At 47.0% G+C, this 57,671-nt stretch carries 49 protein-coding genes and 1 tRNA gene (1 of these 50 running past the window's edge); 25 read left to right on the top strand and 25 right to left on the bottom strand.

Features of this window, described 5'->3' with window-relative positions; translation table 11 throughout:
* Positions 1 to 335 precede the first annotated feature (335 nt).
* The 8 genes from SP90_RS04655 to SP90_RS04690 all read left to right on the top strand — a co-directional run bounded on the left by SP90_RS04655 (position 336) and on the right by SP90_RS04690 (position 6,962).
* The gene (locus SP90_RS04655; protein ID WP_066853105.1) at positions 336 to 1,718 is read left to right on the top strand and encodes a cobyrinate a,c-diamide synthase; all 1,383 of its coding nucleotides are present in this window, start codon (positions 336 to 338) and stop codon (positions 1,716 to 1,718) included.
* On the top strand, positions 1,711 to 2,358 hold the full coding sequence (locus tag SP90_RS04660; protein ID WP_066853107.1) for a precorrin-8X methylmutase: 648 nt from the start codon (positions 1,711 to 1,713) through the stop codon (positions 2,356 to 2,358). Before SP90_RS04655 ends, SP90_RS04660 begins: the two co-directional genes overlap by 8 nt.
* 119 nt (positions 2,359 to 2,477) lie before the next feature.
* Entirely contained in the window at positions 2,478 to 4,052 is a 1,575-nt protein-coding gene (locus SP90_RS04665) for a DEAD/DEAH box helicase (protein WP_066853109.1), read from the top strand.
* A gap of 27 nt (positions 4,053 to 4,079) precedes the next feature.
* On the top strand, positions 4,080 to 4,541 hold the full coding sequence (locus tag SP90_RS04670) for a hypothetical protein (RefSeq protein ID WP_157471188.1): 462 nt from the start codon (positions 4,080 to 4,082) through the stop codon (positions 4,539 to 4,541).
* Positions 4,542 to 4,843: 302 nt separating this feature from the next.
* Positions 4,844 to 4,919, top strand: a tRNA-Ala gene (locus SP90_RS04675).
* Between the two features lie 153 nt (positions 4,920 to 5,072).
* On the top strand, positions 5,073 to 5,228 hold the full coding sequence (locus SP90_RS16940; protein WP_066853114.1) for a DUF1508 domain-containing protein: 156 nt from the start codon (positions 5,073 to 5,075) through the stop codon (positions 5,226 to 5,228).
* Positions 5,229 to 5,497: 269 nt separating this feature from the next.
* Positions 5,498 to 6,514 (top strand): 4Fe-4S dicluster domain-containing protein, encoded by a 1,017-nt coding sequence (locus SP90_RS04685; RefSeq protein WP_066853342.1) that lies wholly within the window; start codon positions 5,498 to 5,500, stop codon positions 6,512 to 6,514.
* On the top strand, positions 6,507 to 6,962 hold the full coding sequence (locus SP90_RS04690; protein ID WP_066853116.1) for a hypothetical protein: 456 nt from the start codon (positions 6,507 to 6,509) through the stop codon (positions 6,960 to 6,962). Before SP90_RS04685 ends, SP90_RS04690 begins: the two co-directional genes overlap by 8 nt.
* Positions 6,963 to 7,089: 127 nt before the next feature.
* Here SP90_RS04690 and asnS read toward each other — a convergent pair whose 3' ends face one another.
* The gene (gene asnS / locus SP90_RS04695; protein WP_066853117.1) at positions 7,090 to 8,475 is read right to left on the bottom strand and encodes an asparagine--tRNA ligase; all 1,386 of its coding nucleotides are present in this window, start codon (positions 8,473 to 8,475) and stop codon (positions 7,090 to 7,092) included.
* A gap of 409 nt (positions 8,476 to 8,884) precedes the next feature.
* On the opposite strand from asnS, the gene SP90_RS04700 reads away from it, so the two are divergent.
* The 4 genes from SP90_RS04700 to SP90_RS04715 all read left to right on the top strand — a co-directional run bounded on the left by SP90_RS04700 (position 8,885) and on the right by SP90_RS04715 (position 13,093).
* Complete coding sequence (locus tag SP90_RS04700) at positions 8,885 to 9,667, top strand: DsbA family protein (protein ID WP_066853118.1); 783 nt, start codon at positions 8,885 to 8,887, stop codon at positions 9,665 to 9,667.
* Between the two features lie 220 nt (positions 9,668 to 9,887).
* Positions 9,888 to 11,030: an NADP-dependent isocitrate dehydrogenase gene (icd, locus tag SP90_RS04705; RefSeq protein ID WP_066853119.1), complete on the top strand. Its 1,143-nt coding sequence runs from the start codon at positions 9,888 to 9,890 to the stop codon at positions 11,028 to 11,030.
* A 347-nt stretch (positions 11,031 to 11,377) separates the two neighbouring features.
* Positions 11,378 to 12,748: an ammonium transporter gene (locus SP90_RS04710; protein ID WP_066853121.1), complete on the top strand. Its 1,371-nt coding sequence runs from the start codon at positions 11,378 to 11,380 to the stop codon at positions 12,746 to 12,748.
* An 18-nt stretch (positions 12,749 to 12,766) separates the two neighbouring features.
* Positions 12,767 to 13,093: a P-II family nitrogen regulator gene (locus SP90_RS04715; RefSeq protein WP_066853123.1), complete on the top strand. Its 327-nt coding sequence runs from the start codon at positions 12,767 to 12,769 to the stop codon at positions 13,091 to 13,093.
* 182 nt (positions 13,094 to 13,275) lie between these two features.
* Here SP90_RS04715 and SP90_RS04720 read toward each other — a convergent pair whose 3' ends face one another.
* From SP90_RS04720 to SP90_RS04735, 3 genes are all read right to left on the bottom strand, one after another.
* Complete coding sequence (locus SP90_RS04720; protein WP_066853125.1) at positions 13,276 to 14,256, bottom strand: stealth family protein; 981 nt, start codon at positions 14,254 to 14,256, stop codon at positions 13,276 to 13,278.
* Between the two features lie 246 nt (positions 14,257 to 14,502).
* Positions 14,503 to 15,324: a shikimate dehydrogenase gene (gene aroE, locus SP90_RS04730; RefSeq protein ID WP_082936300.1), complete on the bottom strand. Its 822-nt coding sequence runs from the start codon at positions 15,322 to 15,324 to the stop codon at positions 14,503 to 14,505.
* Positions 15,325 to 15,898: 574 nt separating this feature from the next.
* A complete protein-coding gene (locus SP90_RS04735; RefSeq protein WP_066853129.1) occupies positions 15,899 to 17,635 on the bottom strand; it encodes an AMP-binding protein in 1,737 nt (578 codons plus the stop codon).
* A gap of 196 nt (positions 17,636 to 17,831) precedes the next feature.
* Between SP90_RS04735 and SP90_RS04740 the strand changes: the two genes are divergently transcribed.
* Positions 17,832 to 18,137 carry a Dabb family protein gene (locus tag SP90_RS04740; protein WP_066853131.1) on the top strand — a complete coding sequence of 102 codons (306 nt, stop codon included), beginning with the start codon at positions 17,832 to 17,834 and terminating at the stop codon, positions 18,135 to 18,137.
* Between the two features lie 148 nt (positions 18,138 to 18,285).
* Here the strand turns inward: SP90_RS04740 and SP90_RS04745 are convergent, their stop codons facing one another.
* Positions 18,286 to 19,518: an OmpP1/FadL family transporter gene (locus SP90_RS04745; RefSeq protein WP_066853133.1), complete on the bottom strand. Its 1,233-nt coding sequence runs from the start codon at positions 19,516 to 19,518 to the stop codon at positions 18,286 to 18,288.
* Positions 19,519 to 20,014: 496 nt separating this feature from the next.
* Between SP90_RS04745 and SP90_RS04750 the strand changes: the two genes are divergently transcribed.
* Complete coding sequence (locus SP90_RS04750) at positions 20,015 to 21,232, top strand: L-serine ammonia-lyase (protein ID WP_066853135.1); 1,218 nt, start codon at positions 20,015 to 20,017, stop codon at positions 21,230 to 21,232.
* 56 nt (positions 21,233 to 21,288) lie between these two features.
* On the opposite strand, the gene SP90_RS04755 is transcribed toward SP90_RS04750, so the two are convergent.
* The 3 genes from SP90_RS04755 to SP90_RS04765 form a co-directional block, all read right to left on the bottom strand.
* Positions 21,289 to 21,648, bottom strand: coding sequence for a SpoIIAA family protein (locus SP90_RS04755; protein WP_066853137.1), 360 nt, complete (start codon positions 21,646 to 21,648; stop codon positions 21,289 to 21,291).
* Between the two features lie 7 nt (positions 21,649 to 21,655).
* Complete coding sequence (locus tag SP90_RS04760; protein ID WP_066853139.1) at positions 21,656 to 22,291, bottom strand: tetratricopeptide repeat protein; 636 nt, start codon at positions 22,289 to 22,291, stop codon at positions 21,656 to 21,658.
* 230 nt (positions 22,292 to 22,521) lie between these two features.
* A complete protein-coding gene (locus SP90_RS04765; protein WP_066853141.1) occupies positions 22,522 to 23,589 on the bottom strand; it encodes a M24 family metallopeptidase in 1,068 nt (355 codons plus the stop codon).
* A gap of 183 nt (positions 23,590 to 23,772) precedes the next feature.
* Between SP90_RS04765 and SP90_RS04770 the strand changes: the two genes are divergently transcribed.
* Positions 23,773 to 24,540: an exodeoxyribonuclease III gene (locus SP90_RS04770; RefSeq protein ID WP_066853143.1), complete on the top strand. Its 768-nt coding sequence runs from the start codon at positions 23,773 to 23,775 to the stop codon at positions 24,538 to 24,540.
* A gap of 322 nt (positions 24,541 to 24,862) precedes the next feature.
* Here SP90_RS04770 and hisF read toward each other — a convergent pair whose 3' ends face one another.
* Both hisF and hisH read right to left on the bottom strand, forming a co-directional pair.
* Positions 24,863 to 25,642: an imidazole glycerol phosphate synthase subunit HisF gene (hisF, locus tag SP90_RS04775; RefSeq protein WP_066853145.1), complete on the bottom strand. Its 780-nt coding sequence runs from the start codon at positions 25,640 to 25,642 to the stop codon at positions 24,863 to 24,865.
* Positions 25,632 to 26,273, bottom strand: a complete 642-nt coding sequence (gene hisH / locus SP90_RS04780; protein WP_066853147.1) for an imidazole glycerol phosphate synthase subunit HisH — start codon at positions 26,271 to 26,273, stop codon at positions 25,632 to 25,634. Before hisH ends, hisF begins: the two co-directional genes overlap by 11 nt.
* A gap of 397 nt (positions 26,274 to 26,670) precedes the next feature.
* On the opposite strand from hisH, the gene carB reads away from it, so the two are divergent.
* Genes carB through SP90_RS04795 form a run of 3 tightly spaced genes read left to right on the top strand, consistent with a single transcriptional unit; the run spans position 26,671 to position 32,348 of the window.
* Positions 26,671 to 29,907: a carbamoyl-phosphate synthase large subunit gene (gene carB, locus SP90_RS04785; protein ID WP_066853149.1), complete on the top strand. Its 3,237-nt coding sequence runs from the start codon at positions 26,671 to 26,673 to the stop codon at positions 29,905 to 29,907.
* A 28-nt stretch (positions 29,908 to 29,935) separates the two neighbouring features.
* Positions 29,936 to 31,321, top strand: coding sequence for an amidophosphoribosyltransferase (gene purF / locus SP90_RS04790; protein ID WP_066853151.1), 1,386 nt, complete (start codon positions 29,936 to 29,938; stop codon positions 31,319 to 31,321).
* Between the two features lie 28 nt (positions 31,322 to 31,349).
* On the top strand, positions 31,350 to 32,348 hold the full coding sequence (locus SP90_RS04795) for a KpsF/GutQ family sugar-phosphate isomerase (protein ID WP_066853153.1): 999 nt from the start codon (positions 31,350 to 31,352) through the stop codon (positions 32,346 to 32,348).
* 446 nt (positions 32,349 to 32,794) lie between these two features.
* Here SP90_RS04795 and cls read toward each other — a convergent pair whose 3' ends face one another.
* Both cls and SP90_RS04810 read right to left on the bottom strand, forming a co-directional pair.
* A complete protein-coding gene (cls, locus tag SP90_RS04805; RefSeq protein ID WP_066853158.1) occupies positions 32,795 to 34,216 on the bottom strand; it encodes a cardiolipin synthase in 1,422 nt (473 codons plus the stop codon).
* Positions 34,217 to 34,378: 162 nt separating this feature from the next.
* Positions 34,379 to 34,801, bottom strand: coding sequence for a universal stress protein (locus SP90_RS04810; protein WP_066853161.1), 423 nt, complete (start codon positions 34,799 to 34,801; stop codon positions 34,379 to 34,381).
* A gap of 264 nt (positions 34,802 to 35,065) precedes the next feature.
* On the opposite strand from SP90_RS04810, the gene SP90_RS04815 reads away from it, so the two are divergent.
* The 3 genes from SP90_RS04815 to purE all read left to right on the top strand — a co-directional run bounded on the left by SP90_RS04815 (position 35,066) and on the right by purE (position 37,865).
* Positions 35,066 to 35,896, top strand: a complete 831-nt coding sequence (locus SP90_RS04815) for a mechanosensitive ion channel family protein (RefSeq protein ID WP_066853162.1) — start codon at positions 35,066 to 35,068, stop codon at positions 35,894 to 35,896.
* A 178-nt stretch (positions 35,897 to 36,074) separates the two neighbouring features.
* Positions 36,075 to 37,343 (top strand): phosphoribosylamine--glycine ligase, encoded by a 1,269-nt coding sequence (gene purD, locus SP90_RS04820; RefSeq protein WP_066853164.1) that lies wholly within the window; start codon positions 36,075 to 36,077, stop codon positions 37,341 to 37,343.
* Between the two features lie 21 nt (positions 37,344 to 37,364).
* Complete coding sequence (purE, locus tag SP90_RS04825; protein WP_066853166.1) at positions 37,365 to 37,865, top strand: 5-(carboxyamino)imidazole ribonucleotide mutase; 501 nt, start codon at positions 37,365 to 37,367, stop codon at positions 37,863 to 37,865.
* A 153-nt stretch (positions 37,866 to 38,018) separates the two neighbouring features.
* On the opposite strand, the gene SP90_RS04830 is transcribed toward purE, so the two are convergent.
* From SP90_RS04830 to ahbB, 11 genes are all read right to left on the bottom strand, one after another.
* Positions 38,019 to 38,705: a S1 family peptidase gene (locus tag SP90_RS04830; protein WP_066853168.1), complete on the bottom strand. Its 687-nt coding sequence runs from the start codon at positions 38,703 to 38,705 to the stop codon at positions 38,019 to 38,021.
* A gap of 9 nt (positions 38,706 to 38,714) precedes the next feature.
* Complete coding sequence (locus tag SP90_RS04835) at positions 38,715 to 40,337, bottom strand: BCCT family transporter (protein WP_066853170.1); 1,623 nt, start codon at positions 40,335 to 40,337, stop codon at positions 38,715 to 38,717.
* 392 nt (positions 40,338 to 40,729) lie between these two features.
* A complete protein-coding gene (locus tag SP90_RS04840) occupies positions 40,730 to 41,749 on the bottom strand; it encodes a LacI family DNA-binding transcriptional regulator (protein WP_197498761.1) in 1,020 nt (339 codons plus the stop codon).
* 511 nt (positions 41,750 to 42,260) lie between these two features.
* A complete protein-coding gene (locus SP90_RS04845) occupies positions 42,261 to 42,815 on the bottom strand; it encodes an acetate uptake transporter (RefSeq protein WP_066853174.1) in 555 nt (184 codons plus the stop codon).
* Between the two features lie 417 nt (positions 42,816 to 43,232).
* Positions 43,233 to 46,697, bottom strand: a complete 3,465-nt coding sequence (locus SP90_RS04850; RefSeq protein WP_066853176.1) for a hypothetical protein — start codon at positions 46,695 to 46,697, stop codon at positions 43,233 to 43,235.
* 467 nt (positions 46,698 to 47,164) lie between these two features.
* The gene (locus SP90_RS04855; protein WP_066853177.1) at positions 47,165 to 47,566 is read right to left on the bottom strand and encodes a cytochrome c3 family protein; all 402 of its coding nucleotides are present in this window, start codon (positions 47,564 to 47,566) and stop codon (positions 47,165 to 47,167) included.
* A 186-nt stretch (positions 47,567 to 47,752) separates the two neighbouring features.
* A complete protein-coding gene (locus SP90_RS04860) occupies positions 47,753 to 48,169 on the bottom strand; it encodes a cytochrome c3 family protein (RefSeq protein WP_066853178.1) in 417 nt (138 codons plus the stop codon).
* A gap of 14 nt (positions 48,170 to 48,183) precedes the next feature.
* A complete protein-coding gene (gene cobJ, locus SP90_RS04865; RefSeq protein WP_066853181.1) occupies positions 48,184 to 48,933 on the bottom strand; it encodes a precorrin-3B C(17)-methyltransferase in 750 nt (249 codons plus the stop codon).
* A complete protein-coding gene (locus SP90_RS04870) occupies positions 48,933 to 49,991 on the bottom strand; it encodes a cobalt-precorrin 5A hydrolase (RefSeq protein ID WP_066853183.1) in 1,059 nt (352 codons plus the stop codon). Before SP90_RS04870 ends, cobJ begins: the two co-directional genes overlap by 1 nt.
* A 335-nt stretch (positions 49,992 to 50,326) precedes the next feature.
* A complete protein-coding gene (gene hemL, locus SP90_RS04875; RefSeq protein ID WP_066853185.1) occupies positions 50,327 to 51,595 on the bottom strand; it encodes a glutamate-1-semialdehyde 2,1-aminomutase in 1,269 nt (422 codons plus the stop codon).
* A 74-nt stretch (positions 51,596 to 51,669) separates the two neighbouring features.
* A complete protein-coding gene (gene ahbB, locus SP90_RS04880) occupies positions 51,670 to 52,149 on the bottom strand; it encodes a siroheme decarboxylase subunit beta (protein WP_066853187.1) in 480 nt (159 codons plus the stop codon).
* A 315-nt stretch (positions 52,150 to 52,464) separates the two neighbouring features.
* Between ahbB and SP90_RS04885 the strand changes: the two genes are divergently transcribed.
* Positions 52,465 to 53,457 (top strand): NAD(P)H-dependent glycerol-3-phosphate dehydrogenase, encoded by a 993-nt coding sequence (locus SP90_RS04885; protein WP_066853189.1) that lies wholly within the window; start codon positions 52,465 to 52,467, stop codon positions 53,455 to 53,457.
* 199 nt (positions 53,458 to 53,656) lie between these two features.
* Here the strand turns inward: SP90_RS04885 and SP90_RS04890 are convergent, their stop codons facing one another.
* Together SP90_RS04890 and SP90_RS04895 are read right to left on the bottom strand one after the other, a co-directional pair.
* Positions 53,657 to 53,968 (bottom strand): tetratricopeptide repeat protein, encoded by a 312-nt coding sequence (locus SP90_RS04890; protein ID WP_066853191.1) that lies wholly within the window; start codon positions 53,966 to 53,968, stop codon positions 53,657 to 53,659.
* A gap of 16 nt (positions 53,969 to 53,984) precedes the next feature.
* A complete protein-coding gene (locus SP90_RS04895; protein WP_066853193.1) occupies positions 53,985 to 54,254 on the bottom strand; it encodes a DUF2325 domain-containing protein in 270 nt (89 codons plus the stop codon).
* A 197-nt stretch (positions 54,255 to 54,451) separates the two neighbouring features.
* Between SP90_RS04895 and SP90_RS04900 the strand changes: the two genes are divergently transcribed.
* The 3 genes from SP90_RS04900 to SP90_RS04910 all read left to right on the top strand — a co-directional run.
* Positions 54,452 to 55,039 carry a DUF1007 family protein gene (locus SP90_RS04900; RefSeq protein WP_066853194.1) on the top strand — a complete coding sequence of 196 codons (588 nt, stop codon included), beginning with the start codon at positions 54,452 to 54,454 and terminating at the stop codon, positions 55,037 to 55,039.
* Between the two features lie 2 nt (positions 55,040 to 55,041).
* Positions 55,042 to 55,962 (top strand): nickel/cobalt transporter, encoded by a 921-nt coding sequence (locus SP90_RS04905; protein ID WP_066853195.1) that lies wholly within the window; start codon positions 55,042 to 55,044, stop codon positions 55,960 to 55,962.
* 350 nt (positions 55,963 to 56,312) lie between these two features.
* Positions 56,313 to 57,671, top strand: partial view of a methyl-accepting chemotaxis protein gene (locus SP90_RS04910; protein ID WP_066853196.1) — the 5' portion only. 447 nt of this gene lie beyond the right edge of the window; 1,359 of the gene's 1,806 nt are visible here — the first part of the coding sequence; its start codon is at positions 56,313 to 56,315; its stop codon lies beyond the right edge, outside the window.

Here is a 57,671-nt window from a genome sequence, read left to right on the forward strand (position 1 = left end):
CTCGTGCTATATTTAAAAGACATTCACAAGCCTACCAGAGACAGCACAACTTATAATCTACAAACTTTATGTTGTATAAAAAAATACAATATAACATATGAACACCGTTCTCACTTCTTCATACATCATGTTTGTTATTCAAACATTGTAAGATGCAATGGGCACCATCACTCTACCACAATATTTTTTCTAACCCTTCATTCCCTCCCGCTGAGTAAAAAACTTCTATCTTATGTGTTTTTTTTATACACTCTGATTCTTTGAACGCATTATCAGCGTCACCATAGGTGCTGTAGAATCATAAAATACAGCTAGCATCCCGGAGCTTAATACTTATGCACACATCAATCATTATTGGCGGCACCCAAAGTGGCAGCGGAAAAACCCTCGTCAGCCTCGCCATTATGACAGCACTTACACGCAGAGGCATTACCGTACAGCCCTTTAAATGCGGGCCAGATTTTATCGATCCGGGATTACACAAAGCCGTTACCGGCAACAAAAGCATCAACCTTGACGGCTGGATGCTTTCGAAAGACTCATGCCTCGCTACCTATGCCTCAGCAATGAATCCTGAAACAGGGACACAGCCGGACATTGCTGTTATCGAGGGGGTAATGGGACTTTTTGACGGAGCAAGCGGCAGCAGCGACGAGGGTTCCACAGCACAAATAGCAAAGTGGATTAACGCTCCGGTGCTTCTGGTCATTGACGGGCGCTCAATGGCGCGATCTTTTGCAGCTGTGGCGCACGGATTCACTACTCTTGATCCCGAGCTTACATTCGCTGGATGCATTGCAAACAAGGTGGGAAGTGCCAATCATAAAAGCCTCATCCATGAAGCCATGCAAACATACTGTCCAGACATACCGCTGACGGGGTGCATGCCGCGAAACGAGGAAATAACCTTACCATCGCGCCATCTGGGACTGGTCACAGCAGAAGAAGGCGTACTTTCAGCTGAGCGCATCAAAAAACTGGCCGACTGGGCTGAAGCAAGCATAGATTTTAATCAGCTACTCGCAAACCTTCCAAAACGTACCGTGTCTGCTGAAACTGCTCACAAACCAGAAAAGAACGTTCGTATTGCAGTGGCGCAGGACACAGCCTTCTGCTTCTGTTACCCTGATAATTTACGGCTTCTCGAAAAAAACGGGGCAGACATTGTTCCATTCTCTCCACTGAATGATCACGTACTTCCAGAAAATATTGACGGCATGTACTTGCCCGGAGGATATCCGGAATTATATGCAGAAAGATTAAGCCTTAATGCTACCATGCGTTCGGCTATCCGCGCATTTTCAGAATCAGGAAAGCCTGTGTATGCAGAATGCGGCGGCTTCATGTATCTGACACAGCAGATAACAACTGATGCTGCCACGTATCCCATGTGCGGCATATTCAACATACAATGCACAATGGACAACCGCCGCAGGGCACTGGGATATAGAGAAATAACCACAACGGCAGATTCCATTCTGGGAGGTACAGGCACAACCGCGCGCGGCCACGAATTTCATTACTCATTTGCGGAAGAAAACGCTCCGCACACATCGCTTTACGCAGTAACTGACAGAAAAGGCGCACCAACTTCAACCTCCGGCTATGTTTCCAACAACACTGTCGGATCATATGTGCATCTGCACTTTGCTTCACAACCAAAAGTTCCCGAAGCATTTGTAGAAGCCTGTTTACAAGCAAGGAATGTTCATGACTAAAACAACACTGCAGCCCTTCTTTTCACCGGATAATATCGAGCAACGATCATTTGAAATCATCGACAGCGAAGTACCGGAACCCCGCCCGTTTGAAGGTGACGAATGGACTATTGCGCGCCGCCTGATTCACACCACTGCCGACTTTGATCTGCTCAACCATATTGTTATCCACCCGCAGGCCATTGCGGCCGGTGTAGAAGCTATCAAAAACGGCTGTACTATTTTTACTGATACAGAAATGGCGCGTTCCGGCATCCCGCCCCGTCGCACAAGTCCATTCGGCTGCACCACACAGTGCCTGCTGAACCGCTCGGATGTTGTTGCCAAAGCACAGGAAACAGGTTCAACGCGCGCTCAGGCCGCAATGGATGCAGCAGCACCGGAAATCGGCGGTTCCATCATGGCAATCGGCAATGCTCCGACCGCACTCATCCGCCTGATGCAGCACCTTGAACAAGGCGGAACACCTCCTGCGTTGATCGTCGGAATGCCCGTCGGTTTCGTTAATGCCGCTGAATCCAAAGAAATACTTCTTGCACAATCCAGTGTTCCTTATATAACCATTCGCGGACGCAAAGGCGGTTCTCCATTGGCAGCCGCCACAGTAAACGCGTTGGCGATACTTGCCTCCACTCCATAGTCCGCTACCATTTATTAACTATTTTTCCAGCAAGTTGCAGCAACATGCCACACCTGCTATAGTGTTCTGTGGAGCTTTGATTTTGCTAATTAACAGTCCTTTGACTGACAGGATGTACTATGACTGACGAACCCCGTAACAGCGTTTCAGATGAAGCCCCTAAAAAACAGAAACAATTTGTAGACCCTGCGGACAGAATTGCCGCAGAAATTACAGGCATCACTGAGCCGGAAGATGCGCTGCCGCCGACCACACTGGAAGAACTCCCGGACGCCATCCGCGAAGCCTGTACCCGTGCAGGATGGAACAAGCTTATGCCTGTACAGGCTCATGCTATTCCGTACGAGCTGGCAAAACGGGACATCATGGTGCAGTCACGCACAGGCAGCGGCAAGACCGGAACATATCTTCTCCCTGCGCTGGAACGGGTAGACACATCCAAAGATTACACTCAAATGCTCGTACTTGTGCCGACACGAGAACTTGCCCTGCAGGTTGAATACGAAGCATCCACTCTGTTCAAAGATACCGGAATTTCATCCTGTGCCGTCTACGGCGGTGTCGGTTACGGCAAGCAGGTTGAAAAGCTGAAGCAAGGTGCCCATGTAGTTATCGGCACCCCGGGTCGCGTACTCGACCATCTCATCCGGCACACTTTGAACCTCTCCAAGACCCGTATTCTTGTTTTTGACGAAGCTGACAGAATGCTTTCCATCGGCTTCTATCCGGACATGGTTGAAATCAAAAGCTACCTGCCGCGAAAACGTTCAACATTCCTGCTTTCTGCAACCTACCCTCCGCGAGTTATCCAGCTTGCAGGAGAGTTCATGCATAAGCCGTCCATGCTGAGTCTTTCGCACCAGCAGGTGCACGTCGTAGACACACCACATGTGTTCTACAACGCAAAGCCAATGGATAAAGACCGTGTTCTGGTACGTGTGCTGGAAGTGGAAAACCCGTCTTCTGCCATCATTTTCTGTAACACCAAAGCCAATGTTCATTACGTAACAGCCGTACTCAAAGGCTTTGGCTATGATGCTGACGAACTTTCTGCCGACCTGTCCCAGTCAAAACGCGAACAAGTACTCAAAAAACTGCGTGAAGGTCGCGTACGCTTCCTTGTGGCAACAGACGTTGCCGCGCGCGGTATTGATATTCCGGAGCTCTCCCACGTAATTCTGTATGAACCGCCAGAAGATCGTGAATCCTACATCCACCGTGCAGGCCGTACTGGACGTGCGGGTGCCAGCGGCGAAGTAATTTCTCTTGTAGATATTATGCAGAAGCTGGAACTGGAGCGCATTGGCAATTACTACAAAATCTCTCTTCAGGAGCGCGAAACTCCGACAGATGAGGATGTTGCCAAGGTTGCCGGACTCCGCCTTACAGCAATGCTGGAAGGTAAATTACGCGGTAAAACCGGCCTTGAGAAAGAGAGAATGAAGCGGTTTGTTCCACTTCTTAAAGAACTTTCTCAAGATGACGAACAGCTTCTTCTGGCTGCGCAACTTCTTGACGAGTTGTACCAGCAGACATTGCACTCCCCGCCGCCTGCGCCGGAAACTTCCAAAGAGCGCAGCAAGGGTAGCAGCAATCAGAGGGGGCAGCGTAACTCACAAGGCTCTCAGCAGCAGAAACGCAACTCGCGTCCACGCCGCAGAAAACCTTCGCCGAGGAGCGCTGACAAGTCATAGATTAATTCTTACAGGATGGTGCAGTTAGTGCAGACGACTTATGCGGAATCCGACTTATTCGAAAACTTTGATGCACTGCTTGAAACGTACGATATCAGCAACGAGCTCATGGTGTTTGAACTGGGGAAGTTTCATTTCCTGCGTAAAAGAAAAGCCAAGCAAGAACTCAAAGCGCTGTTTTACGCACTTTGGAAACTTGCACTTAAGCAATCTTTTCCGGACGATTATGAACGCTTCTTCTCAACCTATTGTAAGGACAACAATCTGGAGAAAGACGCAGCAGGCAATGCAACCACGTTCTTTCGCAGCGTAGAAGTATATAACACCCTGCTGGCGGAGCACGGCACATCAAACTTTTCCAACGTGGCTGACTTCTTGACAGATCAGCTCGTGAAAGATTCCAGCCGTAGAGAGTACATTACTCTTAAACTTGCTCTCTCAATCCGCTCTACATACAACCTTATTTTTCAAAAACTTATTGCTAACTAGATTTATCACGAGTGCATGCAGCACATTGTGATCGTGATCTTGAAGCACAAAAAAAGGCGACCTCGCAACTGGTCGCCTTTTTTGTGGGAGGTTATCCCCATAGGTAGTAAAACGTCTTTAGTTACTAAGCATATCGGCGCTGACGATTTTCTCTTTACGCTTTTCTGTTATTTTTATGCATAATTCAGTCACGCTTCTATCCGTTATGCATAGTTGCTGATTTTCTCTGCTGTTTTTACTTTTTTCATATTTTTGTATTGACAAAAACAGCCGGAGTCCGCTAAACACCGACTTCACGATGTGGGGCTATAGCTCAGTTGGGAGAGCGCTTGACTGGCAGTCAAGAGGTCATCGGTTCAACCCCGTTTAGCTCCACCACATTGATTGCAAAGGCTTACAGAATATTCTGTAAGCCTTTTTTTGTTGCTGCCACACGTCATTGTAGTCAGTGTATAATCATGCAAAATAGCATTACTATAAAAAGAGTATCCCGTATAACAATGGCAAGGTACCGGTAACGGGAGAAGACCCGTGACAGAGAAATGGGACTTTTACAAAGATTATGCTCAACAATGGCGTTGGCGAAGAAAAGAAGCCAACGGAAAAACTGTCGGCGCATCCCCCAAAGGATACGAAACCAGACAAGAATGTTTAGAACATGCCAGGCGGCACGGCTTTTCTGACTAACAGTCTTTCGCCATGTGCCGTACAGACATCTCTCACCTCGCCTACTCTAATGCTCCGCAGATTTCTGCGGAGCATTTTTTATATCTATGTCAATTCTCTTAACCTAGATCATTGTTTCTCACATTATAATGCTTCACCCTCGCCAAATGCGGTGGCTTCTCAACGTTTTGCTCCGGCATATGAAGTCATGCTGATACCCATATCAACATTACTGGCGCTCAAGCTGAAGACTATTAAGGATAAGCATGACGCCGCCAACAGGTACTCATATGAGAAAACACTCTGTGATCGAGTCAACACCCAATTCGCCACTCTCCCGACGGCCGTCATTCTCACGTAGATCTTTCCTGAAAGTTTTCAGTGCTGCCGGAGCCGCCGCCTGTGCCTCTGCAGCAAAACCTGCAGAGGCACAGAACACAGAAAAACAGGAAGAGCTTATGACCGTACTCGACATATCAAAATGTGTCGGCTGCGGAGAATGTGTTGCCGCCTGCAAAGAATCAAACGCGCACAAATATCCCACAGTGCGAAAACCGATACCTAAGATGTTCCCGCCACGCGTAAAAGTGGAGGACTGGTCAGACAAAAAAGACGTCGACGACCGCCTCACCCCGTACAACTGGCTCTACATCCAGACAGCAGAACTGGAACATGACGGCGAAGACTTTGAACTCAATATTCCTCGGCGCTGCCTGCACTGTACCAACCCGCCATGTGCAAACCTGTGCCCGTGGGGTGCAGCACTCAAGGAAGACACAGGCATTGTACGTATTGATGAAGATATCTGCCTTGGTGGCGCAAAATGCCGTACAGTCTGTCCGTGGCACATTCCCCAACGCCAGAGCGGAGCCGGACTATATCTTGACCTGCTTCCCCGCTTTGCCGGTAACGGAACCATGCTCAAATGCGACCGCTGCTATGACAAGATAGCAGAGGGAAAAGAACCGGCATGCATCACAGCCTGCCCTGAAGATATACAGACCATCGGCCCTCGCAGCATGATGATTAAACACGCTAAAGCGCTTGCCGCTTCCATGAATGGCTACATTTACGGCCTTGATGAAAATGGCGGAACCAACACAATCTATGTATCACCCGTGCCATTTGAAAAAATCAACAACGCCATTGAGAAAGGAAGAGGAAGACCAAATCTTGCTCCGGTTAAAAACTCCATGGCCAACGAAGAAACACTTACGTCTGCCCTTATTGCTGCGCCACTAGCCGGTATCGCAGCAGGTGTGCTTAAAATCTTCTCTGACGCCCGCAAGGAGAAACAGAATGACTAATCTCATCCGTAAACTCTGGGTGCCGGTAATGACGCTTATGGCAATCACAGGCATGGGACAGATGCCCATATTTAAACGGTACTATGTAGCGGATATTCCCGGTCTTGCATGGCTTGGAGAACCGTTTACGGTTCATTGGGTGCACTATGCAGGCGCAGCAGTGCTCATGTTCATGGTTGCCGTAATAACAATCCGATGGTTCGCAGACAGAGAACCACTGACGACGTCCGGCACACTTCGCATTACCCTGCTGGCGCTGCTCATATGTACTGGCTACATCCGCGTAGTTAAAAACCTACCTGACATTCATTTTTCACCGACGTTCACCATGCTTATAGATTGGACACACCTCCTGTTCGCTATGCTTCTCGGTGTCGCTGCCCTCTGGAGCGCACGAACAGGAAGACGAAGCTACACTAAGCAAACGGAGAGTCTACGCCGCATTTAGACCGATTCCGCACGTCGGGAGGGGCTGTTTGACTCCAGCATTAACCAATGCTGGGAGACAACAGAAAAAGGGCTGTTTTGCAGAAGCAAAACAGCCCTTTTTAATGTCAATGTGCTGAAGCAGTAAATTAAAATTCGATATGCTGCGGAGTACGTGGAAACGGAATTACGTCGCGAATGTTTGTAATACCAGTCACCAGCATGAGCAGACGCTCAAAGCCCATTCCAAATCCTGCATGCGGCACGGAACCGAAACGACGCAGGTCAGTGTACCACCAGTAATCTTCCGGATTCTGTCCCATTTCATTAATACGCTCAAGAAGCACGTCCATACGCTCTTCACGCTGGGAACCACCAATAAGCTCACCAATGCGCGGCACAAGCACGTCCATGGCAGCTACGGTTTTTCCGTCATCATTAAGACGCATGTAAAACGCTTTAATATCCTTTGGGTAATCATATACGATTACAGGCTTTTTAAAATGCTCTTCCGCGAGGTAACGCTCGTGCTCAGTCTGAAGGTCAATGCCCCATTCCACAGGGAATTCCCACTTCTTCTTGGCAGCCAACAGTAAATCAACAGCTTCTGTGTAGCTCACACGGGCAAACGGTTCGTTGATGATATTCTCAAGACGCCCCATAAGCTCTTTGTCCACAAATTTTGCGAACAGCTCGATGTCATCGGCGCAATTTTCAAGAATGTGCTTAACAACATACTTGGTCATTTCTTCCGCAAGATCCATGTTGTCAACGTTATCTGCAAAAGCAACTTCCGGCTCGATCATCCAGAATTCAGCAGCGTGACGCGGTGTGTTGGAGTTCTCAGCACGGAAGGTAGGGCCGAAGGTGTACACCTTGCCAAGTCCCATAGCCAGAAGTTCTGCTTCCAGCTGACCGGACACAGTCAAGTTTGCTTCACGACCAAAGAAGTCATTATCAAATACAGAGCCTTCTTTCGGAGCCTCTACGCCTGTAGCAGGCAGCGTAGAAACACGGAACATTTCCCCTGCACCTTCGCAGTCAGAACCGGTAAGGATCGGGGTGTGAACATTGAAGAACCCTTTGTCACGGTAAAATTTGTGCACTGCAAAGGCAGCTTCAGAACGGATACGGAATGCTGCACCGTATTTATTAGTACGAGGACGAAGGTGTGCAATCTGACGAAGGAATTCATCAGAATGGCGCTTCTTCTGTAATGGAAAATCATCTGCATCAGCAGAACCGAGCAGAGCGAGCTTAGTTACGCGCACTTCCCACTTTTGTCCTTTACCCGGAGACGGAACAAGCTCACCAAGAACTTCAACAGCTGCGCCTGTGGTAACATCCTTAATGATCTCGTACGTAGGTACGGCCTCGTCGACAATTGCCTGCAGGTTTTTAAGACAAGAGCCGTCATTCAGCTCAAGAAATGAAAAACCTTTTGCATCACGGCGGGTTCGAACCCAACCGCAAATCTTTATTTCTTTGGAAGCCTCTTCTGCCTGCAATGCATCAACAATGGGGGTTCTACGCATGTCCCTGTCTCCTTACAGTCGTATAGCGGTATACGGCACCATACACAGCACCGTTATTTACTTGGTATTGATGCTCTATAACTGACTTGTATCTCCACTGCAATTTGATATTACTGTATGAATGGGGAGAATTTTCATCGTGTTACCTCCTGAAATCAGGGATAAAACAGAACTAACGGGAGTTGCATGAGGCCAATTATATTGACTCAATTCCACTGATACGAACTATGTATATTCGTACTTTGTCTGTAGCTGAAAAAAGAAATGCCTTGCGTTATTGTAAGAGCTTGGGGCAAACAGTACAAAAATACAAAGAATGAGACATCTTTTCATTCTCAATTGACTCGCCTGTCACGACGATTCTTTTTTTCTGCACGTTAACCTTCTGAAAGACCTGTCCGGAGGACGCATGGTTCAAAGAATTTTTATAGCAGTTCTTGCACTGCTTCTTTTCATCCCGCACAGTGCATCTGCTGAAAATAATAAAGAATTAAAAGCTCAAGTAGAATCCATCCTGCGTGAAAACCCGGAAATTTTACTTAATATTATCCGCGAAAACAGTGAGCAAGTGCTTCTTGCACTGCGTGAGGGCAACTCCAAAGCAAAAATTGCAGCCATGAAGGCGCAGTGGAAACAAGACGTAGCAGTACCTAAAGAAGTAGCGCTGAATGACCGTGCTATCCGCGGCAATGCAGACGCACCGGTAACCATTATTGCATTTTCTGACTTCACTTGTCCGTACTGCGAACGCGCAGCATTTACCCTCAACAGCCTCCTGTCACATTACGGCAAAACTGTACGCTTTATTTTCAAAAACTACCCGCTTGCTTCCCACGAAAATGCCCGTATGGCATCACAGTACTTTGTAGCTGCCAACAATCTTGATCCTGAAAAGGCTTGGAAGCTGTATGATGAATTTTTCGCAAACCGCGAAACCCTTATTGCAGAGGGTGAACCGTTTATGAAAAAAACAGCTGAAAAAGTAGGTCTTGATCCTGAAAAGCTCGCAGCAGAAGCACGCACTGAGCCTGTAAATGCAATCATCGATGAAGATATGGCTGATGCAAAAGCACTTGAGCTTGAAGGTACACCATACTTCCTCGTGAACAACATCCTCATTCGCGGTGCGTTGCCGCTTGATCTGTATTCTGAAGCAGTAGAGATCGCGCTGGATCACGAAAACAAAAAATAGAGACGGGGAGCAAGCCCCCTTACCTGCCAGATTAAAGCCTCCGGTATAACTACCGGAGGCTTCCTTTTACCCAAAACTATAAATAACAATTTTGTAACTATATTAGTATAGTAAGCAAAACCAGTAAAATACTGAACTCAGAGCGCTTGCAAAGGATATAACATTCAGGCTATGTTCCTGTTCAAATCAGACTTTTAGATGTCACAAGGAGAGTTCATCCGTGCAAAAAACAGTGTATTTTATCGAAGGCGACGGGATCGGGAAAGAGGTGTGGGAAGCCGCACGTCCGGTTCTTACTGCTGCGATCGAAAAAGCGTACGGTAACGAACGTTCCTTGGAATTTAAGGAGCTTCTCGCCGGAGAAAAAGCATTTAACGAAACAGGTGAATACTTGCCGCAGGATACGTTGACTGCGCTGCAAAATGCAGAGCTCGCCATGAAAGGCCCGCTCATGACACCTGTAGGTAAAGGGTTCAGAAGCCTCAACGTCACGTTGAGACAAACACTTGATCTGTACGCATGTATCCGTCCTATCCGCTATTACGACGGCATCATGTCACCGGTTAAGCGTCCTGATCTCGTGGATATGGTTGTGTTCCGTGAAAACACCGAAGATGTGTACGCCGGTATTGAATTCGAGTCCGGCAGTGATGAGGCAAAACGTCTTATCGCATTTTTCAATGATGAACTGGGCATCACCGTAAACCCGACAGCGGGTGTTGGTTTAAAACCAATAACCCCGAACGGTTCCAAGCGGCTGGTACGTAAGGCTCTTGAATTTGCTGTGGCACAGGGAAAACCGAGTGTCACCCTTGTTCATAAAGGCAACATCATGAAGTACACCGAAGGCGGATTCCGCCAGTGGGGCTACGATGTAGCTGCAGACGAGTTTTCTGCCCAGACAACGACAGAAGATGCCCCTGCTGAGGGCAAAGTTGTCGTAAAAGATCGCATTGCAGACGCAATGTTCCAGGAAGCTCTCATCCGACCAGAGCAATATTCTGTTCTGGCGACTACCAACCTCAACGGCGACTACCTTTCTGATGCACTCGCAGCGCAGGTTGGTGGCCTCGGCCTTGCGCCGGGCGTAAACATGTCTGATGACCTTGCGTTCTTTGAACCGACTCATGGCACAGCACCGACTATTGCAGGTAAAGACATGGCAAACCCTGGCAGCCTTATTCTATCCGGTGCAATGCTTCTAGAGCATATTGGCTGGACTGAAGCTGCGGATTCTATCCATACCGCAGTAAGCAAAGCTATTTCTGCAAAAACAGTAACGTGTGACCTTGCAAGCCAGATGGAAAACGCGAAGACCGTAGGCTGTAAAGCATTCGGCGAACTGGTAGGAAGTCTCCTGTAATCGTATCCGTTAAAACAAACGACGAGGGTGGCTCTGCTTGGAGCCACCCTTTTTTTATTCTCAAATACTTTCAATACAATGCGAGGGAATATTCTCTTTTATTTAAGAAGAACGATTAGAAACATCGGGCAGCAATGCCAAGTACGAATGAAGTATTTTTAAAAATGTCAAATTTTACAAAATTGTAAATTTAAGCTCAAAAAATCATTTTTTAAGAGTCATAATTTACAATTTTGTAAAATATGCAAAAATCCATTTTCAATTACATTTAATAAAAACAGACAGTTACAAACATTGGCACAAACCCTGCTTTATTCAGAGCAAAATCTGAAAAGCAGGAGGTTACTATGTCTGTGTGCAAAAGCACGTTGTCCCGATCAGGGTTGGTTGCGGTTATGACCGTTTTAGCGCTTGGAGCAAGCGCAACGTTGGTACATGCGGAAGAGGAGGCGGTGTACCTTACACAAACAAACGCGAACATAGTATGGACTCTGCTCGCTGCCATGCTTGTTATGTTTATGCAGGCCGGATTCACACTGGTTGAATGCGGACTCACCCGATCAAAAAACGCCGGTAATATTCTGATGAAAAACATGCTGGATTTTGCCGTCGGCACCATGCTGTTTCTCATGATCGGGTACGGATTGATGTTTGGTGGAGACTTTTTCGGATTATTCGGAACAGACGGGTTCTTCCTGTCATTTATTGACGGCCCGTCAGCCAGCAGGGACTTTGATATCACCTTCTGGTTCTTCCAGTCTGTCTTTGCCGCCACTGCTGCAACCATTGTTTCCGGCAGCGTGGCAGAACGAACAAAATTTCAGGCCTACATTGTCATCAGTGTACTAGTGACAGGCCTTATCTACCCTATTTCCGGCCACTGGGCATGGGGTGGACTCAGCGGAAACGCCGGCTGGCTCGAATCCTTAGGGTTTGTAGATTTTGCTGGATCAACAGTGGTTCACTCCCTTGGTGGATGGATTGCCCTTGCAGGTGCCATCGCTGTGGGACCAAGAATCGGTAAATACATGCCGGACAAAAAACCCCGTGCCATTCTTGGACACAACATGCCAATGGCAGGACTCGGCGTCTTTATTTTATGGTTCGGCTGGTTCGGCTTTAACGCAGGCTCAACCACAATGGCAGACGGCAGCATCGGCTATATCGCCTTAAACACCAGCTTAGCTGGCTGTGCAGGCATGATTACAGCCATGTGTACCGTCTGGACACGCTTTGGAAAACCTGAAGCATCCATGACCATGAACGGCATTCTTGCCGGACTGGTAGGTGTAACCGCAGGATGTAGCGAACTTTCACCTTTCGGCGCAATTATTGTGGGTGGAATTTGCGGCTCAGCAGTGGTTCTTTCCATTGAGTTTATCGACACCATTCTGTGTGTGGATGACCCGGTAGGTGCCATCTCTGTGCACGGCGTCTGCGGTGCAATAGGTACTCTTTCAGTAGGTCTGTTTGCGTCGCCTGAATTCGGCTCTGCTACCGGATTCTTCTACAACGGCGATCTCAGCCTGTTCGGAGTGCAGTTGCTCGGAGTTGCAGCCTTTTTCCTCTGGGCATTCGGTGCAGGAACCGTCTGTTTTAAACTTGTCGATAATGCAGTGGGCTTACGTGTAAGCCGCGCTGAAGAAATTAAGGGACTGGATATTACCGAACACGGCTCAGAAGCCTACAACGGTTTCCAGATTTTTAGTGTCGAATAACCTGATCGGAGAAAAACAATGAAAAATGTCGTTGCTTTTATCAGACCGGAACGTCTCCCGCAGGTTAAGCAGGAGTTGTTCGCAAGAGACCTTTTTGGACTGTCTGTCACCAATATTCTTGGCAGTGGTCAGCAGAAGGGATTTACAGAAACCTACCGTGGCGTCACAGAAGAAGTGAACCTTCTTAAAAAGCTGCGAATTGAACTGGTTGTTCAAGAAGAACGACTCAATGATGCTATCTCTGCCATAGAAACCGGTGCCCGCACCGAAACTGAAGGCGACGGCATTATCTACTTCCAGGAAATTCACAACGTGCGTCGCATTCGTACTGGTGAACCGTTGTAACTCGTCCAACTACTGTTACAAAAGACAGCTCTCTGCCTTACAAGGCGCTGCCTAATAAGAAGCTACCTGATAAGCAGAGATAGTCCCACTGCCTTAGTAAACAGATTTGTGCAGTTCAACACATAAAAAAGTCAGGTGCAGACATACCTACCCCATGTCTGCACCTGACTTTTTTCGCTTTTTTACCGTTCAAACTTTGATTTATCAGGAAACAGGCGTCGCAAAAAACGCTGCGTAATACGTACACCCTCTTCGGTTGTGTCTTCCGCATCATTTATGCAGAATGTTTTCGGCTTACAGTATCGTATTAACGCCAACCGTTTTCTGAACCTGCTGTTTCCCGCAGTTGTTTCTACATGCTTCAGATCAAACGTCAACATGGCAAACGCCTTATTCACTCCGCCGATATTAACCATCCTGCTTACACCTAAATCGAGACACAACAAGCAATACGCACTTGAAAAAATAAAATCATCACGGGATCTGAAGCGATTAATAAATGTCTTTTCGCACTCTCCAGGAAAGGTATCCAGCAAGAGATCAGCCATTTTTTTCTGGATCGGCTTGGGAGTATGTCTGAACTTAACAGGCTTGAACCCGTATCCTTTTTCCATAAAAGCACAGCGGGTGTTCGCAACGGCTGCATCCAGATCTCCCATGTCATCCCGCACAGTAAGACAATCCTTCATGGGGCGTTTTTCTGTTACACCCCAGATAACAGGTGCTCCTGAATCATCAAAAAAATCGCTTCTGGAAACCTTGTTCCCGAACATCACATCATCATTGAAAAGTAAAAAATGCTCTGCCAAACCTTTTATCTGGGTAAGACACATCTCAATAGCGTTGCTGTTAAACGAAGGAAGGTAGGTCTGGCTGGGAAAAATGTCTTTGTGGTCAACAATAGTAACCGCATCCAGATTTATGAAAGACGGTACCTGTCCGTCTGTGACAATGAACACCCTGTTCACCCACGGGGCATAGCGGTCTACGGAACGAAGCGAATACAGCAGCTCATTATTATCGCGAAATCTGCTCTCATCAGTTGCGCTTTCAAGATTCGCCGCACTTTTCCTTCGGGCGTACAACTCCTTCTTCTCGAGCCATTTCTGGTCGTTACCATCTACCCAAGGGTATACTATATCGACAGGAAAATCGCTGTTCATTGCTATTCCACGTTTCTTCCAATCTGCACACCATCCCCAGACAACACGCCGGAGGAACAGTACGTTCGATCATAAAAAACAATGCTACTGGTAAACCTGAAGGCTGTTCCTGCACCGAAAACAACAGCACAAACAGCCTGACCCTACTCAATAAGCATAGCACGAAGCCCCTGTTAGCTGATGGGTTTTTCCATCAGCCACAGGGAGAAATAACAATGAAAAAGAAACGTAGAGAAGAGGAACAGACTACAGATTGAGCATGTCTGTCACAAGGTTGCGGATATGATCGTGAGGGATATTTTCGCCTGTCCAGAGCCGGAATTGCTCCGCCCCTTGCGCTGCGAACATATGCAAACCGTCTATGGTTTCCCAGCCTGCGGCTTTGGCAGTGCGTAGAAATACAGTTTCCAGCGGATTATAGACAAGGTCATAGGCTGTGCCTTTCCCTGTAAACATCTCTTCTGCAAATGTTGTCTTATCAACATGATCACCTGCCATGCCCATAGGCGTGGTGTTAATCACAAGATCTGCTTCTACGATTCCTCTTGCATCCCAATCAACGCAATCCACATCAAACTGAACAGCAAGACTCGCCGCCCTGTGCGCAGTGCGGTTGCAAATGGTAACATTGTGGACACCTAGCTCCTTCAAGCCTGCAAGTACAGCCTTTGCAGCACCACCTGCTCCCAGAACAAGCGCGCGGGAATACGTTGCAGGGCTATCTATAAGCGGAGCCATAAAGCCCAGTACATCCGTATTGTCTCCCACCAGAACACCATTGTCCCAGTAAAGTGTATTCACAGCCCCCACCAGCGTTGCCCGCGGGGTAATTCTGTCCACATACTCCATGACCGTTTCTTTATGAGGAATGGTGACACTTGCTCCGTAAAGCGGAAGCGTGCGGAAAGCAGTCATGAAATCAGCCAGTTTCTCCGGTGGAGTCGGAAAAGCCATATACACTGACGGAAGGGAAAACATGGAGAACCCGCTGTTATGCAACGCAGGGCTCATGGTGTGACCGAGAGGATGCCCGATTATTCCGTATAATTTTTCTGGTATGGCGTTCATGTTTTTTCCTTCAGTAGACGTACTGACATCAGCACACGTTATCGTTGTATGATTGAATACTGTAGCCAAGAAAAAACACAAGGTACAGGGGGGACAGGCAGGCATGGAGCAAAAAAGACCACAAAAAAAAGCGGAGTGTTTGACAGACACTCCGCTTTCAAAACTTGGTTAAGGGGAGCCACCCCTTACCCTGAATCCTTAGATGAAAAAAAGAAGGTACTCTCATATTAGCAACCTGCGTGCCAACTTTTTCTAAAAAACAGTATTTTCTAAAAACACTGTAAAAACAAAAGGTAAGACAAACACTCTCATTTTACAGACCATCAATCTAAGTAAAGTAATTTTTACTTCGGAAAATGCTTCCGCCAATTCCAAGGGCTTTAGAAAAAATTTTTGAACCAGCAAATGAAACGTAATCTCCCTAAAACTCACTGCACAGCACTAAAAAAGCCAGACTCAACCATACCAACAAGGTATTTTCGAGTCTGGCTCTGTTATTTCTCTACAACTGCGTACAATTATCGCAGTGAACTGACAATTTTTTTGTCAGTATACGCAATATATTCTGTCGCAGCTAATGAACGTATAAGTAGCGTTTAATTTTTTGTGTCGGTGTTTTTTCAAACGGTTCGGTCTGCTCAATGACTTTCACAATTCTTGAGAATCCAGCCACTTTGCTGTTCACACTGACGCGAATTTCTTCAAGCAGCTTCAGCACTTTTTCTTCGACTTTTGCCGCGTGCAAGTTACCGAACTCGTCATCCACTTTGGTTCTGTCCATGTGAATACGGGCAATCAATTTTCTGTCCTGCTCGTACACAATTGTTTCCAGAACCCAAGGAGACTGCATAATCATGCCCTCCAGTTCTTCCGGATAAATGTTCTCGCCGCTTGGCCCTACAATAACATTTTTAAGGCGACCTCGAATGTACAGGTAGTCGTCAGCATCAAATTTACCCAGATCACCGGTACGGAACCACCCGTCTTCGGTAAATACAGATTTGGTTATCTCAGGCGCTTTGTAATACTCACGCATCACGCTAGGCCCTTTGGCAAGAATCTCCCCCTCTCCAGTTTTCGGATTCGGGTTATCTATCTTCAACTCCACACCGGACAACTTATATCCGGTCGATTGCAGACGAGTCTGCGCAGGGCCTGTGCCCGCAAGCAACGGACTGGTTTCTGTAAGACCGTAGCCGATGGCATACGGGAAATGCGCTTCTTTTAAGAATCGTTCTACTTCCGGTGCAATGGCTGCACCGCCGATACAGAACACCCGCAGGCTACCGCCAAATGTTGCCAGCAGCTTTTTCCCTGCTATTTCATGCAGCTTCGGACGGGCAACTTTGTACAATACGCGCTTAAACCAGCTTCCGGTCAGCTTCGGCAAAATTGCAGCTTTAAAAATTTTCTCAATAACAAGCGGGACAGAAAGCATTACAGTCGGCTTAACCTGCGCCATAGCAGGAAGAAGCGCACGTGCTGTAGGCGGCTTATCCATGTAATAAATATGGGCACCGTTCATGAGGGGCAGGATAAGCCCCAAAGTACATTCATACGTATGGGATAACGGAAGAATTGAGAGCAATCTGTCACCCGGCCCCACTTCTACAATATTGCGCACGGCATACGCATTGGAAACTATGTTCTCGTGGGTGAGTACTACCCCTTTGGAGTGACCTGTTGTACCGGATGTGTAAATAATCGCCGCCACATCATCAGGGGCAACGCTGTTGTCTGCAGAAAAAAGGCTGATTGTGCCTTCTATCTTTTCAGCATGTTCGCGCTCAATAAACTTCTGGGTGAGATCACGAGCCTTTTCCATAATAGAACGAAATTCACGTAATCCAGCTTTCTTCAGCTCTTTAAGCTTCTGAGGCTCTTCATCAAATGCAACCGGAGAAAATGTTTCCATAAGGAATAATTCAGGCGGCTCATCATATTGTCCGTCTTCCACCTTGCAGAACAGTTTTTGAGAAACAATAACTGCGCGGGCTTCAGAATGACGGATGATATGGTGCACAGCATCAGGATGAAAATCCGGCAAAATCGGAACAGCCACAGCCCCCATGGCGGTAATGGCAAAATACGCAATACCCCAGTTAGGAGTACTTTCACTTAAAATTGCCACCTTATCACCGGCAACAATCCCGTGCTTTACAAGTACACCCTGCAAGCCCTGAACAGCAGTGGCAAATTCCTTGTACGTAATAGGAACACCGCCGACATTCGACAGAGCGGGGTGATCAGAAAATAAATCAGCACTGCGCTCCAGCACTGCCGTGAGTGTATACGTTGTAAGTGGGTACATGAAGGCTCCGTAAAAAAGTCATCCTTTCAAACCGATAAATACTGTTCACTGCCAAACGATTTGTCTCTACGCGAAGATGAGCAACTCTGCAACGGCATGTCAGTCTGTCCCTGACTCCCACCCCCCTCAATTGACCTTTTAGACCCTTTGAGCATAAGAATACGTGTACTACATTATTTCATAGAAGGATTATCCCATGATTAAACATATTGTCTGGTTTACATTCAAAGAAGAAGCTGAAGGCGCAACCGCATCCGAAAACGCAGCAAAAGCAGTTTCTATGCTCCGCAATCTTGAAGGCAAAATCCCTTCCCTTAAAACCATCGATGTATCCATGGAATTTGCCAGCACTACAACGGAAGATGTGCAGGTAGTTCTTCTTTCCACTCACGATGATGAAGAAGGTCTTGCAAACTACAACCAGCACCGCCTGCACGTTGAATGCGTAAACTTCATCAAAAAAGTTATCGCTTCCCGCAAAGCAATCGACTTTGTTGTTTAGCATGTTCGCTAGTCAGGTACGGCAAGCGTACCTTGTCGAAAACCCTATATTTCACAGAGCCTCCTGACAAAAAAACAAAAAAAGGCTGTCCTTACACAAGGACAGCCTTTTTTATTACTTGCAACAATGCTGCGTTCAAGCGCAACAATTAGAATCTGTAGCCAACAGTAAGACCAAAGATGTGTGCATCACCATCTTTGAACTCACCTTTCTGTGCATACGGCATACCGTTGGACTTAGTTACATGTACGGTTGCAGATCGTTCTTTCATGAGGAGGTAGTTGTAGCTCGCATCAACAGACCAGCTTTCATTGTGCCAACCGGCACCAAAGCCAAACAGATGACGATCGTTTGCAGGAACCATGTAACTCAGGCTGTCACCGTTCAACGGGGAGTTATCGTACACATAACTTGCACGTACATCCCAGTTTTCAGTCAAAGCGTACTCTGCACCTGCATTGTAGCGCCAAGTATCTTTGTAATCACTTTTCTTTACAAACGGGCCGCCTTCGAACTCAACCTTCAACTCACTGTAGCTGCTCCAGCCAATCCATGTTGCGCCGACTTCCACACTTAATTTATCAGTCGGTTTCACATTGATACCAAAGCCAACCTGTTCAGGCAGAGTGATTTTACCGGATGCGCTGGTATCTTTAATTCTGTTGCTTCCAGCATCCATATTGATATCACCTTTCACACTCTGTGTGACCTGTGAACGGTAGCTTGCACCTGCAGAAAGCCATTCTGTGATCTGGTAACGGGCACCTACGGAAACGCCTGCACCCCAGCTGTCGCCTGACATCTTAGTATCAAGATAGCCCGGAATCATCGGGTGACCGGTTTTCTTCTTCAACATGAAGTCAAACCACATAATTTCCGGCCCGATGGCAACAGAGAAGTTCTTTGTTACCTTGTAGCCGATAAGCGGGTTGATTGACACGGAACGAATGCGCACATCATGCACATCGCTTGCACCCGGCCAGTCACTATCGAACTTGGTCCCAAGACCGAAGCGTGAAAACACACCAACACCGACATACACGTCATCAGTAAGGGCGTGAGTTGCGTAAAAATGCGGAATAGTCCAAAGGCTACTTTCACCATCGTAGCTGCCTGCATCTTCAGCAGGTGAATCAATTTTAACGGTGGCAGACGGGTAAATACCACTTACGCCAAGCGCAAACTGAGTCCCTTCCAGTTCAGTCAACTGAGCAGGGTTGATCGCAATGGAGGAAGGGTCGGCCTTACCGGCCATTACAGAGTTACCCAGCGCGTTTGCACGGGCACTGTATTCGTAGATACCAAAACCGGCAGCCTGCGCAGCTACAGCAACAAGCAGCACAGAACAGATAACAATAAGTTGGATTACACGACGAGTCACATTCTCTCCTAATGTGAGTTAAAAGTAAGACAACCGTTCCCCTTAAGTTGCCTCCACAAGCGTGTCGTCCCTCGTTCGATTCAGTCATTTTTAAGCAGAAATGAAGTAGCACTCACCTAATAACAAAACTCTATTTTTGCAAGCTAATTCAAGATATTACGCACCAGACAGCACTTCAAAACACAGTCGCATACACTGCTGAGAGTGTTACTATTATCCATCCTATTTGAGAGTCTTTGTATCTCAAAAAGCAGTTTTGCTATTATTTAGAATAGCTTCTACGCACATGCGTGCAGTGAACAGTGTTCAGGCATTTTAGGGAGATAGAAAAAAACCTTTGAGAAAAGCTTGCTTCTCGAGCGAGATTTTGATTGTGTGCAAGACACTGGTGATGAACACAGAAAATTGGTTTATTGCAAATGTAAAAAATTGTTAAACCGCAGTGTTGGGGTCGTAGCGGCAGGCAATTCTACATTTGAAATGGAGATGAGCTGTTATGGAATCCATCCGTGAATTGTACAGAATTGGTGTAGGACCTTCTTCCAGCCATACTATGGGCCCAAAAAAGGCTGCAGAACTGTTTTTACAGCAATATACACATGCAAACCGGTATGTTGTACATCTGTACGAAAGCCTTGCAGCAACCGGCAAAGGACACCTTACTGATAAGGCTGTGCTGGAAGTGCTTGGTGAGGAGTATACTAAAATACAATGGCATCCTGAAAAATGTTTGCCGCAACATCCAAACGCCATGACATTTGAAGCGTTTGATGAACAAGGGGAACTGTTAGGAACTCGTACGTTCTTCAGTGTCGGCGGGGGCGCAATTCGCGAACTCGGCGAAGAGGAACAAGAGCAAAAATCGGTGTACCCGCTCACGACAGTCAAAGATATTATGGAGTACTGTTCGCAAAAAGGCATCACGTACTGGGAATATGTAGTGGAATGCGAAGGGGAAACAATTTTTGATTTCTTGGATACTGTCTGGGAAACAATGGAATCTGCAGTAAAAAAAGGTCTTGAAAACCAAGGTGTTTTACCGGGTTCAATCGGCCTCAGCAGACAGGCATGGCGTTATCTCAGACGATGCCGCAATGCCTCTGAAGATATGCAGCAGACAGGGCTTATCACCGCATACGCTCTTGCTGTATCAGAAGAAAACGCTGGCGGCGGCATCATTGTCACCGCTCCTACTTGCGGCGCAAGCGGCGTTGTTCCGGCAGTGCTCTATTACCTGCAGGAACAGCAGCAGCTGAAACGTATCGATATCTTACGAGCGCTGGCAACAGCAGCCCTGTTCGGTAATGTCATTAAGTTTAATGGCTCAATTTCCGGTGCAGAGGTCGGGTGTCAGGGTGAAGTCGGATCAGCATGCGCTATGGCGGCAGGTGCCGCGGCAGAGCTGCTTGGTGGTACGCTACGCCAAATCGAATATGCAGCAGAAATGGGGCTTGAGCATCATTTAGGGCTTACATGCGATCCGGTAGACGGACTGGTGCAAATTCCTTGCATCGAACGTAACGCCTGTGCTGCTACCCGCGCACTTTCCTGCGCACAGATGGCTATTCTTTCAGACGGCACACACCACATTACGTTTGATGAGGTTGTACACGTTATGAAGCAAACAGGGCACGATCTGCCAAGCCTGTACAGGGAAACCTCCACAGGCGGGCTTGCAAAAGCCTATGCAGGGCGCTGTCGAACGCCAAAATAAAAAAACGGGCTGCTTATCTTAAGCAGCCCGTTTTATTTTGTAAAAAGAACGAGTCTCTAGCTTTCCAGCCACGTTTTCGCGTACTCATATTCCTTCTCAGAAAACAGTTTTGCCTCAAACGGCATCAACGGCAAAAAGAATCCGGCAGCTTTATGCACCCATTCTACATCGGTCACAAGAGCGATTCTTTCCCACGCAAAAAGATGACGTAACCCAAACACTGTATCTGTCGCCACTGCTCCCATTGAATAGGTTGAGCCTTCAGTAATATGCATAAAGCATTTCACTTTTTCATACGTCTCTAAAATCTCTTTTGCACGGGGAATCAGCACTTCTTCATAGTCACTGCGTGTTATTTCGCCGTGTGTCTCAATGGCAATGGTCTCATCACCGAATCCTTCCAGTAACTTCAGCATGTCTACCTCACTTACGAACAGATGAATCAGGCAGCGGAATCGACTTCTTCAAAATCACCGGCTCCCAAGCTGCAGCCAGCGCATCCGCCTCAATAAGATCCTCTTTGGACATATGCTGCTCAAGCACTTCTGCATTGCGCTTTGCTTTACTGCTACCACTTGAAGCCGCAAGCCTGAACCACTTCATTGCTTCAACAAGATTTTTTTCAACACCTTCACCGTTACCGTACATAACACCAAGGTTAGTCTGTGCAGCAGGGTGACCCTGATTGGCAGCCCGTAAGTACCACTTTGCTGCAATACCAAGGTCTTTATCTACTCCAAAACCGGCTTCATACGCAGCACCTACGCCAAACTGTGCATTCGGGTGCTCGTTTTCTGCAGCGCGGGTCAGCCAGTAGATAGTTTTCGATGTATCCTTCTTTACACCCTGCCCTAAATGATACAGCACAGCCAGATTAAACTGTGATTGCGGATCACCTTCTTTTGCCATTGAGCGGATGCATTGATATGCCTCATCATATTGCGCGGAGAAGTAATACTTATCGCATTCCTGCTGGGTATATTTCTTTGCCGATGCAAGCGAAACACTGAGCAGACACAAACACAACACCAGTGCGAAAAACTGAACTATCTTTGTCATACCATGCCCTCCCGTGGCCATGATCCAAAACCTGTTTTAACTGTGGGCAATTGTAGCACTCGCGAGCCGCCGGAACGTTGATAAAACAGATTAGGGATGGGATAACAGAGAGGATTATCTGGAGTCTCAGGATTACAAAAAAGCCTGCACTACCCAAAAGGTATTGCAGGCTTTAGAAAGTCTAGAAAACTAATGACAACAATGTCATACAACAGTTATCCGCTGTATAGTTACATGCGTACAACACCATCTTCTGTTACCAGAACCATGTGCTCCCAACGCACTCCACCCCACTCAGGATAATACAATCCCGGTTCGGCAGTTATCACCATTCCCGGCTTCAAAACAGCATCCGAACGCATATTCACAGACGGGGCTTCGTGGGTCTCCAGACCAATGCCGTGACCTAATGAATGGGTAAACGCATCAGCCACTCCGGCGTCTTCAAACACCTTCACAGCAACTTCATGTGCTTCTTTAACAGGCATTCCCGGTCTCATGGCTGCAATAGCCGCATCCTGCGCAGTACGCACAAATTCCATAGTCTGCTGGAACTCATCCGAAGGTTTGGAGCCGACCCAGATAGTACGGGTCTGGTCAGAACAATAATCATTCAGACGGCACCCCACATCAATCAGCACAGGGCACTCCTCTTTAATCACTGTATCACCGGGGATAGCATGCGGCAGAGCAGCATTAGGCCCCACAGCAACAATAGAAGAAAATGCCAGTTCGCTCGCGCCATGATCGCGGAAAAACTTTTCAATATCCCACGCCACAGCCTTTTCAGTACGTCCCGGTCTGCAAACAGACGGCACCCACTGCATCAGCTTATGGTTAAGGGCACACGCTTCCTTCAGACATGCAATCTCATGCTCGTCTTTAATAATTCGCAGCTCTTCAACCAAGCCGTCGCCTTCAACGCAATGCAACCCTTCTGAAAAGCTCTTCTGGAATGCATACGGAATGGTCTTCGACTCAAAACCGATTGTGCCATAGCCAAGCTGCTTAATATGCTCATTAATAGAGCCGGCAGGGTTCGCACGATAAATATAGATACGGGACTCATCCCACAGCCGTTTTGCAGCATCCCAGTATCGGGAATCCGTAAACAGCCAGTCTTTTCCGTCCTTCGTAATCAGCAGATAGCCTGCATACTCATTCTTCTGCCCGTCATGCAGCTCAAAACCGGACAAATAATACCGGTTAGCCTCATGGCTGATAAAAAGTGCATCAATACCTTTTTCATGCATTAGCGCGCGAAGCTTCTCGCGCCTTGTCTGGCATACCTGATTCATACTCTATACGTCTCCTGTCAAAGGATGGTTCTCTATCCGTAACATGTTCTGTGCACAGTGCATCACCATACTCCTGACAATATACTCAGGCAAGGCATCAATCAGGAATAATTCCTGATTGACGACTCATTATCACTGGGCTACCTTCTCTACAGCAAATTTTACCAGCTTAAGGAAACGGAAATGAAACTTACTTCCTGGAATGTGAACGGCTTTCGCGCTGTACGGAAAAAGCCAGAGTGGCAATGGTTCGAAGAAAATGAAGCCGACATTGTCGGTGTGCAGGAAACAAAGGCAATGCCAGAGCAAATTGCCGAAGAGGACAGACATCCCGAAGGTGTTTTCAGCTACTGGCTCGGCTCAACCGTTAAAAAAGGGTACTCCGGCACAGCAGTTTTCTCCAAAATAAAACCGCTCAGCGTAAGCTACGATCTTCCCGACCCCGCATACCAAGGAGAAGGAAGAGTCATTCATCTTGAGTTTGATGCATTCCACTATTTCAACATCTATTTCCCGAACGGGCAGGCAGGCGATGACCGGCTTGAATACAAGCTCGGTTTCTACGACTCCTTTCTGGCGCACGCAGAAGAACTGCGTAAAACAAAGCCAATCGTGGTCTGCGGCGACTTCAACACTGCACACAAGCCTGTTGACCTCGCACGCCCGAAGCAAAACGAAAAAACATCCGGTTTCCTGCCAATCGAACGGGAATGGCTCGATAAGTTTGTTGCTGCCGGCTACGTAGACACCTTCCGCCATGTGAATCCCGACACCACCGACAAATACTCGTGGTGGTCATACCGATTCAATGCACGTAAAAACAACACCGGATGGCGTATCGACTACTTCTTTGTCTCAGACGAACTCAAAGATGCCGTCAAAGACGCTTGGATTGAAGATACGCAGTTCGGCTCTGACCACTGCCCTGTCTGGCTGGAACTTGATATTTAGTCTTAGGCTTTTTTAATGCCTCCGGCGGGCAAGGGCTCTGCCCTGCACCCGCAAGGGGCTCGCCCCTTGACCCATTTATACGCGAAGCAACCCGCATTTTTATGGTATTGGAAGCCGCGAAAAAGCTAACTTTCTATCACAAAAAAGGCTGTCCCTCATCTGAAGGACAGCCTTACTTTTTTGAAAGGTAGTGGCGCGAAAGCCGCGAGGTGATCTTAAAAAAAGAAACAACTCGCGAGTAAAAAGTTTGAAAGGGGGTCTGGGGGAAAACTTTACAAAGTTTTCAGCCCAGTCGCCAAAGGCAAACTTCTTACAAAAATTGCTACCAGCTCATACGCATTTTTGCGCCCATGGCGGACATTTGGCGTTTCAGTTCAGGGATGGTGTATTCCCCGTAATGAACAATGGAGGCGATGAGCGCAGCAGTTGCTTTACCTTGTGTCACGGCATCGTACATATGCTGTGGGTTTCCGGCACCGCCTGAAGCAATGATCGGAATACTTACAGCTTCGGCAATGGTACGGGTGAGATTCAACTCATAGCCGTCTTTGGTACCGTCTGCATCGATGGAGTTCACGCAAATTTCGCCAGCACCAAGTGCTTCAGCTGTCTTTGCCCACTCAATGGCGTCCATATTCATATGCTTTCTGCCACCGTGGATGACGATTTCGTAGCCGGAAGGGATATCTGCGGTTACTGGAACCTGCTTTACATCCATACCCAGTACGATTGCCTGATTCCCGAATCGTGCAGCGCCTTCGCTGATGATATCAGGATTTTTAACAGCACCGGAGTTCACGGAAACTTTTTCAGCACCTGCGTTCAGGGCATCACGCATGTCTTGTACGGAGTTAATGCCACCGCCCACGGAGAACGGAATAAAAATTGTGGAAGCAACTTTTTCTACAACATCAAGAAAGATACCGCGTCCTTCATGGGAGGCTGTGATATCGTAGAATACGATCTCATCGGCACCTTCATCGTAGTATTTTTTGGCAGTTTCCACTGGATCGCCAATATCAACGTTGCCTTTAAACTTGATGCCTTTGGTCAATCTTCCATCACGTACATCGAGGCACGGAATAATACGTTTACTTAGCATTAGCGGCCTCCTCACAGTAGTTGTAGAAGTTTTTCATAAGGCGCAGGCCAGCGCGACCGCTTTTTTCCGGATGGAACTGTACAGCCCATAATCCCGGGCCACCGTGGATGGAGCAGAACTCGAAGCCGTACTGGGTTGTGGCAATCACATATTCCGGTGCCGGATCTGGGAAGTAGGAATGCACGAAGTAGAATTCGTCTTCATCGCTGATGCCTTTAAGCAGTTCGCATGGCTTATGCTGGGTTACTTTGTTCCAGCCCATGTGCGGAACGCGAATCGGCTCACCGTTCATGTCCTTCCATTCATCATTAAACAGATTACACTGCCCAGGGATAATACCGAGAGTCTTGGTATTACCTTCCTGACTGTAATCGAGCATAATCTGACAACCAACACAGATACCGAGCAACGGCTTTTCCTGTTCAATGGCTTTACGCAGTACTGATTCTAGACCGGAAGCTGCAAGCTCCTCCATGGCCTGACCTGCTGCGCCGACGCCTGGAAAAATAATTCCATGAGCCGCCAACACTTCATCTGGGTTTGCTGTAATTTTATTTGGGATACCGAGATGATCAAGCGCACGTTTCACGCTTGTCTGGTTCCCCGCTTTGTACTCAAGAATCGCGAGCATGTGAGCGGCCTCCTTATATAGTATGTTGGTGTTCTATTGCCATATAATCGCAGTATACGGCAGTAGTTTACAATGATTCAGATTGTGGGAGTAACAGGCGCAAAGGAGAAGAGCAAGTATTTACGCGGCCGCTTGCATTACGCAGCATGGCAGGATATATTTTGGCAAAAGAAAATATTTTTTCGTTTGCCTTTTGATTCCCGTTAGCGTAAGACACGGAGATTTCTGGCGAGGGCACGAGGTTCAATCCGCTCCTTGTCTTACAGGTTGACGGTAATCTCGGGTTCTTACGTCATTTTATCTCGCGGGGAATTCTTTCCCGCTATTTTTGTGCCCGACAGAATATTCTGTCTTCACCGAGAAGGTGCAACCTTTACAACCAGAGATTTTTGCCACCATGCCAAAAAGGACAGATTTAAAGCGCATTATGGTTATTGGCTCCGGACCGATCGTTATCGGTCAGGCTTGTGAGTTTGATTACTCCGGAACTCAGGCTGTTAAAGCCTTGAAAGAAGAAGGGTACGAAGTTGTGTTGGTTAACTCCAACCCGGCTACGATCATGACAGACCCTGAACTTGCTGACCGGACGTACATTGAGCCAATTGAACCTGAAACGGTTGCTGAAATTATCCGTAAAGAGCGACCTTGTGCTCTTCTGCCCACACTTGGCGGCCAGACCGGTCTGAACACTGCGCTTGCAGTTGCAGAGTCCGGTGTGCTTGAAGAGTGTGGCGTTGAACTTATCGGGGCAACCAAGTCAGTTATTGAAAAAGCGGAAAGCCGTGAACTTTTCCGTGAAGCAATGGCCAATATCGGCCTCAGCGTTCCGGGTTCTGACATTGCCCGCAGTATGGACGACGTACGTCGCATCGGCGAAGAAATGAACTTCCCGATCATTATCCGTCCTGCATTTACAATGGGCGGTAAAGGCGGCGGTATCGCCTACAACATGGAAGACCTTGAGACTATTGCCTCACAGGGTCTTGCAGCGTCTATTCAGTCAGAGTTACTTCTTGAACAGTCCATCATCGGCTGGAAAGAGTACGAAATGGAAGTTATGCGCGATAAAGCGGATAACTGCGTTATCATTTGTTCCATTGAAAACTTTGACCCAATGGGCGTGCACACCGGTGACTCCATTACCGTAGCACCAGCACAGACACTCACTGACCTTGAATACCAGAAGATGCGTGACGCATCCATCGCCATCATGCGTGAGATCGGCGTTGAAACTGGTGGTTCAAACGTACAGTTCGGTGTTAACCCTAAAAACGGCGACCTCGTGGTTATCGAAATGAACCCGCGTGTTTCCCGTTCCTCTGCCCTTGCTTCTAAAGCAACCGGCTTCCCTATTGCTAAAATCGCGGCAAAGCTTGCTGTGGGATATACACTTGATGAAATCCCTAACGATATTACCCGTGAGACAATGGCTTCTTTTGAACCGACCATTGACTACTGCGTAACCAAGCTGCCTCGTTTTACTTTTGAAAAATTCCCTGGCGCTCAGGACGAACTGAACACCGCTATGAAGAGTGTTGGTGAAGCTATGTCCATCGGACGTACCTTCAAAGAATCCTTCCAGAAAGGCATGCGCTCTCTTGAAGTTGGTGTTGCAGGATTCGGCAGCGACTACCGTGGTAAGCTTCCAGAACGTGAAGACATCATGGGTCTGCTGCGCACACCGAACTCCAAGCGTGTATTCGCCCTGCGTCACGCATTCCTCCTTGGCATGACCATTGAGGAACTGCACGAAATTACGCACATTGATCCGTGGTTCCTCCACCAGCTCAAGGACATCATTTCCATGGAAGAAGAGATCAAGGACTTCGGCCTTGCAAACTCCCTTGCTCCTGGCAATGACGAACTCTACGCACTCATGAAACGTGCAAAAGAGTACGGTTTCTCCGACCGTCAGCTTGCTGAAATGTGGAAGCAGCCGGAAACAGCAATCCGTCAGCTGCGTAAAGACCTCGATCTTGAGCCGGTGTACTACCTTGTAGACACCTGTGCTTCCGAATTTGAAGCATACACACCGTACTACTACTCTACCTACGAAACAGGAAAAGAGATTGAAGTTGCGGACAAAAAGAAAGTAATCATCCTCGGTGGCGGTCCTAACCGTATCGGTCAGGGCATCGAGTTTGACTACTGCTGCTGTCATGCATCCTTTGCTCTGCGCGACATGGATGTACAGTCCATCATGGTTAACTCCAACCCTGAGACTGTTTCCACTGACTACGATACATCTGATCGCCTCTACTTTGAGCCGCTCACCTTTGAAGATGTAATGAACATCGTAGAAATGGAAAAGCCGGACGGCGTTATCATCCAGTTCGGTGGCCAGACTCCACTGAACCTTGCTGTACCGTTATTACGCGCCGGTGTGCCTATCCTCGGTACCCATCCGGACTCCATTGACCGTGCAGAAGACCGTGAACGCTTCCAGGCGCTCATCAACAAGCTCGACCTCATGCAACCTGCTAACGCCACTGTGATGTCCTTCGAAGAGGCACGCAAGGCAGCAAAAGGTATCACCTACCCGCTTGTTGTTCGTCCTTCCTACGTACTTGGCGGACGCGCTATGGAAATAGTGTTCGATGAAGAGCAGCTTGCAACCTACTTTGACAAATATGTTCCAGTTAACCTTGAGCACCCGATCCTTCTGGATAAGTTCCTTGAGAACGCGACAGAAGTTGACGTGGATGCCATCAGCGACGGTGACGAAGTATACGTTGCAGGCATCATGGAGCACATTGAAGAAGCAGGTATCCACTCTGGTGACTCCGCTTGCGTTCTGCCTCCACACACCTTGCCTGCTGACATCGTAGGTGAGATTCGCAGACAGACTATCGAGCTTGCAAAAGAGCTTCGCGTTATCGGCCTCATGAACATTCAGTTCGCGGTCAAAGACAAGCAGATCTTTGTTCTCGAAGTTAACCCGCGTGCGTCCCGAACCGCACCGTTCGTATCCAAAGCTACCGGCGTACCACTGCCGCGACTGGCTACTCAGGTAATGCTCGGCGAAAAGCTGGCAGACCTTGATCCTTGGTCCATGCGCAAGCACGGATACGTATCTGTTAAAGAATCAGTATTCCCATTCTCACGCTTCCCTGGTGTAGATATTCTTCTCGGACCTGAGATGCGTTCCACCGGTGAGGTTATGGGTATTGCTAAAACTGTTGAAGAAGCCTTCATGAAAGGTCAGGTTGCCTGCGGACAGGTTCTGCCTCAGGAAGGAAAAGTATTCATCTCTGTGAATGATCGCGACAAGCCGTACATCCTTGATGTAGCCAAGCGCTTCGCTGATCTCGGCTTCGAAGTTCTTGCAACTTCAGGTACCGCTAAACTGTTCATTGAGAACGGAATTCCGGCGACAAGAGTTGCAAAAGTCTACGAAGGTCGACCAAACATAGTTGACTTTATTAAGAATGGTGAAGTAGCTCTCCTCTTGAACACGGCTTCAGGAAAACGCACCGTGCAGGATTCCAAGTCCATCCGACAGGAAGCATTGGTGTACGGAGTACCTTACTCCACCACAGTTTCCGGAGCTCGTGCTATATCTATGGCTATAGCAGAACAGAGAAACTGCGAACTCACTGTTAAGAGTCTGCAGGAATACTACGCCGGAGAATAATCCTCCGAAAAAGGCTGGAAGGGATGCCATGAAACGTGAATATTGTGGTGTGTTCGGGATCTATAATCACGAAGAGGCAGCCCGCCTTACTTACTTTGGTCTATATGCTCAACAGCATAGAGGACAGGAAAGTGCCGGTATCGTAACATGGGACGGCACAAAGCTTCGTGAAGAACGTGGCATGGGGCTTGTTCCCGATGTGTTTAACGAAGAGCATCTCAGCAGAGAACTGAAGGGCAATATTGGTATGGGCCATGTCCGGTATTCAACTACCGGTGGTTCACGCCTCAGAAATGCTCAACCATTTATGGTTCAGTACAAAGACTTAGAGCTCGCCATTGCGCACAACGGGAACCTTGTAAACACTATGGAACTGCGTGCTAAACTTGAAGAACGCGGCTCCATTTTTCAGACCACAATTGACAGTGAAGTCATTGTGCATCTGATTGTACAAAACCTGCGCACAATGCCGCTTGAAGAAGCAGTACTTGCTGCATGCAAAGAAGCTCAAGGTTCGTACTCGCTTTTGCTTATGGTGAATAATAAGCTTATTGCAGTGCGTGACCCGCTCGGAATTCGTCCTCTGGTTCTTGGACGTCTCGGAGAATCACACGTCATCGCATCGGAGACATGCGCATTCGACCTGCTTGAAGCAGAGCTTGTGCGCAACATTGAGCCGGGAGAAATGCTCGTAATCGACGGCAACTCTATGGAGTCCTACAAAATGGACGTTGAAGTAGAGAAAAAACGCCACTGTATTTTCGAGCTTGTTTACTTCTCCCGTCCAGACTCACTTGTCTTTGGCGAAAACGTGTATACCTGTCGAAAAGAAATGGGACGCCAGCTCGCGCTGGAGTCACATGTGGATGCTGACTTTGTCATGCCGTTCCCCGATTCCGGTATCTACTGTGCTGTGGGCTATGCACAGGAATCCGGGTTACCGTACGAGCATGCGATGATTCGAAACCACTATGTGGGTCGAACCTTCATTCAGCCTTCACAGAGCATGCGTGATTTTAGCACCCGTGTTAAAATCAACCCGGTAAAAAGCCTTATAGAAGGTAAGCGTATTGTCATCGTGGACGACTCCGTTGTCCGTGGTACAACAATCCGCTCCCGTGTTAAGAAGCTGCGGGAACTCGGTGCAAAGGAAATTCACTTCAGAGTGAGTTGCCCGCCAATCAAGTTCCCGTGTTACTACGGCATCAACTTCTCCTCCAAAGGAGAACTCATTGCTGCCAATAATTCCATAAAGGAGATCGAAGATTACATCGGTCTGGACAGCCTTCATTATCTTACTATCGAAGGTCTGCTCAAATCGGTTTCGTCTCCTGATGATTACTGTCTTGCCTGCTTTAACGGGGATTATGCAATCCCATGTCCGGGCGGCAATTGCGGATCTTGCAGCTGCTAGCTGTATGTCCGCCGGAGCTTAATTAAGAATGAATAAGTGTATCTGCACACCTGCTGGTGACTGGCTCGCAAAAGGACGTCAGGCACTCCAGATCGAAATCGAAGGTCTGGAAACCGTAAAAACGAACCTTGACGAATCTTTTGTACGCGCAGTCGAATTGCTTGCAGAATGCAAAGGCCGTGTGATCATCACAGGTCTCGGTAAATCCGGCCTTGTCGGTCGTAAGCTTGCAGCTACCCTGTCTTCCACAGGGACTGCGTCCTTCTACCTGCATCCTGTTGAAGGCGCCCACGGCGACCTCGGCATGATTCGCGAAGAAGACGTAGTGGTGTCCATATCCAACTCCGGAGAAACTGACGAACTTAATGCAGTTCTTCCGGCAATGCGCTCCCTCGGAGCGTCTGTGATCTCCCTTACTGGAGGCGTAACATCAACAATGGCGCGTCTGTCCGACATCGTCATTAACACCGGTGTACCTAAAGAAGCCTGCCCGCTTGATCTTGCTCCGACAAGCTCAACAACTGCCACGCTTGCTATCGGTGATGCTCTCGCAGCATGCCTGATTGAAGCAAAAGCATTCACCGCGGCTGACTTCAAACGCTACCATCCGGGTGGAGCACTCGGGCAACGCCTGACTATGTCAATCGATGCCCTGATGCTGCGCGAATCCGATCCGGTTGTGCTGCAAGAAACTCCGCTTTCAGAAGCACTCCGTGTCATGGATCAAGGACGCCTCGGCACAGTCGTATTTACCGACGCTGAAGGCTGCCTTACCGGTATCCTCACAGACGGCGATCTGCGTCGCCTCATCTGCCAAGGAAAACTGGATATGGAACAACCTTCTTCCCAAATTATGGTCAGCAATCCCTACAGAGCTAAAAAAGGCTCATCCGTGGCGGAACTTCTCGACTTTATGGAAGAAAAAGCAATCACTGTACTTCCAGTTGTGGAAGAAGACGGGACCCTTTGCGGTATCGTGCATATGCACGACCTCCTCGGCAAAGGACGCGTTAAGTTCAGTAGATAACAAAGCTTCGCAGTCTACAACATACCCAAAAGGGCGGCATGAATATGCCGCCCTTTTTTCGTCTTTTTTGACGTAGGCTGGACTGTATGCGGAGTGCCTTCGGCGACCCTGCGGGGCTTGTCTCCGACGGCTGGGCTGAAAACTTTGGAAAGTTTTCCCCCAGACCCCCTTTCAAACTTTCTACCTGCGAGTCTTTTCTTTTTTTAAAAATCCCTCGCGGCTTTTCCCCACTACCGTTCCAATACATAAGGCTGACCTTCATATGAGGGACAGCCTTTATTCTTTTGCCGTGGAAAGTTAGCTCCTACGCGGCTTCCAATGTCATAAATAACAAACTGATTCGCGTATATTCGGGGTCAAGGGGACGAGTCCCCTTGTGGGGGTGCAGGGGGCAACGCCCGCCTGCCCGTCAGAGACAAAAAACAACGTCATAACGGCTTCCCCGCCTACAAATAAGGAGAAAACAGCCAGAAGAACGCATCACGAATACGCACTGGAAGCGGCCGAGAAACCATTTCGCGGTGCGTCACTTCCTGCGACTGACGCACGGTATCATCCACATGCTCAATAAGCTGCTGCGCTAAATTCATGTCCAGCACTTCCACATTAAGCTCGAAATTAAGCTGAAGGCTCCGTGGATCCATATTAGCGGAGCCAAATTGCACGTAGCAATCGTCGACGATGAGAAGCTTTGTGTGGCAGAACGGCTGGGGCTGATAAAAAATACGCACACCTGCTTCGAGTAAGCCGATGAAGTAGTTTCTGCTTGCCCAGTGTACAAACGGCCAGTTGGATTTCACCGGTAAAACAATGGTGACGGCTATGCCGCGTAGCGCTGCAATGGACAGTACACTGAGTAGCTCTGCGGATGGCAGGAAATACGGGGTGATTATACGTACTGAATGCTTTGCAGCACTGATGGTGGCCAGAATAGAGGTTTGAAGGGGGTTATCGGGATTATCCGGCCCGTCTTTGAGAACACGGGCGAGGACATTGCCTGTATGATCCATGGGCGCAGGGAGCGGCTGATGCGGTGCTCCGTTTGAATATGCCCAATCTTCCATGAAAATTTGCTGTAGCTGAGAGACGATGGGACCTGTCAGCCGGTAGTGCATGTCTGAAAGCCTGCGGTGCCCTTTTGAATCGCGGGTTCCGCCTATGTTCATACCGCCTGTGAAACCGATTTTTCCGTCCACTGCAAGAAGCTTGCGGTGGTTACGCAAATTCAGACGAATCTGCGGCGGGAACAGGCTGAGTGGAAGGAATATGGTGGCTGGCACACCGTTTCTTTTGAGGATTCGCACAACGGAATACCATGACAGGAGCCTACCGAATCCATCTATCAGTACAGCAACGTGTACGCCCCTGTTATGGGCATCAATAAGGCTTTTAACGAACTTTCGCCCGACAGGGTCTTTATCGAGCAGGAAGGTGGATAGGTAAATTGACTCCCGTGCTTCCTTGATGGCCTCCAACATGGCGGGATAGGCTTCTTTCCCGTTATACAAGGGCTGGATGCTGTTGCCTTTCAATGGGAAGGTACCAGTCATGGCACGACCGATTTTTTCGAGCATTATGAGCTCTTTTGGAAGCTCTTTGAGCAGGCAGGTGTGCGCCCTGTGATCGGGCGGCTTAAGATGCCCCATGACATTCTGTTGTTCAAATTCTTCACGCAATCGGGTCGCACTACGCCGGACACGGTTAACCCCGAAAATCACATACGCAAGCACGCCGACTACTGGCAGCGAAAGACACACGGTGACCCAAACCAGCGCTGAATTGGGCTGCTTTCGGGTCAGCAGTGCGTGTCCCGCTCCGATTACCGACAAGATGAAAAAGAAATTGAATAATAAAACGTAAGGAGACATGCACGCTCCAGTATGCAGTATGAAGACTCAATATTCCGTACTCACCTGATAGAAGACAGCTCGTTATCAATACCGTTGCGTTATTCTTTTTTGCAAGTTTTATTCTTTGTCCATATGCAAAATAAAAGCGCGAAACCAAATGGTTCGCGCTCTTTCCAGACGTTATCGTACAACCAGTACCGGCAGGCGGCAATGTGCAATAATCGAGGAAGAAACGCTGCCAAGCAACATACCTTCCACGTTACTCAATCCCCGTGCACCGATACAAATCAAGTCACATTGTTCTTCATCGGCCACTTTACAGATTGCGCCGAAAGGACGACCGGACACAACAACTGTTTTGTATCTGATCCTTTTCTCTTCCAGACTTGGTGTATATTCTTCAAATATCTTATTTGCATCCGCTTCCATTTCCGCATGCAGTTCTGAACGTGCATGCCCGCCAATGATCGAAGGAATAGGATCAAGCACATGAACAAGCACTATTTCTGCGTCCATACTTTCTGCAATTGCAAGTGCTCTGTGCTTGGCAAGCAAGGCATGCTTGGAACCATCAACCGGTACAAGAATTTTTTTAAAAAACATGAGTGCCTCCGTGCGCTTATCGTCTCACGGCATGCTGAGGCCGATAACCTGTAAGGGTAAAAAATGCTCGATATCACAACGCGTACAATTCCACCTAGTATGACCTGCGACAGTGCGTAGCTTCAAGGATATTTATCTTTTCTTCCCAAGGCAGCACTCTGCCTGACACCATGCGTTCTATAACTTTTACCTTTCTTAGTATCATGATACATTGCCCGAAAATCCATAACATACATATTTTCATATACTATTACGGGAGACCTTATGCTTGACCTTCAAACCATGAGCGATGAAATCAGCTCTCTTGTCTCTGTCTGGCTTGTGGATGGCGGCACCAATATTCTCTACGCAGGCCTTGTTCTTATTTTCGGCTTCTGGTTTGCGCGCCACTTTACTCGCCTTGTCCGCATTTCACTGAATAAATACAATGTAGACCCGCTTCAGGCCGGTTTTCTGGCTACTATAATCCGGTACGGCATTGTTATTTCCGTTCTGCTCATTGCTGCTTCCAAACTTGGTATCAACATAACTTCACTCATTGCTGTTTTCGGTGCTGCTGCCTTGGCAATCGGCCTTGCTGTTAAAGACAACCTGTCCAACTTTTCATCAGGAATGCTGCTTGTCTTTTTCCGCCCGTTCACCAAAGGCGATTTTGTTGAAGTATCAAATGCTACCGGCACAGTGGAAGCCACAAACCTTTTCAGCACTGTGTTAAACACCACTGATAATAAAAAAGTGTTTATTCCCAACAGCCTTGTCATGAGCAGTATCATCACCAACTACAGTGCAAACCCTACCCGCAGATTAGATCTTACTATTGGCATTGATTATAGCGATGATGTTGTTACCGCGAAAAAGACGCTCCTGAGGGTGCTGGAACAACATCCGGTTGTGCGCTCTACACCGGAGCCGATTGTTGCTGTAGAAGCGCTGGCGGATAGCAGTGTGAATTTAACCATGCGCGCATGGGTACCGACACCTAAATATCTTTCCACCAAATTTGAACTGCTGGAAGAAAGTAAAAACGCCCTTACAGAAAATGGTGTGTCCATTCCGTTCCCGCAACTGGATGTTCACATGAGTAAAGATCAATAGGTGTGATTCCAGAGCCTGTCTGCTCTAAGCTATGACTTGAGACGGAACGAGACAAAAAAAGGCTCAACCTTGAACCAAAGCCTAAAAAACTGTATCAGGCGCTCAACAAGAACTTTCAATGGTGCGCTCAGCACCATAAACAGGAATGGCTCCCCATTCCCAGCCTAGGAGGCCAGACGTGCGGATTCTTATCGTCGGTTCCGGTGGTCGTGAACACGCCCTCGCTTGGAAACTTCGTCAGAGTGCAAAGGTTGAAGAAATCTTCATTGCCCCGGGTAATGGTGGTACTGCACTCGAAGGTACAAACGTACCAATTAAAGCAGACGACCTTCCCGCACTGGTGGCTTTCGCTAAAGAACAGGCAATCGATCTCGTTGTTCCGGGTCCGGAGCTTCCTTTGGTTCTTGGAATCAAAGATGCGCTTGATCTGGAAGGGATTCCCTGCTTTGGCCCTAATGCTTTTGCAGCCCAGCTTGAAGGCTCCAAAGCATTTGCCAAGAACATTATGCAGGAAGCCGGTGTACCCACTGCTGCGTTCGGAGTGTTTGAAGACTTTTCCGAAGCCCGTAATTTTGTGCTGGAAAAAGGTGCCCCTATCGTTGTTAAGGCAGACGGTCTTGCTGCCGGTAAAGGGGTTATTGTGGCTCAGTCCACAGATGAGGCCATTCAGGCACTTGAAGAAATCATGGTGCAAAAGTCCTTTGGCGACTCAGGCAAACATGTTGTTGTTGAAGAGTGCCTTGTCGGTGAAGAAGCCTCTTTCATATGCTTCTGTGACGGCAATACTGTAAAACCACTTCCTTCCTCTCAGGATCATAAAGCCGTCTACGACGGCGACACAGGCCCTAACACAGGCGGCATGGGTGCATACAGCCCTGCACCGGTTCTTCCGGACAGCCGCTACGACGAGATTATTGAATCCGTCATGAAACCTGTTGTGAACCTGCTTGGTAAAAAGGACAAACCGTTTATCGGTATCCTGTATGCAGGAATCATGATGACCGAAAACGGACCATACGTACTTGAATTCAACGTACGTTTCGGTGATCCGGAATGCCAGCCGCTCCTCATGCGCCTTGATTGTGACTTAGCAGATGTTATGATGGCGTGTGTTCAGGGCAAACTTGCTGAAACCCCACTCCCTATCAAAAAAGAAACAACCCTCGGGGTTGTTGTAGCAGCTGATGGATATCCTGGCAGCTACCCTAAAGGTATGGGCATTACAGGCTTTGCAGAAGCAGAAGCACTGGGTGACGTAAAAGTGTTTCAGGCAGGTACAACCATTGAAAACGGACAAACCGTGTCCACTGGCGGGCGAGTTCTTTGCGTAACAGCACTTGGTTCCGATCTCTCCGCGGCTCAAAAGCGTGCATACGAAGCGCTTGAGTACATTAAAATGGATAACGCATACTACCGCAAAGACATTGGCTTTAAAGGCTTTAAATAAGACTTTCAGGAGATAGAAACTATGCCTCAGGTTGCTATTTTCATGGGCAGTGCTTCAGATGAAGAAACTATGCGTCCATGTACCGAATTATTAGACCAGCTTAAAATTTCATACATCTTTACTGTAAGCTCTGCTCACAGAACACCGGAACGCACAGAACATCTGGTGGATTCTCTGGAAGCAGACGGCTGTCAGGTATTTATCTGTGCTGCCGGTATGGCTGCACACCTTGCAGGTGCAGTTGCTGCGCGCACTCTTAAACCAGTTATCGGTGTACCGGTGACCGCATCAAACCTCTCCGGCCTTGATGCGATGCTCGCAACTGTTCAGATGCCTCCGGGATACCCTGTTGCAACTGTTGCTCTTGATAAAGCAGGCGCAAAAAACGCTGCATGGCTTGCAGCACAGATCATTGCGCTTACAGATAGCAGCATTGCGACAAACCTTAAAAAAGCACGTGATGAAGGCAAAGCCGCGGTTATCAAGAGCGCGGAAGAACTGGAAGCACGTTACGCAAAATAGCATTCAATTTTCGTAGAACAGCCAATGCTCTTTGCACCTAGCTGCAACTATGCGTGAAAAGCACGGCTTCCCCAAACTACGTAAATACGAAAACGCCCGTCAGAGCCAGCTGACGGGCGTTTTTTTATTCATTCTGGATGGTCAGGATACGGGCTAGATCACTTCCAGTCCTTCTTCTTCCATCAACTTAATACCGTATTCAATAGCTATGGCGTATGACAGGTCAGTATCAAGTGCCTGCTCGCGTGAGTACGCAGCAATTGAGCTACCGTCTGCCATCGGGCAGTAGCGACCGCAGACAATACCAACAATACGGTCTTCAGCAACGCTAACCAGAGGTCCACCAACATCACCCGCATGTACACGAGAATCAAACAGGATATGGTTATTCCCGAGAGGTGACGTAAGCTTGGAACTTACTACGGAGCTTACTACGGTCAAGTGGTGCATATTCTGAAAGCCAAACGGATAGCCGAGGCTCACAAGCGCTGCACCGAAACGCAGATTCTCTGTATTGCCAAGAAGGAAGTCCGGCATAACGACATCTGCTTCTACATCAAATGCAAGAAGAGCAATGTCACGGTCTTTATCTACACGGATAACCTCAACAGGAATGGAACGAACATGTTCACGCCTGATAGTCTGAAAATCTGTTGCCTCAGGTGAGTAAGGCACAACACAAAGATTTTCATGGTTCTCACCAAAGATATGGCTTGTGGTGAGCATGTAGCCTTCTTCATGAACAAGGAAGCAGGAACCTAAAAACGCTGCGCCGCAATCATCCTGCCGCATGAGCATCATGCAGCCGCCAGTGAATTTTTCTGCAGAAGTTGTATACATAGAACTCTCCTAGCGAATCTTGTGCCGACGACGTTTAGCAGGAAACGCCTTTGGTGTAATGCTCATCTTCTTCGGTTTCTTATCAGGATCAATGTAGAACTGCTGAGGTCCTGAGTAGTCCTTGAGTCCTCTGAACAGACTGTACGCCATAAAGAGCAGAATCACCGCAAAAGGCAGGCCGGAAGCAATGGTTGCTGTCTGCAACGCAATGAGTCCGCCACCATACAGCAGCACAGCAGCTACTGCACCCTCCATCAAAGCCCAGAATACGCGCTGTGGAATAGGCGGATCAGGGTTACCGTCGGCTGTGATGATATCAATAACCAGCGAACCGGAGTCAGAGGAGGTTACAAAGAACGTGATAACAACGAAAATTGCAAGCACACTTGTTACAGAAGAAAACGGGAAGTGCTCAAGCAGAACGAACAGAGAAACCGGAACGTTTTCCTGAACTGCTTTTGCAATACCGCCACCACCGAACATGTCGATGAACAGCGCACTGTTACCAAATACGGTAATCCATACAAAGGTAACAAGCGTTGGAACAAGAAGTACACCTGCGATAAATTCGCGAATAGTACGACCTTTTGAAATTCGGGCAATAAACATACCTACGAATGGTGACCACCCGATCCACCAACCCCAGTAGAAAACGGTCCAGCCGTTCTGCCATGAGGAGTTTTCGTACGTTTCATTCCAAGTTGAAAGCTGCATGAAGTTTTGCAGATAGATACCAATGTTCTCAACAAGTGCATTGAGAATGAACAGGGTTGGTCCGAGCAGAAGCACAAAGAACATCAGCATAAGAGCAAGGCCGATGTTAAGTTCACTAAGCTTACGGATACCTGCGTCCAGCCCTCTGACTACAGAATATGTAGCAATGAGTGTAATACCGCAAATTAAAACAAGCTGAACATTTGTTGTCTGCGGCACGCCGAAGACATGAAATAAACCGGCATTTACCTGCTGCACACCTACCCCGAGAGAGGTAGCAACACCAAAGAGAGTTGCGACAGTAGCAGAGATATCGATTGCATACCCGATAGGGCCGTTAACCTTGTCACCAAGGAGCGGTACGAACGCAGAACGAATAGTCAGCGGGTAGCCTTTGTTGAAGGAAAAGAATGCCAGTGAAAGGCCTACGATGGCGTAAACACTCCAAGGATGAAGTCCCCAGTGCAGGAAGGTCAAATCCATTGCTCTTCGTGCAGCTTCCGGTGAACCCGGAGTGTCTGAAAACGGTGATGATATGAAGTGGAACATTGGCTCGGCAACGCCGTAGAACAGGAGGCCAATCCCCATACCGGCACTGAAAAGCATTGCAAACCATCCGGCAGTAGTAAATTCCGGAACAGCGTCATCACCGCCGAGCCGGATATCTCCGAATCTGGAGAACATAAAAAGAAGTACACTGACGAGAATTATGTTCATGGTCAGAACAAAAAACCAGCCCGTGTATGTTGAAATTCCGGTCTGAACTATCCCGAAAAAGTCTTTGATATCTTTACCCAGATACAGGGTAAGGCCGACGAGGACCAGAATCAGTCCTGCAGAAATAAAGAAAATATACGGATGTACATCATATTTTACTTTCGCCCCATCACTGTTGGTGAGGTTTGAATGAATTCCCAAAACTCCTCCTCTTACTTATGCGCAATGTACAATTCACAGTTACAGCTTATTGTACACATAAAAAACAATGCAAAACAGAATTTCTACATTATAAATTACAGTGTGTTCACAAATTGTACAGCGTTTTTCGCAGTTATGACTCGCTGTATTATAGGTTGTACATTAAAAATATATATTAGTCAAATTTCCTATATTTTGTATGATATCAAATTCTAATACACCACCTTCGCTTTACATAAAACTCTTCTACATACTTATAACCAGTTGATTTTTAGCACTAAAAACAACCATGACGTAAAATGCAGTACGATTTTGAATAATTTTGCAAAATTTTGAACAAAAAAAAGCACTTCTGCATATATAAGCAGAAGTGCTTTGTCTTTTTTTGTACGTTAGCGAGGTGGCACACCAGAGGATTCTCGAATAATCAAATCATGCTGTACAGACGGAATAGTCTCTTCTGGGTGTTTTCCTGTTCGCAAGATATCCAGAAGAACAGACGTCGCCTGACGTCCCATGCGATACCCCGGTTGCAGCACTGTTGTAAGCGGCGGCCACACATGCTTTGCCATCGGAATATCATCAAAACCAATGACAGAAACATCTTTAGGAATCTCAAACCCAAGGCGACGCAATGCACTGATGGTATTAATTGCAACCAGATCGTTGGAAGCAAAAATAGCAGTCGGCGGGTTGGAAGAGTTCATCAACTTTTCAACCCCCTCAGAGCAATCCAGTGTATTTGAAGACACCTGAACAAAGCTTTGCGGGTGGGTTGGAATATCGTGATCCTGCAAGCAGTGTAAAAAGCCCTCATACCGCATACGACAACGGTCAGAAGCCGTAAACGGCACACCGAGCATAGCAAAACTTCTATGCCCGAGCTTAATCAAGTACTCGGTAGCATCATAGCTGGCCTGCACGTTATCCACTGAAACACATGGAAGGCAACCCTGCTTGTTAAACAGGTTAACCGCAGGAATCTTTTCCTGATACAGCTTCTGAGCTATATCCCCCAAGGAGTCAGACACAGTAAGAATAATGCCGTCTACGCGACGCTCAAGAAAATTTTCCACCATCTGCTTTTCGCGCTGCCGGTTGTACTCAGCACTGGCTATAAAAACCTGATACCCGTGCAGCTGCGCTTCATCCTGCACACCTCGCGCACACTCACTGTAAATCTGGTTATTTACAGCTGGAATAATGTAACCAATAGTTTTTGTACGCTGGGTCGCCAACGCTTTAGCAGCAAAGTTACAACGATAATTATGCTTATCAATAATGCGTTGAATGCGCTCCCCGGTTTCCTTACGCACTTTCTCCGGCATATTCAGAAAACGGGAGACAGTAGCAATGGAAACTTTTGCCTCACGGGCAATGTCCCTAATTGTAGGCTGTAAAGATTTGCTCATAGTCATAGGATATTAACGCGTCATGTTTTTAAGGGATGCATAATCCCCGAAACGCGTGCTTAGGCTGAGGGGAAGCATCTAACGTTTTGTCATCACGACAAAAAACTTAAGAAACCGCATTGTTACTCTGAACGTGCAGCGCCATGAAAACAATGCAACAAACAAATCAATTGTTTTCATTTTCTGCTTTATATTGCGGTTTCAAAACTTTTGCAACTCTACACGCTTCTCAAAGCAAAAAAGCTTAATATCAACACGTTATGAATAAAAAAAACATTTCCCAACCACCTACCCATAGGATAAAAAAAAGCTATCCATGCAATGTAAACGGTTACAGCAGAGCTTTCAAGGCAATGCCCCTCCTTTCTGCACGCACAAAAAAACGACCGGAGAAGCGTCGCTTTTCCGGTCGTTACTATTTCACTTTGTCCTGACAGTGAAACACGCCTGCCTGACAATAATCAGGCTCAAGGCTTGGCAAGGAGTACGCATACTCCTTTTTATAGAAGCACTAGCCGATTGGCAGCACTACTCTGTCGTATACTTCATTAAGTACTTCAGCCATCGCAAGGTAAATTGCGGAAAGACCACATACGATGCCTTCGTATCCTGCAATGGTACCTACAAGTGCAGAACCGGTAAAATCACGGATTGCAAGCAGGAAGAACAGAATTGTAAGGGAAGCAAAGATAAACTTGATGCAGAAGTTGCCTTTAAGAGTTCCGAGGAAGAGGAAGAAAGTAAGCAAGCCCCACATCGCGAGATAACAACCCATGTATGCATGTGGTGTTGCCTCTGCCCAACCAAGTTTAGGCATCACAATCAACGCAACCAGAGAAAGCCAGAACAGGCCGTAAGAGGTAAACGCAGTTGTGCCAAAGGTATTACCCTTTTTAAATTCCATGATACCGGCGATTACCTGTGCAATACCGCCGTAAAAAATACCCATTGCGAGGATCATAGAAGAAATTGGAAAGAAACCCGCATTGTGAATGTTCAACAACACTGTAGTCATACCAAAGCCCATAAGACCAAGTGGTGCTGGATTTGCTAAATAGTCACGCATCAACCTACTCCTGATACTAAAAAGTCCTACGCCCTGTAAAAAGGCTGTTTGAACGAACAGCTAATAGATATTTCTTAGAACTTCAAGCAAAAAGAATCTTTCTTTTGCTGATACCCATATGTTTCTAAGAAAAGCTGCATCCTTAACTCCAATTACGCATAAAAAAAGCTGCAAAATCCGCAGCCCCTGAGACTGCTGACAAAATCCTTGCCTACAGATTATAAAAACCTGTGGTATACAAGGAGAAAAAGCCACCAACTATAGTACGGTACCCAAATAGCAGGGTGACTTTTCCAATAGCAACGCTTTGGGCTTTGCCATCAGTCTCAAGGGCTGCGAAGTATGCAGCCCTTTCTCAATACGTAGTTCCAAGCGGAGAATTGTTACATTAGTGTTACAATCATGTTACAGAATGTATTATTCGGCAGAATCTTCGGCTAACAAGGCTCTCAGCTCTTCCCGAATAACTTCTGCAGCAGACCTTGCAGCAGTCTGTTCAATTGCTCCTCTCATCTGCCCTTCAATTCTGGTGCCCAACGATTCAATCAGAGTCTCTGTTCGAACCTCAACAGCGCTCAGGACACGCGCCATTAACGGACCATCCATATCAAAGGCTTCATCTATTGCATCAACAAGAAACTCTTTTTCCACAACCGGAGCTGGTGGCGGAGTCTGTGCTTGAGCTTCCTGCATTTCCAATACTCGTTGTAATGTGTTCTCAAGATACGAAATACGTTCTGTCATTTCTGCCAGCTCGCCAGCCGTTACCACAGGCGCCGGAGCTTCTTCGAATACAGAGTCAGCTCCTTCACCAGAATTAACTTCAGGCGTTGTATCAAGCAACTCCATGGAAGAATCCGTAAATTCAGGCGGAACCACTGTAGATTCTCGCATCAAGTCCTCAAGACTCGCATCATGTGGTACTGGCGCGGCGTTTGCGTCAATCTCTTCCATGTCAAAGCCAGAACCTGCCTGCTGCCCAACCTCCTCAAGAGTGTCTTCAGGCAGCACTTCAGGCTCTTCTTCAGCAAACATCTCCAAATCAGCCATTGCTTCCTGCGCGATATCTTCGACTGGAGCAAGTTCGTCTATAGCATCCATCACCTCAGTAACAGAAGTGAACTCACTAGAAGCATCTTCAGATTCAGCATCAGATATTTCAGCTAATTCCAGTTGTTCATCAGCATCAGTATCAAGAGCACTCTCAACTGGTGTCTCAACTTGCAGAGCAGCTTCTGCAGCAAATTCTGCTATCTCGTCTGCATCTTCTACTGACTCAACACCTAAGGTTTCATCGACATTTTCTGCCAGTTCAGCAGACTCGGACAATGCCTCATCAGCAGCCAAGGCTTCTGTAGCAACATCTAATACTGACTCATCAAACGCAGGGTTGCCATCAATCTCGCCACCAACATTGTCCACCCCAGCAGAATCAATGTCTCCAAAGAGGTCTGGCTCATCTGCCGGTCCTAAATCGTCTTGCTCAGAATATTCACCGGACAATTCATTAAGCGGCACATCATCTGAAGCCAAGGCTTCAGATAGTGCAGCATCAATATCTACTTCTCCATCGAATGCTGACTCTGTAACGTCAGTTGGATCTTCTACAGCTTCTGATAAAATTTCATCAATATCTGTATGTGAAAAATCTGCTGGTTCAACGTCAGAAACGGCTTCAACCGGTTCGACAGCTTCAGAACCAAGTGGCTCTTCACCTAAAATTCGTCCCAATGTTGAATCTAAATCTTCTTCCAAGGATGTTGGATCACCAAGAGGATCTGACTCAGGCACACTATCAACAGCAACGGCTGCACTTTCTTCTTGAACATCATGCGGAAGCTCAAAACTGTCATCAAGGACATCATCTACAGGGACTTCAAGCAAAGAGTCAGGAGACTTATCTGAAGAAACAGATCCAGCCTCATCAGCAGCAGTTATTACAGCATCCTGATCATCGAGAAGAGAGTCTAACTCATCAAGAATTGTTTCGAACTCATCTGTAGCTCCAGCCGGAGAAGAAGCTAGCTCATCTGAAGGAGCAATTTCAATATCCTCCACAGCTGCAGAAACTTCTTCAATGTCAAAGGCTGGCTCATTAAGCATGCTTTCAAGCTCAACAGATCCTTCGTCAATGGAAGCATCATCGATTACATTAGGTTCCACACTTGCGGGTGCTGGGGGAGCAAGTAGTACCTCACGTTCATTTGCTGCAACAGGCTCTGCATCAGCAAATGAATCACTTTCAAGCAACGCATCCAGATCTATCTCATCATCTGGAACCTCAGGAGCCGAAGCAGGGATAACCTCTTCCACTTCATCCATAACAGCTGCAGGTGCAACCTGTTCCTCAACAGAGGCAGCAGGCTCTGCAGAAGCCATTTCAAGATCATCAAGAAGCGCATCAATATCTGCATCAAAAACAGAAGGATCAACAGGGGCGGCAGGCTGCTCTTCAACAACCTCTACCGGTGCATCCTGCTCAAAGGCATCATCAGCAACCTGTTGTGCTGGCTGGCTTGGCGAAGTTGATCGAACAGGCTCAACTGTTTCATCAAAGTCCAACAACAGCGAGCCAATATCATCCATATCCACTTCTTCAGATTCCAGTGTAACGCCATCGGCAGGAGTAAAATCTGTTCGCGGAGACATATCATCGCCCCGCAAAAGATCATCCAAATCTGAAAGTCCAGAGTCATCCTGTTCAGCATCCGGTGGCAAATCATCACTGGTTTCTTGTAAAATATCTTCAACATCAAACGGATCATCCAAAGAAAATGACTCATTTGAGGCACCTTGCTTTGGCTTTGGTGCTGACTTTGGCTTTGGTTCCGGTTCCGGCTTTGCAAGCTCAGCTTCCAGATCGATATCAGCAAACAAATCATCTACATCAGAGTCTTCATCAAAGTCGAAGGCTCCTGATGCAACTGCACTGACGGGCTCGGTACTGGAAGGTGGCTCCACAGGCTCAGCCGCAGAAGGAGCCACTTCAGGCTCACCACCCTGAAGTGGAGTACTCTCAGTATCTTCCACATCAAACTCAAGCCCCAAATCAGCAAATAAATCCTCATCAGAAGGAGCCGTCGAGGAAGCTGGTGCAGGGTCAGGCACTTGTACTGCTTGCGTTTCTTCTTCCGATTCCAATGAGTCAAAATCAAAACCTGCCAACAAGTCATCTTCATCAGCTGGTGCTGCAGAAGATTCTGCACTTGCAACTGCTGCTGAACCTTCATCCACGTCAAAATCAAAATCTGCGAACATGTCATCCACGTCCGAATCACTTACACCATCACCGTTAGATGCGGTATGTACAGGTTCCGAAGCCACTGCCTGAGACTCAGAAACTGCCTCTTCTTCAAAAGAAGGTTGTTCATCTGCAGCCCCGGCTGACATTGCAGATAAATCTTCATCAAAATCTGGTTGATGCACTGACTCTTGCACTGCGCCTGACGGCTCAGAAAAATCTTCAAGTAAATCTTCAAAGTCAACATCGAACCCATCTGAAGTGCCCTGTCCCTCTGCTGCATCAAGCATACTCTCAATATCAGATTGATAGGAGGAGTCCGAAGGAGTTGTGTCATTTGAAGGTACAGCGACGTCAACTTCAGGGGCAAAATCTGTTAAGAGGTCTTCAACCGTTGGCTCACTTGTCGGTGTGTCAGCTACAAGATCAATTACAGGTTCTTCCGCCTGCTCTTGATTCGGAGTGGAATCGTCCGCAAACTCTGAAAAATCTGTTGTATTGAAAAGGTCTTCCAATTCACTATCAAAATCAACTGTGCCCGCTGAGCTGGCAGGAATTGTCTTTTCGGTCTCCGCTGGCGGAGTTCCCATCTCTACAATTTCAGTTAGATCGATAATTCCATTCTTTGTATTATCGGACATTACACACCTTCACATTCGGTTAGGCAGTTTTGAACACAAATTTATCGTACAGTGGTGGATGATAACAAACACATCGCAACATACATTATTTCACGAAATTAACCATACATTACTGCATAAAGCAAGGTGTGAAGGCTCTGGTTTTGGGGTACAAAGTACAATCGCCCTCTCGTCTTCAGCATTCATACACTCTGTTATATCTATGATATTTTTGCTGCATTAATGATGTAACACTTCGTAACATTCTGAGCACAGCACAACCTTACGTAATTCATACAATACGCATAGAACAACATACTTCTAAACCGCGCTAACAGACTGTAAGATCTATATTTAACACACAACTAAAACAACCTGATTTGAAACAACAGCAAGAGAGAACTACTGTAGACGTCCCGACAACTGCCAGAACATAAAAAAAGACCGCCTTTTCAGGCGGTCTTTACATTCATCAGCAGCAGTGCACCTTATGGGTGACACTTAGATTTTTTACAACCGGTAAGAGCTTTCTTCTTAGCTTTATCTTTACCAGCAACTTTTTTGTGGCAAGATACACAGGTTGCGATGCCAGTTTTCTTACCAGCTTTTTTGTTGTGAACAACTTTGTAGTAAGAACCAGCTTTCTTTTTATCGGCTTTAGCAGCAGAGTGGCAGCCTGCAGTAGCACATTTCTGGTAGTTTTCTTTACCATCAACAAGATGGTGACACTCAACACATTTGTATTCTGTGTGTGTTGAATGATTAAAGATAACTGGCTTTTTAGTTGCTTCCATCTTAACTGGACCAGATGGAGCTTCAACAGCATAAGCAACCATAGCAAAAGCAACACAAAGCACTGCAGCCAAAGCGAGTACCATTACTCTTTTCATGACAGTACAACCTCCTTCACAAGGCATGTTATGATTTTCACATTAGGCTATATTGTACCTCTATTACACTGTCAAGCAAAGGACACCTACTCTATAGTAATCACAGAGCTATCCTTATGAACAAAGGATACACAGCGACTCGACAATGTATAATGTGCATTGTTTGCTCACTCAATCTATACTGTATTATTTTACAGTATGGCATTTCTTACATGAAGTTGGGCCAGCAGGCTTACCTGCTTTCTTAAGTGATTTATGACAGCCATTACAACTTACCAAGCTGTTCGCATGGAATGCGTTTCTAAAGTACATAATGGACTTACGTTCTTTGGATGAAGTCGGATTGCCGAGATCATGACACCCTTTTGATGAGCATGAATACACGTCCGGCTTCTCTTTGAGCATGTGGTGACAGGCCTCACACTGCAAGGCAGCATGAGCAGCATGCGGGAACATTACTTTTGGCTTCTTGATCTTTGCTCCGGCAGGTACGCCGATAATGACAGGTTCTTGCGGCGCTTTTTGAGCCGCAGCAATACAGACAGCTGCAAAAAACAGCGAAATTATCAATGGAACAGAAGGAACAAGGTAGCGATGTAGCATAACGTTTCCAATTGTTAGTTACGATATTTTTTCAGGTAACCACGGGGAGTTACGACTTTTTCACCTATCATTCGAGTGGAAGAATTGCCTATTATTATTGTAGAAAGCATATCCACTTGTTCTATGTCAAAGGAATTCAGAGAAAACACATGGGTTTCCTGTTCCTTACGATACGCAGATTTTACCAAACCTACCGGAGTATCAGCACTTCTGACACTTTGAACGATTTCAAGTGCTTTACCTATCTGCCAATCTCTACGCTTTGATTTAGGATTATACAATACTATCACAAAATCAGCTTCGGCTGCTGCCTTCAGGCGTTTTTCTATAACTGCCCACTCCGTAAGCAAATCAGAAAGGCTAATCACGGCAAAGTCATGCATCAAAGGCGCACCAAGCAGAGCTGAAGCAGCAGATAATGCAGGAATACCTGCCACAACTTCGATTTCTAATGTGTCAAGATGTTCTTCTGCCAATTCATAGACCAAACCGGACATTGCATAAATTCCCGGATCGCCGGAACAAACAACAACAGTGTTTTTACCTTCCAGCGCCACTTCAATCGCCTTTTCACACCGAGCCATTTCACCCATCATGCCTGTTGAGATAAGCTCCTTGCCCTCTTTGAGCGCTTCAGGCACCAAATCAACATACAAGGTATATCCAACAATAACATCAGCATCAGCAATAGCTTTCTGCGCCTGCGGAGTTAGCAGCGCACTGTCACCGGGCCCAAGCCCGACAACTTTCAAAGAACAACTCATTATATCTCCAAAGCAACGGCAACTGTTGCGCCATCGCCCTTTTCTTTTTCTACAACCAGACGTGCCCCGTGCTTCAGGGAGGCACCATGAAGCGCAGCGGCTTCGGCAACGCTCTTTGTTCCTACAGCCTGCTTAGGTGCATCAGACGGGTTAGGAACATCTACAGTATCAAGCAGACTAGCGGCAAAGGTGACAAAAGGCACGCCTAACGTTTCAGCAGCCTCAATAATTCCTGCTTCATCAGCCTTGGCATCTACCGATGCAAGACAGGCAATGCTCTCCAACGCCATGTCTTTTTTATGAAATACATCCGTAATCAATCCGAGCACAGCATCTTTAGGTGCCCCACGCTTTGCCCCGACACCCACACACAGGACTTTAGGATGTACAAGCAGCGTTTTTTCTTCCGGCTCAAGCAATTCTGCACTACGCCACGAAACAATAACAGTGGGAACATCTTCTTCTGAAAACGGCACCAGCTCTGCTGCTATAAAATGTTCTGCATGGTCACCATGCTTTAGCCCCAGCACATCTGCCGGATCATCCAGCACAACTTTTTCGCCTGCCAGCAATGCCCCGTTTACATGCTTTACCGCCCCGATATTATGTATGGAACATTCAGCCTGAGCTGCAACCATATCCAAAGACGGCAGCTGTTCTGTGTCAGTGGCTGTGGTAATAACTGCAACGCCACCCACAATATTTGCAATGGCACCTGCCAGCTCATTAGCACCGCCGAGGTGACCGGAAAGTAAACTGATTACATGCTGGCCGTTCTGATCCATAACCACCACAGCAGGATCTACGTCCTTACCAGCCAAATGTGGCGCAATGGTACGTACAGCAATGCCCGCAGCAGTTATAAACACATGCGCAGAAAATTCGCTGAATGATTCTGCAACACACTCACGCAAACTTTCAAAGGATACTTCATCAACGTCACAATCTGCATCGTACAACCGTGCAGGGACAAAAGCAGTACCTCCAAACGTACTGACCAGTTGGCGTGCTAACGTTACTCCCTTTGGGGTAACAGCATACACTGCAATGTGATTCATAGTTTTCCTTTGCCTCCGGCGGCTCTCCGAGGGACAAGGGCGCTGCCCTGTACCCGCATGACTGCGATTCTATTACGTATGGACGATGCAATTTTTCCTGAAAAGTCTCGGCTACAAACATAACCTAAAAAAGGGTGAAGTGACGAACACTCCACCCTTTCGAATGTACTCGAATGAGCTGAATAGAAAACAACCCTCGACACGCTAACCTAGCTCACCACATTGTCTAACGATCAATGACTAGTCAGCACGGTAACGCAGTCGAGAGGGCGCCCCTCTCGCGGGAATGCAAGGGGCTGGCCCCTTGCCCGCCGGAGGCAAATAAAAGCTGCTGGCTAAAACGTTACGTTGCGGGCAGCTTCAAGAGTTTTCTCAAAATGCTCATCAGTATGCGCAAAGGAAACCATTGCAGCCTCAAGACCGAGGGAAGCAAGGTATACGCCCTGAGCGCGCATCTGCTGGTAGAAAGAAGCGTACATTTTCGCATTGCAAGCTTTAGCCTGATCGAAATGCGTTACTTTTTCGTTAGTGAAGAACATGGTGAACATGGATGCAATGGTATTGTACGTTACATCCACACCCTTGGAAGCAATGATGGCATGAAGCTCTTTAGCAAACGCTGCAACACGTGCTTCAAGCGCGTCGTAATCAGCATCACGCAGTACTTTAAGGGTAGCAATACCTGCTGCCATAACAACAGGGTTACCGGAGTTAGTACCGGCCTGAAAAATATTACCGGTTGGAGCTACGCGATCCATAATCTCGCGTTTACCACCGTATGCGCCTACAGGCATACCACCACCGATAACCTTACCAAGCGTGGTAAGATCCGGAGTTACGCCGAAACGCTTTTGAGCGCCACCGTAGGAAAGACGGAAGCCGGTAATAACTTCATCAAAAATGAGTAACGCGCCGTACTGGTCGCAGACTTCGCGCAAGCCTTCGAGGAATCCTTCAACAGGAGGAACCAGCCCCATGTTACCGGCTGTTGGTTCTACGATAATGCAGGCAATCTCGTCGCCGTTTGTTTCAAACTGTTTGCGAACAGCTTCAAGATCATTGTACGGAACCAGCAGAGTATCCTGCACAGTACCGGAAGGAACGCCCGGAGTACCCGGAATTGCAAGATCAGCAAAGCCGGAGCCAGCAGCAGCAAGGAACGGGTCACCGTGACCATGGTAGTTACCGGTGAACTTGATAAATTTGTTGCGTCCAGTGTAACCGCGAGCAAGACGCAGGGCTGTCATGGTTGCTTCTGTACCAGAGCTAACCATACGAACCATGTCCACGCCAGGCATTGCGTCTACGATCATTTCTGCAAGTTCAACTTCTGCAAGGCAAGGAGCACCAAAACAGGCGCTGTTTGCAGCAGATTCCTGAATTGCTTTAGTTACGTCAGGATGAGCATGACCAAGCAGCATCGGCCCCCAGCCTTCAACGTAATCGATATAGGTCTTGCCATCTTCAGTTGTCAGAACGGCACCGTCGCCTTTTTTAATAAAAAGCGGTTCACATTCAACACTGAGACAAGCACGAATAGGACTATTTACACCGCCCGGCATAAGATCTTTTGCACGTGCGTATAATTCACTGGAGCGTTCCATACGGCTCTCCTCTTGGATTGTATAAAATAAAAAGCTGAGTCCGCACGCCTAGCATGCATACTCTGCTGAAAAATCTAAAAATAGGTCATGGAAATCTTTTTAAGTTCTTTCAAGGACGTGAGCACAGCAAATTCATCAAGCTCAGTTGTCCTGCGTAACTCTTCAACAACTTCCATATATTCATCTTCATGGCGGCCATGAATCATAGTGAACAAGTTGTAATGCCAATCAGGATGAGTGGTCGGACGATGGTAACAGTGGGAAATGAGCTGGTGTTTCGCAGCAACCTTGCCTATTTCATCAATAACTTTTTCATCCACTTTCCATGCAACCATTGCATTATGGTTAAACCCTGCTTTCTGATGCTTTAAGCTGGCACCAAAGCGACGGATTGTGCCTTCATCCTTCATGAGCTGCAGCAGATCAAGCACTGTCTTCTCATCTGTGCCTACTTCTTCAGCAATATCAGCATAAGGGGTTGCACTGTCTGGAAGGTTGGCTTGCACAATATGCAAAATCTTTTTTTCGATTTCCGTGAACTCGGTTTTCGCCATGATTCGTCCTCACATTCCTTTTTTATTTACCCAGTGTTGATACCTGTTAGCACCGTGTGTTGCAACCGCTAATCAACCAGAGAATATATCCCCATAACTTGCAGTAAATACAGAATTGTTCCTAGCTCAAGCAACCATAAACTTACTATTAAAACACTCTTCGCTTGGCAGATTCTGGCCTAGTATACATAGTAAGAATAGCCTTGTAGCCCAGAGGACGATACGATACATGGACGTTGGACTCAAAATGTAACCGTATACATTTAAGCGTATAGATCCTTTTACTATCTCTGTTGAACCTTATCGGAGTCTTTTATGAATATTACTGTCATCGGTGGTGGCAGCTGGGGAACAGCCCTGGCACAACTGCTCGCAGAAAAAGGATATACTGTCCCGTTGCTGGTGCGTGATGAAAAACAAGCTGATGCCATCAATAGCACTCGGGAAAACGCTAAATATCTTCCTAACGTGCCTCTACACGTAAACATTACTGCAACTACAAATGCAGAAACAGCGCTCAACGGAACAAAACACATTCTCTTTTCTGTTCCGTGTCAGGTATTTCGCAACACACTTCAAAAATGCGAGCCTTTAGTTGAGCATGGGACGACTATTATCTGCTCAAACAAAGGCTTGGAGCTTGATACAGGAAAAACCGTTTCCGAAGTTGTTACAGAAGAACTTGGGCACAAGAAACCCATTTTTGCTATGCTCTCCGGCCCTTCCTTTGCCGCAGAAGTCGTACGGGGAATGCCAACTGCAGTTGTACTTGGCTGCTGCAATCAGCGATGCGGGAAAGACTTGCGTGAAATGTTCTCAAACGAAAGCTTCCGTGCATACTCATCCACAGATGTTCTCGGGGTCGAGCTTGGCGGAGCATTTAAAAACGTTATTGCTATTGCAGCAGGCATGTCTGACGGATTACGTTTCGGCTCAAACGCTCGCGCAGCTCTTATTACCCGCGGATTAGCTGAAATGTCCCGTCTTGGAGTTGCCATGGGAGCAAAAGCTGAAACCTTCATGGGACTTTCCGGCATGGGAGATTTAGTTCTCACATGTACTGGCGATCTTTCACGAAACCGGCAGGTAGGTCTAAAACTCGGACAAGGTAAAACACTCGATGAAATTCTCAGCGAGATGAAACAGGTTGCTGAGGGCGTTAAAACAACGACGGCAGTACATCATCTTGCCCAGCGCCTTAACGTAGAACTACCAATCACAGCCACCATGCATGCTGTCATTCATGATGGAAAAGATCCTCACGAAGCATGGCGGGAGCTTATGAAACGTGAACTACGGGAAGAATAACACTTACTGATGCTCAAACAAAAAGACGATAGCTGTATGCTATCGTCTTTTCGAACTTTGCCCATTTGTCATATGTCTTGAGGAGGATAAAGGTTAATTCGTGGCCTTACGGCAATCCCTTTTGAAATATCTATACACTGAGATAAATACTGTGTCTAAAAAAATCGGTCTGTTGTGCCCGATATCTCAGTAGCTCTTTCTAAACCTGCGCTGTGCGTGCATCGTGCAGGTTTGCTTCTATTACTCGGTAAAGCTTGTTTTCTGTTCCAATTGTTCGGGTAATCGTAGTGAGTGCATCATCAAAGTAGGTGGCAGCTTCCTGATTTTTACCTTGCAAGTTGAGAATGATTCCGTAGTTATTTTTTAGCTTTGCTGTGTAGGTATCTACTCCAAGCTGTTCCGCTCTGCGAATTGCCTGATGCATCATAAACTCTGCGTTCATGTAATTACCTTCAGCCATAGCTGCCATACCTGCTTTGCTAAGCGCACCAATTTCTTTTGCAACACACATTGTACTTCCCCTTATTCTATTGCAACACCTGCTTGAGCGTAGACACGCCGCAGGAGTGAGCCATATGAACCGGAATATCTTTTGATTTTGCGTATTGCAGAACTTCTCTGCGGGCAGCATGCGAAACTTTGTTTGTGAACAGGATTACCATATCTGGTCTTCCCATCTTTCCGGCAATAGAGTTTTCTTTTCCGGTAAATACCTTCAGTTTTACACCCTGATTTTTTGCCGTGTTGATATATTCACGTTTAAGCCTGTCCATTCCACCAATTAACGTTGCGCACATAACGCCTCCAAAATGTATTCCGATCTCTTCATTACCTCCTGTTTAATTGAAAACGATTTTCAATGTCAACTAGAAAATGCTTTTTTTCATCACGCTGCATTGATATATGAGGAAAATAGTCAGGCTTACATTCGATCAAACCCCTTGCTATCAGCCACTTTTTGTTAAGCTGTCACCCTTTTACAAACGGTCATGACATGAAAACAGTTCGCTACCTATTCCTTCTTGCAGCCTTTTGCACAGCCTGTATTGTCCCGCAAACAGCAAAAGCACACCCGCATGTATTCGTTGACAGCTCTCTGAAGCTGAATTTTACAAATAATACGCTGACCTCTATTGATGTTGTTTGGACGTTTGATGAAATGTCCAGCGATATGTTTCTGATTGATCTGGATACTAACGCAGATGGTGCCCTTACTACTGCAGAGTGGGTAAAACAGAGACCGGATATTGAAGGCTACCTTGGAGAACAAAGTTTCTTTGTCCATGTCACATGTAATGGCAAACGCATTACCTTAGAGAAAATCAAGAATTTTACCGCCACATTTTCTGGTGGAATCCTGAAATATGCGATGACTCTTCCAGTAAATATTGCAAAGAAAACAGATAGACAGAAAGTACAGATCGCTATCTTTGATCCTTCCTACTACACAGATTTCTATACCGCACTTGAAGCAGTTTCTGTTAGCGGGAAAAAAAACATGCCACTCTCAATAGATGACGCACCCGAACTTGCCTTTTATCAGGGACAAATCATCCCTACAGCTGTGACTTTCGAGTTCTAACAATGCATAAAGTATTACTCACGGCCATTCTCATTCTGATTTTCGCTACTGCTGTCCAAGCCAGCCCATTTACTGGCGGAGGCGCAAAAAGCCATTCAAAAACAACGCTTGAGCAACCAGTTCAGCAACAGCATGAGGCTGGCTTCTTTGCACTTCAATATTCAAAGCTCCTGCGCAAGGTAAACCTTGCACAACGCTCCATGCGTTCAAAAATGACATCGCTCGGGCGTGAAATAAAAAAACACCCGAACGGTAAAGCGTTTTGGGCGTTTTTACTCTTTTCTTTCCTGTACGGAATTATTCACGCCATTGGCCCCGGACATGGAAAATCTATTGTTTTTTCATACTTTCTGGGCAGGAAAGGTACTTTGCTCAAAGGCGTACTGATGGGGCACCTGCTTACAGCAGTTCATACCCTATCTGCCGTCACAGTTGTTCTTGGGGCATATTATCTACTCAACCTGAAAGGAAGCCGCGCCCTTTCCTCTGCAAGTGAACCGCTGAAAGCTACCAGCTATTATCTTATCATCGGGCTTGGCATATTTATTTTACTCCACGCACTATTCGAAGCCCTTCCCAGCAAAAAAAGTGAACCTACAAAAGAAGCTAACAATAAAGGTATCGTAACAGTCTCTGTTATCTCCGGCCTTGTCCCATGCCCGGGAGTTGCCCTGCTCCTTTCCTTTGCACTCAGCCTTAATTTACTGGTAACTGGTCTTCTGGGAGCCCTCTTTTTTACAATGGGCATGGGGATCACCACATCTCTTTTCGGCATTGCCAGCATCCATTCCCGCAAAATGCTGATGCACGTTGCCGGTAGAAGTTCCAAAGCAATATCTGTTATTCATACATCATTTTCCGTTATTGCAGGAGTCGTCATTATATCTACAGGCTGGCTGCTTGTAGCGACTTCCAGTCTCTAAAAAAGCCCCCCGCGTAATAGCGGTATCCTACCTGATACCTACCTCGTCTTTATTAAACAAAAGTCAGGCTGTTGCTCTACAAAAGCAACAGCCTGACTTTTTCGTATTTTGACATTCCCCCACCGTACTGCACCACAACTCGTTCTTTTCCTTTTGTTCCATTTCTGTGACGGGAAAACAAATTTTTATAAAAACAACAGAATCTTATTGACCTTTATATCGATAATAGTAACTAATATTGCAAATAGTCAACGTTGATTTTTGAATTTTAGCAAAGGTAACTGCTTCTTAAGTAGTTCTTATTAACGCCAAACAGCCGCTTATAACCGGTGCGTATCATGGAGGGGTTTATGCTACGCAGGTTTACAATTCAGCACAGAATTTTCTTCCTACTGCTCATAAATTTTTTGTGCATCACTGGAGCATTCACACTTTTTTATATGACCACTCAAGAGGTCGAAATATACTCAGTGCAAACAGCCAAAGAAGAAATGTTTAAAGGCCGTAAAGAAGCTATTAAACTTGCTGTTACCAGTTTAGCGCACGCATTAGAAAAAGAAGTGAAACAATTACCAGAGGGGGAACAACTCACGCATATTCAAGTAGCAGTAAACAACCTGAGATATGAAGAAGATGCCTCTGGATACTTCTTTGTCATCAAAGATAACAAGTTCGCAGCATTCCCGCCTGACCCTAAAAGAGTAGGGATGAACATCCTCAACTTAAAAGATGCAAACGGGGTACAATTCATTAAGGAGTTGCTCATAAAGGCAAAAACCGGTGGCGGCTTTGTTGAATATATTTACGATAAACCAGGCAAAGGAAAACAACCCAAAATTAGTTACGGAGCGCCAATTGGTACAACCGGTTATGTTCTGGGCACCGGCGTATACATTGATAACATAGATACCCGCGGTGCGGTGATCAGTAATACTATTACGACAATGACTGATGATGCGTTTCTCGAAACGCTGATAATATTCTCTGTCATCTTTGCCATCATCACTCCGCTTTGCGTGCTAATTTCACGCAGTATTTTACGTCCGCTTGGAGACGCAACAAATGCAGCACAGGAAGTCGCCGCTGGAAATCTTGAAGTCTCCATTTCCGTTGATGGAAAAGATGAGGTCACAAGCCTGCAGCGCTCACTGACGCAAATGGTTGTCACCTTCAAACGAGATAAAACTGAAATGGAAGAGAAGGAAGCCGTAGCGCAGGAGCAAGCAACTATTGCCAAGCAAGCAGCCCAGCAAGCCAGAGACGCCATGGCGCAGGCGGAAGTCGCCACTAGAGAGGGAATTCTCACGGCAGCATCCACTTTGGAAGGGCTTGTGCACAATATGAACGACGAAATAGGCTCCTTATTTGAGCAGAACTCCAACGTCCTTCAGGGCACAAATACGCAGATGAATCGTATCAGTGATGCAGCAACAGCCATGGAAGAGATGAACGCTACCGTTCTGGAAGTAGCACGCAACGCAAGTGAAGCAGCCGCAGAAACCGAGCGTTCTCGAAGTATGGCGCAGCATGGAGAAGAAGTTATCACAGAATCTGTAGCTGCTATTACACAGCTTCACGCACGCAGTGAGGAGCTGAAAAGCAACATGACGACCCTAAACTCACAGTCAGAGTCAATCGGCAGCATTATCAATGTTATCAACGATATTGCTGACCAGACGAACCTGTTGGCTCTTAATGCTGCCATTGAG

Origin of the sequence: Halodesulfovibrio spirochaetisodalis (assembly GCF_001672295.1) — a bacterium.
GTDB classification, from domain to species: Bacteria; Desulfobacterota; Desulfovibrionia; order Desulfovibrionales; family Desulfovibrionaceae; genus Halodesulfovibrio; species Halodesulfovibrio spirochaetisodalis.

Bases quoted from the DNA above. Each gene is read 5' to 3' on its own strand.
- SP90_RS04655 (WP_066853105.1), top strand. From the start codon at position 336: ATGCACACATCAATCATTATTGGCGGCACCCAAAGTGGCAGCGGAAAA.
- SP90_RS04660 (WP_066853107.1), top strand. From the start codon at position 1,711: ATGACTAAAACAACACTGCAGCCCTTCTTTTCACCGGATAATATCGAG.
- SP90_RS04665 (WP_066853109.1), top strand. From the start codon at position 2,478: ATGACTGACGAACCCCGTAACAGCGTTTCAGATGAAGCCCCTAAAAAA.
- SP90_RS04685 (WP_066853342.1), top strand. From the start codon at position 5,498: ATGAGAAAACACTCTGTGATCGAGTCAACACCCAATTCGCCACTCTCC.
- SP90_RS04690 (WP_066853116.1), top strand. From the start codon at position 6,507: ATGACTAATCTCATCCGTAAACTCTGGGTGCCGGTAATGACGCTTATG.
- asnS (WP_066853117.1), bottom strand. From the start codon at position 8,475: ATGCGTAGAACCCCCATTGTTGATGCATTGCAGGCAGAAGAGGCTTCC.
- SP90_RS04700 (WP_066853118.1), top strand. From the start codon at position 8,885: ATGGTTCAAAGAATTTTTATAGCAGTTCTTGCACTGCTTCTTTTCATC.
- SP90_RS04710 (WP_066853121.1), top strand. From the start codon at position 11,378: ATGTCTGTGTGCAAAAGCACGTTGTCCCGATCAGGGTTGGTTGCGGTT.
- SP90_RS04715 (WP_066853123.1), top strand. From the start codon at position 12,767: ATGAAAAATGTCGTTGCTTTTATCAGACCGGAACGTCTCCCGCAGGTT.
- SP90_RS04720 (WP_066853125.1), bottom strand. From the start codon at position 14,256: ATGAACAGCGATTTTCCTGTCGATATAGTATACCCTTGGGTAGATGGT.
- aroE (WP_082936300.1), bottom strand. From the start codon at position 15,324: ATGAACGCCATACCAGAAAAATTATACGGAATAATCGGGCATCCTCTC.
- SP90_RS04735 (WP_066853129.1), bottom strand. From the start codon at position 17,635: ATGTACCCACTTACAACGTATACACTCACGGCAGTGCTGGAGCGCAGT.
- SP90_RS04740 (WP_066853131.1), top strand. From the start codon at position 17,832: ATGATTAAACATATTGTCTGGTTTACATTCAAAGAAGAAGCTGAAGGC.
- SP90_RS04750 (WP_066853135.1), top strand. From the start codon at position 20,015: ATGGAATCCATCCGTGAATTGTACAGAATTGGTGTAGGACCTTCTTCC.
- SP90_RS04755 (WP_066853137.1), bottom strand. From the start codon at position 21,648: ATGCTGAAGTTACTGGAAGGATTCGGTGATGAGACCATTGCCATTGAG.
- SP90_RS04760 (WP_066853139.1), bottom strand. From the start codon at position 22,291: ATGACAAAGATAGTTCAGTTTTTCGCACTGGTGTTGTGTTTGTGTCTG.
- SP90_RS04765 (WP_066853141.1), bottom strand. From the start codon at position 23,589: ATGAATCAGGTATGCCAGACAAGGCGCGAGAAGCTTCGCGCGCTAATG.
- SP90_RS04770 (WP_066853143.1), top strand. From the start codon at position 23,773: ATGAAACTTACTTCCTGGAATGTGAACGGCTTTCGCGCTGTACGGAAA.
- hisF (WP_066853145.1), bottom strand. From the start codon at position 25,642: ATGCTAAGTAAACGTATTATTCCGTGCCTCGATGTACGTGATGGAAGA.
- hisH (WP_066853147.1), bottom strand. From the start codon at position 26,273: ATGCTCGCGATTCTTGAGTACAAAGCGGGGAACCAGACAAGCGTGAAA.
- carB (WP_066853149.1), top strand. From the start codon at position 26,671: ATGCCAAAAAGGACAGATTTAAAGCGCATTATGGTTATTGGCTCCGGA.
- purF (WP_066853151.1), top strand. From the start codon at position 29,936: ATGAAACGTGAATATTGTGGTGTGTTCGGGATCTATAATCACGAAGAG.
- SP90_RS04795 (WP_066853153.1), top strand. From the start codon at position 31,350: ATGAATAAGTGTATCTGCACACCTGCTGGTGACTGGCTCGCAAAAGGA.
- cls (WP_066853158.1), bottom strand. From the start codon at position 34,216: ATGTCTCCTTACGTTTTATTATTCAATTTCTTTTTCATCTTGTCGGTA.
- SP90_RS04810 (WP_066853161.1), bottom strand. From the start codon at position 34,801: ATGTTTTTTAAAAAAATTCTTGTACCGGTTGATGGTTCCAAGCATGCC.
- SP90_RS04815 (WP_066853162.1), top strand. From the start codon at position 35,066: ATGCTTGACCTTCAAACCATGAGCGATGAAATCAGCTCTCTTGTCTCT.
- purE (WP_066853166.1), top strand. From the start codon at position 37,365: ATGCCTCAGGTTGCTATTTTCATGGGCAGTGCTTCAGATGAAGAAACT.
- SP90_RS04830 (WP_066853168.1), bottom strand. From the start codon at position 38,705: ATGTATACAACTTCTGCAGAAAAATTCACTGGCGGCTGCATGATGCTC.
- SP90_RS04840 (WP_197498761.1), bottom strand. From the start codon at position 41,749: ATGAGCAAATCTTTACAGCCTACAATTAGGGACATTGCCCGTGAGGCA.
- SP90_RS04845 (WP_066853174.1), bottom strand. From the start codon at position 42,815: ATGCGTGACTATTTAGCAAATCCAGCACCACTTGGTCTTATGGGCTTT.
- SP90_RS04850 (WP_066853176.1), bottom strand. From the start codon at position 46,697: ATGTCCGATAATACAAAGAATGGAATTATCGATCTAACTGAAATTGTA.
- SP90_RS04855 (WP_066853177.1), bottom strand. From the start codon at position 47,566: ATGAAAAGAGTAATGGTACTCGCTTTGGCTGCAGTGCTTTGTGTTGCT.
- SP90_RS04860 (WP_066853178.1), bottom strand. From the start codon at position 48,169: ATGCTACATCGCTACCTTGTTCCTTCTGTTCCATTGATAATTTCGCTG.
- cobJ (WP_066853181.1), bottom strand. From the start codon at position 48,933: ATGAGTTGTTCTTTGAAAGTTGTCGGGCTTGGGCCCGGTGACAGTGCG.
- SP90_RS04870 (WP_066853183.1), bottom strand. From the start codon at position 49,991: ATGAATCACATTGCAGTGTATGCTGTTACCCCAAAGGGAGTAACGTTA.
- hemL (WP_066853185.1), bottom strand. From the start codon at position 51,595: ATGGAACGCTCCAGTGAATTATACGCACGTGCAAAAGATCTTATGCCG.
- ahbB (WP_066853187.1), bottom strand. From the start codon at position 52,149: ATGGCGAAAACCGAGTTCACGGAAATCGAAAAAAAGATTTTGCATATT.
- SP90_RS04885 (WP_066853189.1), top strand. From the start codon at position 52,465: ATGAATATTACTGTCATCGGTGGTGGCAGCTGGGGAACAGCCCTGGCA.
- SP90_RS04890 (WP_066853191.1), bottom strand. From the start codon at position 53,968: ATGTGTGTTGCAAAAGAAATTGGTGCGCTTAGCAAAGCAGGTATGGCA.
- SP90_RS04895 (WP_066853193.1), bottom strand. From the start codon at position 54,254: ATGTGCGCAACGTTAATTGGTGGAATGGACAGGCTTAAACGTGAATAT.
- SP90_RS04900 (WP_066853194.1), top strand. From the start codon at position 54,452: ATGAAAACAGTTCGCTACCTATTCCTTCTTGCAGCCTTTTGCACAGCC.
- SP90_RS04905 (WP_066853195.1), top strand. From the start codon at position 55,042: ATGCATAAAGTATTACTCACGGCCATTCTCATTCTGATTTTCGCTACT.